Source organism: Rhodococcus sp. NPDC057297 (assembly GCF_042667435.1).
In the GTDB taxonomy this organism is placed as follows: Bacteria; Actinomycetota; Actinomycetes; order Mycobacteriales; family Mycobacteriaceae; genus Rhodococcoides.
In genome coordinates this window covers 56,684-114,354 of record NZ_JBHUZE010000011.1, presented here as the reverse complement: position 1 = coordinate 114,354, position 57,671 = coordinate 56,684, and the positions used below count along the sequence as shown (strand labels likewise).

Here is a 57,671-nt window from a genome sequence, read left to right as displayed (position 1 = left end):
CATTCCGACAACGACGCCCGAACCTCGGAAAAGACAAAAGAGGGTGCCGGGAGTTGTGGGCGGACCCCACGCCACACGTCCCGAGGTAACTCGTCGAGCAGTGCCGAGATGTGCTTGGGCAGGCCTCCGGTGTGGCGGACCAACTCTCCGACCGACGACACGGACAGCGCAATTCCGCGTTCGGCCGCCATCTCGGCAACAGAGCCGATCCTGAGCGGTGACAGAACGAACCGACGATCCGCCGCCACGTCCAGTACTCGATGTGTTTCTGGATCTCCCGCGGGGCGGGGACGTCTGGTGCACACGACCGCCAGTCGCGCGCTTCTGTTGTGCCGTACTGCCGTTGCCAGTGCCCGAAGCGAACTGGCATCGGCGTCCTGCGCATCATCGATCAACAGAACAGTCGCCAGTGGCCCCTCCGCCGAGACGGTGAGCAAAGCAGAGACGATGTGAGCGGCAGGTGCGAAGTAGTCGTCCTGCGTTCCTCGGACCGTCGACGACGGAGCCAACTGATCGAGAACACCGAACGGAATCGCAGACTCCCATGGCACTCCCACCACTCGAACGACTCGCGGCGGCGCGTCCCGAATCTCCAAACGCTGTGCGAGGCCCTCGAGAAAAGCGGACCTCCCAACTCCCCTCGCTCCATCGACTACCACGAAGACCGAACCGGATTCGTCCATACGCGAGATCGCGGCGAGCAGTTCCTCCAACTGTTCGCCGCGTCCCGTCAACACGACCCGTTCGGTCATGGTTTCACGGTAGTCATCCCGGCCGATGCGGTCTCGGGATCGCGCGAAGCCCGACATGTCCGCAGACCCGGTCAGCCCAGATCTCCGCCGGCAACCGGAAGAACGGTTCCGGTGATGTACGACGCCTCTTCGGAGGCCAGGAAACAGATCGCCGCAGCTTGCTCGTCCAAGGTTCCGTAACGGCCCAGCAGCGACGAGTCGACGGTCTGATCGACGATCGCCTGGTACCACTCCTTCTCCTGATCGGTGGACGGCGCAGGTCCGCGCGCTACTCGCCGAGGAGGCGCGTCGGTACCTCCCGGAGCAGTCGCCACGACACGCACACCGTGCGGAGCAGCCTCGAGTGCGAGCGCCGACGTGATGGCGTTCACACCGCCTTTCGCCGCCGCGTAAGGGACTCGGTGTACACCCCTGGTGGCGACCGATGACACGTTGACGATTGTGCCTCGGCCCCGTTCGATCATGTGCCCGATCACTGCGCGACACGACCACAGGGTCGGGAACAACGACCGAGAAATTTCCTTCTCTATCTGATCAGGGGGGTAATTCGCGAACGGCTTGGCCCAGATCGTCCCGCCCACCACGTGGATCGCCACGTCGATGCGCCCGAATTCCGTCAACGCCTTCTCGACAGCAGCAGACGCGCCGTCCCAGGTCTCCAGGTCGGCGAGCACGCTCGTCGCGTCGACGCCGTCCTTCACGAATTCCTCGGCCAGCGAGTCCACCAACTCCGATCGGTCTGCCAGCAGCAGCGTTCCGCCCTCCGCTGCTATCCGTCGGGCAACGCATTCACCGATGCCTTGGGCAGCACCGGTGACCAACACCGCCTTACCCGAGAATCGACCTGGGGTGACGAACTTCGGTCGCTTGGACACTGCAGTGTCGTGCATGGCCCGCTTCATGGTGATCTTGGATCGGTCTGCGTGCTCGGCGATCAACGTCCTCGCCCGGTCACGGTCCCGGGCTTCGAATGCGTCGACGATGTCGAGGTGGTCCTGCGCGCACAACGGGTCGCACCACGTCGCATTACGCAACGCCTCGGCCATTGCGGCTTTCACCCCGAGTGCCTGATACGCCTGCAGTAGATGTTCGTTTCCGGTTTGCGTGAAAAGGTAGTCGTGGAACGCAGCATTGGTCTCGGTATAGGCCGCAGCGTCGAGGAATCGGTCGCCTTCGACATATTTCGTCGTCGTCTCGGCCAAGAGTCGGTAGCCGGCGATCTGCTGTGTACTGAGCCGTCCGATCACCAATTCGAGCGCGCCCAACTCCAGGGCTCGACGTGCCTCGAAAACCGCATCGGACTCGTGCACTGACGGATGTTCCTCGCCGATTTCGTATCCGTCGGAGAGCTCCGGATCGATCGCGGGCGTTTCCACGGTGTCGCGATCGAACAGAGGCGTGATCTCCCGTTCGGTCCAGATTCGCTGTCCCGCCAATGAACGTGCGTCGCCGTTCTCGAGCATGGGCGAGCCTGCATCGAGCTCTACCGGTTGCGCATCAGAGCCGGCCTTGGCTACGTGCTGGCCCGCGATGGCGCGCATGGCCAGCAGCTCGTCTTCGCGCGGGACGAGGGTGTCGGTCGACCGTGCAGGGGCGAGATCGCGTCGATCGAACAGCGGTCGGCCGAAGAGGGTTCGCGACGCAGTTCCGATCGGCTCGGCGGCGGTCGTGACGTTCGCGTGTATCACCTCACGCGGCGGCGGGCCGGACTCGACGTCGAGCACTGCATCGGGCTCCGGTCCGACTTCGCCGACGGAATCGACGGAATCGACGGAATCGACGACGACACTGTTGGCCAATTCGTCTGCGGGAGCGCCAGTGTCGGGTTCAGGCTCCGCAATCTTGGATGCAGACTGTGTCGACGGCGCGAATTTCTCATAGTAGAAGCCAGTCGGCTCGACACCTTTGTCGGCGAAGTAGCTGCGGACTGCCTCGACCATCGGGGGTGGGCCACAGAGATACACCGCGACGTCGCCATCGTTCAGGTGCTCGTCTTCGATGAGAGAGGTGACGTATCCCTTGTTCGGAGCCGAGGATTTCGGATCTGTGACCACATAATCCCAGGTGAACGATTCCAGAGTCTTGGCAAGAGCAGCAAGCGTGTCCAGCTCGACGAGATCGTCGTCCGAGCTCACCCCGTAGATCAAGTGGATCGGCCGCGTGCTCGAATCGATCTCCAATTTGCGCAGAATCGACAGTATCGGGGCCAGTCCGGTGCCCCCGGCAAGCAGAAGGGCAGGGCGGTCGGCTTCGCGAAGGAAGAAGCTGCCATGAGGACCGGTGAAGGTGATGTCCTCACCGACGTCAGCGCGCTCGGACAGGTATCTGGACATGAGTCCACCCGGTGTCAATTTGACCAAGAACTCGAAGTCCTCCGAGCCCGGGGCTGTGCTGAACGAGTAGGACCTCGTGTCCGAACTGCCTGGCACCGAGATGTTGACGTACTGGCCCGGCAGGAACGCCAGGCCCCCGGGAGGCGCTTGAACAGCGAGTCGGACAGTCGTCGGAGACAGCTCCTCGACCGCAGTAATAGTGGTGTCGTGCGAAGCGGCCTTCGTCTTCGCCACTGCCGACGTGCTTGCGATCTGGAGGACAAGATCGGACTTGGGACTCATGCTGCACGGCAGGCAGAAACCCTCGTCCGCTTCCTGCGGGCTCAGCGCATCGTCGAGGTAGCTTCCCGCGTCGAACTCGCCGGACTCGCATACCGCCTTGCACGTGCCACACGCGCCGTCACGGCAATCCAGCGGAATGTTGATGCGTGATCTGTAGGCAGCGTCGGCAACGGTCTGGCCGGGCTCGCAGTCGACGAATCGGGTGACACCGTCCTCGAACGACAGTGCTACGCGGTGGCTCATGTGCAGTCACTCATTTCAGAGAGTCCTCTCCGACCTGTGCTTTCGAGGCAAGGATCGGTCAGAAGTGATAGATATCGACGACGTGGTGGATGTAGTCGTTCTTGAGCACCACGGTCTTTCGGCGAATGAGTGGTGCGTCACCGGAAAAGTCGATCGTGTAGAACGATGTCCCGTAGTACGGGTCGATTGTCTTGTAGCGGAAGTACATCGTGTGCCAGTTGAACCGAACATCGACAATGTCGCCGCGTCGTTCTATCACCTCGACGTTGCTGATGTTGTGGCTCGTGCGCGGTTCCGGAATCGATGTCGCGCTGGATCGTTCGGTCCTGATCCGGAACACCCGGTCTTCCAGACCACCCTTGTTCTCGTAGTAGATCAGAGAGATGTCCGTCTGCGGGTCCTCGGTGAGGAGGTCGTCGTCGCCCCAGCTGGGCATCCAGTATTCGACGTCGTCGGCATAGCACGTGAGCCACTTCTCGAACTCGCGGTCATCGAGGTAGCGGGCCTCGCGGTACAGAAACTGCTCGATTGCGACCTGATCGATCACGCGGGCTGAATCTGCCGGGGCCGAGTTCTCGTCGGTCGTTGCGGCGGTCATGCTCGGGCCTCCTTCGGCTGCGTAGCGCCGGCACTCTCCGCGGCGCGTTGCTTCTCGAGTGCGTCGAGCAGGGTCTGGCGCCAATAACCATGCTGGACCGTGAACAGTCCTTCGTCCTCGTTCTTGACCCCTGCCGAGATGACGCCGTGCATGTCGAGCGCCTCTGCTACGGGGTCGGGTCCGGTCAGCCAGTGCTCGGCACCGCGGCTCATGTCGTTCCAGGGCGCGTTCGTCGCCTGGAAGGTGAGTTGGCACGACCGAAACTCCTCCAGGTCGTCCGGGGTTGCCATACCCGACGCGTTGAAGAAGTCCTCGTACTGACGAATCCGGTGCGAACGCGCGGCTTTGCTCTCCCCTTTGGGAGCGATGCAATAGATCGTCACTTCGGTCTTGTTGGGTGCGATCGGTCGAAACTGTCTGATCTGCGTGCTGAATTGGTCCATCAGATAGACGTTCGGATACAGGCACAAGTTACGCGAGCCCTTCACCATGAACTCACCTTTTGCATCGCCGAACTTCTCTTTGAGCTTGTCCATCTGGTCCCACAGAGGACGATCCTGCGGGTTCGCAGCCCAGGTCCACAGGCAGAGATGTCCGTTGGGGTAGGACCAGTACCCTCCCCCGGACTTACCCCAGCCGCCTGCGTCGAGTGCTTTGGTGGTGTTCTTGGACTCTCCGTTGTTACGCCGTGAAGTAGTGGCGGCGTAATTCCAATGCACAGCCGAGACATGATAGCCATCGGCACCGTTCTCTGCCTGCACTTTCCAGTTTCCGTCGAATGTGTAGGACGACGAACCGCGGAGAACCTCCAGCCCATCCGGTGACTGGTCGACGAGCATGTCGATGACCTTGGTCGTGTCGCCGAGGTGTTCTTCGAGCGAGGACACATCATCGTTGAGACTTCCGAAGAGGAATCCGCGGTAGCTCTCGAACCGTGGGACCTTCGTCAGGTTGTGCGAGCCTTCGACGTCGAACGTGTCCGGGTAGCCTGCCCCGTCGGGATCTTTGACCTTGAGCAACGTCCCGTCGTTCCGAAAAGTCCAACCGTGGAAGGGACACGTGAGGGTGGGGCGATTGTCCGTCTTCCGGCGGCACAGCATCGCACCTCGATGAGCACACGCGTTGATGAGGCAGTGCAGTTCACCCTCTTTGTCGCGCGTGATCACGACAGGCTGACGCCCCATGTGCACAGTGAAGTAATCGCCATTGTTGGGCAGCTGGCTTTCGTGAGCCAGGTAGATCCAATTGCCCTCGAAGATGTGTCTCATCTCGAGCTCGAACACTTCTTCGTCGGTGAAAATACTGCGGTTTGCGCGGTACACCCCAGCCTCGGCGTCATCCACGACGGCATTGTCGAGGGTGGCCTGTACGTGATCCAAGATCTCGGTCATCTAGTCCTCCACAGAAGTTTGTTCCCTGGAACACGACAATTTCACCGAGTGGCATCAATCACACTAGGTATCACCCTAGGTCTGACCCAGGGGACCTTTGATAAGCATTGCTTATCAATCGACCATTTTTCGTTCTTTGTCAACGACCCAATACGAGAATACTGTGAACGGGATCACGCTGACGTACTGAAGCGAACACCGAGGGGGCACGGCTGCATGGAACTGAGACACCTCCAGCACTTCGTCGCGGTTGCCGAGGAGCGGCACTTCGGTCGTGCCGCGACACGACTGGGATTGGCGCAGCCAGCAGTGTCGCAGTCGGTCCGGCAACTGGAGAAAGAACTGGGTGTCGCTCTTTTCGAACGGACCACTCGCCAGGTCCGCAGGACGCCCGCGGGCGAATTCTTCTACCGCGAGACCGTCCGGAATCTCGACGGTCTCGCCCACACTCGACGCTCGGTACGGCGCATCGCGGCCGGTCGACAAGGCCTGATCAGGCTCGGGTTCACCGGTACGTCCTCGTTCGACAGACTGCCGGTGATTGCGCGTACCGCGAAGCAGCGCATGCCCGGCGTCGCCCTCGAGATCCACGGCGACCTATTGACTCCCGCGCTGGTCGACGGGCTACGATCCGGCCAACTCGACCTGGCCGTGCTGAGGCCGCCTGTCGCCGGGACCGACCTCGTCGTTCGCACTATTGCCGAGGAATCCCTCGTCGCGGCACTTCCAATCGACCACAGGCTCAGCGTTGAACCGGTTCTCGCGATCACCGATCTCGCTCAGGAGGACTTCGTCATGTACAGCGACCCCGATTCGGCGGTGAACGATGCCGTCGCACGATGTTGCCGCGCAGCCGGATTCACTCCTCGTCGCCAGCATGCTGCACCGGGGACATCGGTGTTGCTCGCGTTGGTCGCCGCAGGCCTCGGTATCGCCTTGGTCCCGGAGTCCGCACGTGCACTTCCGCTGGGCGGGGTAACTTTCCGGGAGATCGAGAACAGCGGAACTGTCGATCTAGCTCTGGCGTGGAACGAATCGCCGCCCTCGGCACTGGTGAACAACTTGCTCTCCGCACTCGACGTTGCCCACATTCCGACGTCCGACAGAGCCGGCACGAGCTACGTCGATTCCCCGGACGGGGAGGGTGTTCGATGACGGTCATCGACAGTAGTCGGGACGCGGACAACAGCGATCTGTGGAGAACCGAGCTGAGCTCTGCCTTCGCAGGCCTGCTACCGGAGGGCGTCGACGACCGTCCCACGAGAGGCACGATCGTCGCAGCCTCACTCGGTGCCGTACGCACATTTCGCGTTTCGGGTTCACCCCAGATCGTTCGACGTACCCGTGGCGCAGTGAGACGCGAACCGACAGACACACTGAAGGTATGCGTTCAGTTACGCGGTCGAGCGGTCGTGCACCAGGGTGAGAACGAGCTGCAGATCAACCCCGGGCAACTCGCCGTGTACGACACGGGCTCCGCGTACGATCTGCTGTTGGAGGGCGACTGGGAATGCGCCGTCATGGCGTTCCCACCGAGCTCGTTGCATTTGCCGCGCCGTTGGATCGACGATGTAATGCACCACGTGCACGATGCATCGTCCGGTGCCGGAACGGTATTGGCCTCGTTCATCCACGCGTCCCTGGCGACCGGTGAATCGGATCGAACGGGTTCCCGCCTGCGTTTCGCGGACGCCGGCATGCAGCTTCTGTGCAGCGCGCTCACCGAGACTCCCCCAGCGCCCTCGAAGGACAATGCCGCCGAGGCCCTCCGTCTGACGGTCCTCGATTACGTACGGAGGAATCTTCACGACATGGAGCTGTCGCACAACACGGTTGCCGCTGCGCACGGTTTGTCCACCCGCACGCTCGACCGACTTTTCGAACACGAGCAGACAACCGTCGCTGCCAGCATCCGCGACTGGCGCTTGGAAGGCGCCCGACGCGAACTACTCGACGTCCGCGCGCGACGGGTCACCATCGGCGCAATCGCCGCGCGCTGGTGCTTCGCAGACGCTGCGCACTTCTCGCGGTTGTACAAGCGCCACTTCGGATCGTCTCCCTCCTCGGACCGAGACGAATTCGAGTAGCGGTCGCAGGGATGGCGGAAACTGCTCGAGGCTATGACGGAAAAGGTCAATTCGGGGTCGTGCATCGCGCGCATAGTTGCTGCACTCGCACGCAGCACATAGCGATTCGCCGAAAGGACTTCAGGGGAGTATGAGTGAAACATTGGCCGGTACCGACTGGCACGGCAAGATCTACAGCGGCGGTTGGATCGACGGCCGTGGCGGCATCAGTCCCACCATCGAACCCGCCACCGGTGCCACACTCGGTCAGATCGGTCTGGCCGACGCGCAGGATGTCGCCGACGCGGTCGAGCGCGCGCAGGCCGCCCAGCCGGCGTGGGCAGCCCTTCCCGGTCACGAGCGCGCCGCGCGCATTCGCGATATTGCGAAGTTGCTCGAACAGAACGCTTCCGAATTCGAAGAGTGGTTGATCCGCGAGGGCGGATCCGTGCCAGGCAAAGCAGCCTTCGAGGTCGGCTTGGTTCTCGGTGAATTGTGGGAAGCTGCAGCACTTCCGACCCAGCCGTACGGTCACCTCCTGCCGACCAGCGAAACCGGCCGCGACAGCTTCTCTCGCCGCGTTCCAGTGGGCGTGGTGGGCGTCATAAGCCCGTGGAACTTCCCGCAGATCCTGTCGATCCGTGCGGTTGCTCCTGCGCTCGCGCTCGGGAACGCCGTCGTCCTCAAGCCCGACGTGCAGACCTCCGTTTCGGGCGGCGTCCTGTTTGCACGGCTGTTCGAGGAGGCAGGTCTCCCGGAAGGCCTGTTCCACGTCCTGCCGGGTGATGCCGAGCCTGGTGCCGCCGTCGCCGAACATCCGGGAATCGGAGCCGTCTCGTTCACCGGTTCGACGGCGGTCGGACGCAAGGTAGGCGAGACTGCAGGTCGCACGCTCAAACGAGTATCCCTGGAACTCGGCGGAAACAACGCCATTCTCATTCTCGACGACGCAGACCTCGATGTTGCTAGTTCGGCCGGCGCCTGGGGTGCATTCCTCCATCAAGGGCAGGTCTGTATGACCGCAGGCAGACACATCGTGCTCGAATCCGTTGCGGACCAGTACATCGGGAAACTCGCGGCGCGGGCCAGGAATCTGCCTGTGGGAGATCCGTTCACCGAGCAGGTTGCACTCGGCCCGCTGATCAACGAGTCGCAGTTGAAGAACGTCGATCGGATCGTGTCGAAGACCATCGCGGACGGAGCCGAGCTTCGCGCAGGCGGCACATATCAGGGCCTCTTCTATCAACCCACCGTGCTGGCTGGAGTGACCACCGACATGGCAGCATTCCGCGAGGAAATTTTCGGACCTGTTGCCCCCGTCGTCGTCGTGAAGGACGAGAACGAGGCAGTCGCCGTCGCGAACGATACCGAATACGGTCTGGTGGCAGCCATTCAGACCGGATCCGTGCAGCGAGGACGAAATCTCGCAGATCGATTGCAGACCGGCATCATTCACATCAACGATCAAACGCTGAACAACGATGCGTACGCACCGTTCGGCGGATTCGGCGCCTCTGGCAACGGAACGCGCTTCGGCTCGCAGAGCAGCTGGGACGAGTTCACTCGATGGCAGTGGATCACCACACGCGAAGAAGGCCATCCGTTCCCCTTCTGACACCGCGCTGATCCGCCCCGCACCGCATTCAGGCCCCTCCATCCGGCGGGGCCTGAGTGCGTCGGTGTGCACAGCCACTTCGATTGCGGCTGACGCATTTCAACTACGGTTGTGACGGAAATAATCAACTTTCGTCCTCATGTGGGCTGCATAGTGAACGAAGAACGCAAGTGTGGCACCGATCACATGCGCAGAACCTGCCGATCGCGGCGATCGACGGCCGACGGAGCTTCATCTGCGCCCGAACAGGTTCTCGTGGAGGCGTTCTCAACACACACGTGAGGAATTCGAATGAAAACACAAGCGGCGATTCTCTGGGAACGCGGCGCCGAATGGAGTGTCGAGGAGATCGACCTCGATCCGCCGAAGGCGGGTGAGGTTCTCGTCGAACTCGGCGGCAGCGGATTGTGCCACTCCGACGAACACGTCGTCACCGGCGACCTGCCCTGGCCGCTCCCGATGATCGGCGGCCACGAGGGTGCAGGAACAGTTCTCGAAGTCGGACCGGGAGTCACGAATGTGGCCGCGGGCGATCAGGTGATCTTCGGATTCATTCCAGCCTGCGGGCGATGTTCCGCGTGTTCTGCTGGAATGCAGAACCTGTGTGAGTACGGCCAGTACCTGGGTGACGGCACTCAGATCTCCGATCACACTGCACGACACCATGCGCGGGGGCAGGATCTCGGATTGATGTGCCTGCTGGGCACTTTCGCTCAGCACACTGTTGTCAGCGAGGCGAACTGCATCAAGATCGAACCAGGGATCGGACTCGACAAAGCGTGTTTGCTCGGATGCGGCGTCGTCACCGGGTGGGGTTCGATGGTGTTGGCTGGAAACGCCCGAGCGGGCGACACAGTCGTAGTAGTCGGCACCGGTGGAATCGGCATAAATGCTGTGCAGGGCGGAGCGCTCGTCGGCGCACAGCACGTCGTCGCCGTCGATCCTGCGGATTTCAAGCGGGAGAAGTCCCTCGAGCTCGGAGCTACGCACGCAGTGTCGACCAGCGAGGAGGCTCAGGAACTCGTCATGGAACTGACCTGGGGAAAGGGTGCCAATGTGGTCGTCAACACGATGGGTGTCGGCGAAGGAGACCAGATCGCGAAGTCGTTGGCGATGACGGCAAAGCGCGGAAGTGTCGTCGTGACCAACCTCCACCGCGCGACCGAGGAATCGGTGTCGATGAGTGCACTCGACTTGGTCCTCATGGAAAAGCGCGTGATCGGATCTCTGTTCGGGACCGCGAACCCCCGCTACCACATCCCTAAGCTGCTCTCCCTGTACGCAAGCGGGCACCTCAAGCTCGACGAACTCGCAACCCGGACATACAAGCTCGACGACGTCAACACCGGGTACACCGACATGAGAGAGGGCCGAAACCTACGCGGCGTCATCACGTTCTGACGTGACGCGATGATCCCCGCTCGATGCGGCTGCGATGCAGCCGCATCGAGCGGTCACCACATCTGCCTCAGTTGGTCGAGTCTCCCGATGCCCTGCGCTGCGGACGCTGACGGTCCATCTCACGGCCGGCAATTGGCGTCGCACCGGAAATCGGCGAACTGAACGTTCGCGACGGCCCGTGAAGTTTCTCGTACGTCGCGCGCTCCTTCGACAGTCGCTCCTGCGCACGATCGCTCTTGAGGTCCGCCGGTAGACCGGGTAGTTCGAGCCGTCGCGCTCTGTTCAGGTCCATGAAGGCCAGCGTGTAGAACAGCGCGAGCAACACACTCAGCAGAACCATCGACGCACGAAGCCAAAGCGCACCGGGAAACAGGAGCAGGAACGCAAAGAATATCGGTGTGAAAGGAAGCAGGCCTCTGATCAAGTGCCGTGGAACCGCGCCTGGACCGACAAGGTCGTGTCGAACCCACTCCCGCATCGAAATGGGTAACGGTCGACCGAAGACTGCGTACATGAACCATTGAGCGGGGTTCGGCCGCCCGCTCCCCGTGGTGATGTCGGTGTTGCGTGCATCCTGTCGCGGACGCCGTGGTCGATGTCCATTCACGGCTTCAACGCCCCTGCGGACACAGCCGACGCGTTGATTCGCGCAAGGGCTACACGGAGATGCTCCAACTCGGCAAGATCCACGCCCAGTCGCTCGACTACGGCTCCGGGTATTGCTTCCGCCCGAGACCGCAGTGCCGCGCCCTCGTCACTGAGGTGGACCTCGAGAACCCGCTCGTCGGTCGCGCTTCTGGAACGGATCAGCATCCCAGTTGCCTCCAGCCGCTTGAGCAGCGGGGACAACGTCGGCGAATCGAGTTGCAGAGCCTCCGCTATCCCTTTGACCGTTCGCGGAGACTGTTCCCACAGTGCAAGCATCACCAGATACTGCGGGTGCGTCAGACCCATCGGTTCGAGAAGCGGGCGATACACGGAGAGGACGGCACGGTTCGTGACCGCAAGAGCGAAACAAACCTGGCGATCGAGCGCGAGTGGATCCACGACCTCGGTTTCGGTTGGCATAGGCCCACCGTACGCGATATCAACACGTGCACGAACTATTAGTGCCCTAATTATTAGGGTGAATCACGACACGACCTGGCCCGGCGTTCGATCCACAGAAAGATTTAGAAGAGCACGCGAGATATCGCCTCTGCCACCAACGCGGGCTTCGGTGCGTCCTCGATCTCGAGTGTCTGTGAGACAGAGACTTGAAGAGCGCCGCCCTTCACCTCTTCGACCGAAGTGAACACCGAACGAAGACGGACGCGCGCGCCGACACGAACAGGATTGACGAACCGCACCTTGTTGGATCCGTAATTGACCACGAGCTTGGCACCGTCGACCGCGTAGATCTGCGCAGCAAGGGCCGGCAGCAGCGCCAGCGACAGATATCCGTGCGCAATCGGTCCGCCGAAAGGACTTTCCCGAGTCGCACGATCGACGTCCACGTGTATCCACTGATGATCACCGGTCGCCGCCGCGAAGTGATCGACCATCTCCTGGGTGATGAGCGTCCATTCGCTCGTGCCCAGTTCCTCCCCGACGGCGGCGTCGAGATCCGCGGGTGTTGTGAAGGTACGCATTGTGGGATTCGCCTTTCCGCTACAGATCGATGTTCTCGAACACGGCAGCGAGACCTTGTCCGCCGCCGATGCACATTGTTTCCAGGCCATACCGACCACCGCGCCGCCGCATCTCGCGCAAGAGGGTCGCGAGGATCCGCCCACCTGTGGCACCGACCGGGTGTCCGAGCGATATTCCGGAACCGTTCGGGTTGAGTCGATTGTCGTCCGGCTCGATCCCCCACGTACGTAACACGGCAAGCGTCTGCGCAGCGAACGCCTCGTTGAGCTCGATCACGTCCATGTCGGCCATCGTCAATCCTGCACGGCCGAGCGCTTTCTCGGAGGCCGGTACCGGCCCGATACCCATGGTTCGAGGCGGCACACCGGCCAGCCCCCAGCTGACGAGACGAGCGACCGGCCGTAATCCGAGCGCTGTTGCTCGCTCCGGCGTGGTCACGATCGCGAGGGCTGCACCGTCGTTCTGGCCGCTTGCGTTGCCTGCGGTGACGGTTGAGGCCGGATCGATCTTCGACCGAATCGGGCGAAGCGTGGCAAGAGATTCGACCGACGTGTCGGCGCGGGGGTGTTCGTCGGTATCGACCACCACCGGTTCACCGCGGCGCTGCGCAACCGGCACGGCCACGATCTCCTCCGCGAACACGCCGTTCCTTTGGGCTGCGACCGCACGTTGATGTGACTGGACCGCAAGTGCGTCCTGATCGTCGCGACTGATGTCGAATTCCTCGCGCAGGTTTTCGGCCGTCTCGATCATTCCCCCGGGAACCGGGAAGTTGTTCCCGCCCGCGGTCACTCGGGCCCTCGCGAGCCGATCGCTCAACGCCACCGACTCGGCTTTCACTCCCCACCTCATACCGGTGGCGTAGAACTCGGCCTGGCTCATACTCTCGACACCTCCGGCCAACACCAGATCGCTGCCACCCGTCTGCACTTGCATGCACGCCTGAAGGACAGCCTGAAGTCCTGACCCGCACCGACGGTCCACCTGCTGGCCGGGAACTTCGATTCCGAGCCCCGCATCCAGCGCGGCGACTCGACCGATCGCAGGCGATTCTCCGTTCGGGGACGCCTGTCCGAGAATGACGTCGTCGACGACGCCGCCGTCGATTCCGGTACGGGCACACAGTTCCGCGATGACGATGGAGGCTAGTTCCTGTGGTGATACGTCGCGAAACACGCCCCCGAAACGCCCTACCGGCGTGCGTAGCGGTTCACAGATGACAGCGTCTGGCATGGGTTTCCTTATCAGTGCTTGGACCGGGCGAGGCAGGATCGGATACCGAAGTTCCGTGCACTGCTACATGTAGCGTCCGCCGGTGACCTCGGAGACCGTCCCGGTCATGTACGACGACAGGTCGGACGCGTAGAAGAGGGCAACAGACGCAACCTCGCGTGGATCTCCTGCGCGCTGCATCGGAATTTCCGTCATCTTCTGATCCCACGCCTTCTGTGGCATCGCTTCGGTCATTGCAGTCTTGATCAAACCGGGTTGAACGACGTTGACCCGAACACCCAGGTGCGCCACCTCTTTCGCCGCAGCTTTCGAGAGGCCGACGATGCCGGCTTTCGCCGCCGAGTAGTTGCTCTGACCGATGAAACCCACCTTCGCCGAGATCGAGGACAGGTTGATGATCGACCCTCCACCGCTCTCACGCATGACACCCGCCGCGATCCGCGTACCGTTCCAGCATCCCTTGAGATGCACGTCGATGACCTGATCGAACTGATCTTCGGTCATCTTCCGCATGGTTGCGTCACGAGTGATGCCTGCGTTGTTGACCATGATGTCGATCGACCCGAAGGCAGACACAGCAGTATCGACCAACGCCTGTACGTCCTCGGCCGAGGTCACATTGCAGCGAACGCCGACCGCGTCTGTAGGCAGAGCGTCAGCAGCCTCCTTGGCCTTCGCTTCGTCGAGGTCACCGATGACGATCTTCGCGCCGTTCTCGGCAAACAGTGTCGCGATCGCCAGCCCGATACCCTGGGCTCCGCCCGTGATGACCGCTGTACGTCCTGAAATCATGAGAAGTCCTTTTTCCGTAGCTGGGTGAACAAGCGTCAGCGCGTGGGCGCTGCGTCCAATGCAGAGCTGTCGAACGCTGAGCTCTGTGCTGCGACCCCGTCACGCAGCAGAGCATCGGGATCCTGCCCGGCTTCGATCAGCAACGCGCGAGTGTGCTGTCCGAGCGCCGGAACATCACCCATCGGAGCTTCGAAATCTTCGAAGGTGCTCGGAGGCAGGAGAGCTCGCGCCGTGGCGTGTTCGGTGTTCACAGTGCGCCACCGATCTCGCTCGACGAGTTGAGGGTGGTCGACAACCTGCGCCATCTGTTTGACCTGCGCTGCCGGTATCCCGGCTGCGGCCAGCTTTGCGTCGAGGGCTTCGGTGGTGAACGTCGCCGTTCGTTCGGCGACGACGGAGTCGCACTCGCCTCGGTTTCGGACGCGCAGAACATTCGTGGCGAAGCGCGGATCGTCGGCCATTTCCGGGATATCGAGGACGCTGTTCACCAACGTCTGCCATCCACGGTCGTTCTGCACACCGATCAAGATTTGTCCGTCGCGCGTCGGATACCTGTCGTACGGTGCGATGGATATGTGGCTCACACCCATGCGAGGTGGCTGCACTCCGGTGTACATCTGGGTGTACATCGCGTGCCCCAGCCACTCGACAGTCGAGTCGAGCATCGACACGTCGATAGTGGCGCCCTCTCCTGTTCTACCGCGACGCAGAAGGGCGGCCAGAACCGATTGTGCGCAGTACATCCCGGTCGCGATATCAGCCGTGGGGATACCGGTCTTCGCAGGTTCGTCGGGGGTGCCGGTGATGGAGATCAAACCGGATTCGGCCTGAATCAACATGTCGTAGGACTTGCGGTCACGCATCGGCCCGCCGTTGCCGAAGCCGGACATGTTCACGACGACCAACTCAGGCCGAGCTGCCCGCAGCTCATCGGCACCGAAACCGAGTCGTGCTGCGGCACCCGGAGCAAGATTCTGAATGAACACGTCTGCGGTGCCGATCAGTTCGTGCACCACCGCACGTCCCTGCGGAGCCTTGAGATCGATTGCGAGAGATTCCTTGCCGCGGTTGAGCCAGACGAAATGAGCGGCCGTCCCGTGGACCGCATGGTCGTAGCCCCGTGCCAGATCCCCTCCGTCGGTGCGCTCGATCTTGATCACCCGCGCGCCGAGGTCGGCAAGGTTTCTCGTCGCAAGCGGTGCAGCGACGGCCTGTTCGATCGCTACGACAGTGAAACCTTCGAGTGGTGCGTTCATTTGGTGCGCTTCTGTTCCGCGCGGATCAGCCCTCCGCCAACAATCAGGCGCTGGATTTCACTGGTGCCTTCGTACAAGCGCAGCAGCCGGACATCGCGGTAGATGCGTTCGACGGGGACCTCGCGCATATATCCTGCACCGCCGTGGATCTGGACCGCGAGATCGGCTACCTTGCCGACCATTTCGGTGCAGAAGAGTTTGACGGCAGAGGGGGCGATGCGTCGGTCTGTTTCCTCGACCCAAGCCCTCGCTGCTTCCCGAACCATGGCGCGGCCGGCCATGACCCCTGCCTGCTGGTCGGCGATCATTGCTTGGACCAATTGGAAGTTTCCGATCGGCTCTCCACCTTGCGTCGACGCCGCGGCGTAGGACACCGATTCGTCGAGCGCCCGTTGAGCTTGACCAACAGCCAACGCCGCAATATGCACTCGCCCGCGCGCCAACGAGGTCATGGCCGCTTTGTACCCGATGTCGCCGTTGCCGCCGACAAGCGAGTCGGCCTCGACCCTCACGTCGGTGAACGTCACGTCTGCAGTTCCGGATCCCTGCTGGCCCATCTTGGCGTCCTTCACCCCGACGGTGATTCCCGGAGTGTCGGCAGGGACAAGGAACACAGCGATACCGTTACCGCTCTCAGGTTTCGGATCCACCTTGGCAAATACGACGAACATATCGGCAATCGGGGCGTTGGTGATGTACCGCTTGTTGCCGTTGATCACCCAGCCCGAGCCGTCGACCTTGGCTGTCGTCCTCAGTCCAGCGGGATTCGATCCGGCACCGTCCTCGGTCAGAGCGAAGGAAGCGACGATGTCACCTGCTGCCATACCCGGCAGCCACTTCGCCTTCTGCTCCTCGGTACCGAAACCGACGAGAACCTGCCCAGCAATCCCGTTGTTGGTACCGAACATCGACCTCAGTGCCAGCGACGTGTAGCCGAGCTCCATCGCGACTTCGACATCCTGAATCAGATTGAGACCCAGTCCGCCCCATTCCTGCGGAATCGCGAACCCGAACAGGCCCATCTCCGCGGATTGTGTCCGCACATCCGCCGGGATTGCGTCTTCGTTCATGATTTCGAGTTCACGTGGCACGACGCGCGAGCGAACGAAGTGCGAGATCTGCTTCAGTACGTCGGCGAAGACGTCGTCGGGTACATCGGGATTCAGCGTGTCCATGTACTCACTATCGTGGCGCACATTACAATCAGTCAAATACTTAATTGGTACTTCTGTTATACAGAATCAGAAATAAAGGAGAAGGCATGGATGTCGAACAGCTGCGAGCGTTCCTCGCGGTCGCCGAGGAACTCCATTTCGGTCGAGCGGCGGCACGCTTGCACGTCGCGCAACCACCGTTGAGTCGCACCATCAAACAGCTCGAAAAGCACCTCGACGCCACGCTGTTCGATCGAAACACCCGATCGGTTCGTTTGACCGCGAGCGGGCAGGCCCTCATAGGGCCCGCCCGAGCTGTCCTGGAAGCGATGCGGTCTGCGGAAGACGCGGTCAAGTCGGCCGACGGCGGTGAGACCGGGCGAGTCAAGATCGCATTCGCCGGAGTGTCGACGCATCGGATGGTTGCGCGGCTGGCACGAGTCGTCCGATCGCAGCATCCGGGCCTCGAGTTGGAGCTCTCCAGCCAGAACTTCGCGCAGCCGGCGATGAAACGGCTGCTCAACGGTGATACGGACATCGCGCTGGGCAGGTGGGACGTCATTCCGTCGGGCATCGAGTCCGAGATCGTCCTACGCGATCACCTGGTGGTGGCGTTCGCAGACACCCACCCACTTGCGGACGCCCGACACGTGCGCATCGACCGGTTGGCGACCGAGCAGTTCGTGTCACTCCCCCTGCACGAAGGCTCGGTTCTCCCCGATCGACTACGACGCCTCGCCGACGCTCACGGGTTCGTCGCGGATGTAGTGCAGATTGCGCCGGATACTCAGACCGCGCTGGCCTTGGTCGCGGCCGAGGTCGGGTGCCACCTCACCTTGGCCTCGGTGGCGGACAACGTGACCGACCCACACGTGGTCTTCGTTCCACTGGACGACACGACGGCGGACGTGGACATGAGAGCCGCGTGGCGGCGTGACAACACCAATCCCGCTCTGCGAGTAATTCTCCGCAACGTCGTCGGACTCGACGGCCCCGAGTGACCCCCCCCCCCCGAAAGGTCAGAGGGATCCTTCACCCTCGTCGAGCCCCAATTGACGCACTCGTCGGTACAACGTCGTCCGGCCGATTCCGAGCAGCTCCGCGGCGAGCGACTTGTTTCCGCCGGCCCGGTCGAGCGCTTCGATGATAGCCACGCGTTCAGCCGATTCCATCATGGTCAGCTTTCGACGTGCGGGCGCTCGCTGTAGATGCTCCGGTAAGTGTGTTCGCTCGATGACGGACGTAGGAACCTCGGACGCCAAGGTCGTCAGTACATCGGTGAGTTCCGCGATGTTCCCGGGCCACTCGGCCTGCATCAACGACTGCAGCGCCGTGGGCGACATCGAGTGCCGACGGGTGGTGTCCACCCGATCGAGCACACTGCGCACGAGTCCAGGAATTCGATCCGGCGTATCGACGAGAGGCCGGATATGCACGTCGACGCCCCACTCCTCGACCAGATTCTTGATTGCGGGCGTGGACGACTCCATCGACACGGTGAACGTCAGCACACTCTTCCGGCCCAGTGTCACGGCCTCTCGATGAGCGGCCACAAGCGACGCGATTGCATCGGTGTCGTCGTCGTCCGTGATCGACTCCAGCCGCCGGACCAGGACGTCACGACCACCGGCCAGAAGGTCCGAAATCGCCGACCACGGTGTATCCGTGCCCGAGGCAAGAAGTACGACCTCGAGGTCCCCGATCAGCCCACGATCGTTTCGCAGGGTGAGCGCTTCGGTGGCACGGCCCGACCCTGCAGGACCGGCGACGACTGCAACTGCAGCCCGTGTATCGGCCGCTTCGCCGGAACGGGGCGCAGCGTTCGATGAAGACACCGTCCCGCCCGCTGGACGTTCGTCCGTCGGAATCGGAGCGAAATGCAGCACGTAGTAATCGCGTGCCCCCTCCACCACCCGCCTGGCAGCCACGGCAACCGTTCCGGATTCGATCTCCCAGTGAGCAGTACTTCTGGTGGACCAGTCGTGTTCGCTCAGCCGATCCCACAGAAGCACATGGGAATCCACACTGACGTACGGGAGCCCCGGCGTGTTCGCGAGGAGTGACTCACGGTCCATGATGACCGTCGGACGTCGCGAATTTGCATAGCGCATGAAGGACATTGCCAGCGCCAGGTCTTGTGGCCTGGCCGCAGCTTTGAGTCGTTCTTCGATCTGCTGGCCGATCTCTTTCGTGAGAGTGAGCATCAGCGAACTCGCAACATCGAGGGGGCCACCGAGCGATACCGACCCGATCACCAGACCGGACGGCGTGTAGACCGGCACCGCGGCGCATGCCAGGACAGCCAGGGACTCGTTGAAGTGCTGGCTGCCCTCGATGTAGACCGCACGGCCCTCCACCATCGAAGTGCCGAGCCCGTTGGTCCCGATCGTGTTCTCGGAGTAATCGAAACCCTCCGCAGCATTCACACGATCCAGCTTGCGTCGAAGTCCCCGGTCGCTGGCCCGGCGGGCCACGATGCTGCCCGCTCGGTCACTCAGAAACAGTGTCGTCCCCGTGTTCGACAGCTGGTCCTGCCAGCGGTCGAGCACAGGGTCTGCCGCTCGACGCAGAATCGAATCCGCATCGATCTCGTCGTACTTCTGAGACGGCAGCATGCTGTCTGCACTGCTACCGATCGAGCGTCTCCAACTCCGCAGAATGAGCTCCGGCACCACACCCTCGTCCGGCACGCCGGCCAGCAAACCGGCACGCATCAGGTGCCGTTTCGCCTCGCGAACCACATCACTCATCGCCATCTCCAGCATCTTCTTTTCAGACTGTCAATCATCCCTGAGCATCAAAAGACGTCGCAATCCGTATCCGATTATGTTCACACATGCATAACTGCTGATCAAAGGGCCCGGACCATGGTGTTCCACATTGGCACACCCCACTGCTATGTGCGCCACTTCACCATTGTGGACAGAGAACGTGAACTACACCACAAAGGCCGTAGGCCGGAGGAGCTATCACATGACGACACACCAACCCGACCAGATCCGCGAGATCGACGCGCTCGTCGTCGGGTGCGGTTTCGGTGGCATCTACATGTTGTACAAGCTGCGCCGAGAACTCGGATTGAACGCAGTCGCCATCGACAAGGCCGGCGGAGTCGGCGGAACGTGGTTCTGGAACAAGTATCCAGGTGCCTTGTCGGATTCCGAAGGATTCGTCTACCAGTACTCGTTCGATCGCGATCTGTACGACCAGACCACTTGGAACACGAAGTTCGTTCGTCAGCCACAGATCCTCGAGTACCTGAACGGTGTCGTCGATCGATACTCGCTGCGCGAAGACATCCAGCTGGAAACCACGATGACGTCCGCGAGCTTCGATGAGGTCGCCGGCATCTGGACCGTGACCACCGACCGCGGAGTCACATTCAAGGCGCGTTACCTCGTCAATGGTCTCGGCTTGCTGTCGGCAACCAATGTCCCGAATTTCCCCGGTGTCGAGAACTTCGAGGGACGATTGGTTCACACCGGCGCGTGGCCCGAGGATCTCGACCTCACCGGCAAGCGCGTGGGTGTCATCGGAAACGGTTCGACCGGAGGCCAGGTCATCACGGCCGTCGCGCCGATCGCGGGTCACCTCACCTCCTTCCAGCGCACTCCTCAGTACAGCGTTCCCGCAGGCAACCGCGTGCTGTCGAACGAGGAGCTGGCCAGCCAGAAGGAAAACTTCGAAGCCAACTGGGACCAGGTCCGCAACTCGAGCGTCGCAATGGGATTCGTCGAGAGCGAAATCGAAACCTTCAGCGTCTCCGCCGAAGAACGCGAGAGCATCTTCCAGCGCGCCTGGGACGAAGGCGGCGGCTTCCGCTTCATGTTCGAGACCTTCAGTGACATCGCCACCAATGTCGATGCAAACGAAGAGGCTGCAAAGTTCATTCGTGCGAAAATCGCCGAGATCGTCAAGGATCCCGAGACGGCTCGCAAGCTGACGCCCACCGACCTCTACGCCCGCCGTCCGTTGTGCGACTCGGGCCTCTACGAGACGTTCAACCGCGACAACGTGTCGCTCGTCCATGTCGGCGAAAACCCCATTCGCGAGCTGACTGCCGAGGGGATCGTCACCGAGGACGGAGAACTGCACAAGATCGACGTTCTGATCTGCGCAACCGGGTTCGACGCCGTCGACGGCAACTACGTCAAGGTCGATATTCGAGGCCGCGACAACGAAAGCCTGAAGGAGCACTGGCAGGACGGTCCGACGAGCTACCTGGGTATGGCCACGACCGGCTTCCCGAACATGTTCATGATCCTCGGCCCGAACGGTCCTTTCACGAACCTGCCGCCGTCGATCGAGACCCAGGTCGAGTGGATCTCGGACACGATCAAGAACATCGAGGAGAACTCGACCGGTTGGATCGAGGCCAAGCCGAACATCGAAACCGAATGGACGGAGATCTGCTCCGACATCGCCGAGCAGACGCTGTTCCCCAAGGCTGCCTCGTGGATTTTCGGCGCCAACATCCCCGGTAAGAAGCGCACGGTCATGTTCTACCTCGGTGGAATCAAGGAATACCGTTCCGTTCTCGACAACGAGAAGGCTTCGGGTTACCCGAGCTTCCTCACCCAATCCGACGTGTTGAAGCCCGCCTGAGTCGAACGTCGAACTGAACACCGCACACATCACGCCGGCCGGCTGAGCTTTCTCGTCTCGCCCGGCCGGCGTCCTGCTACGAAAGACGTGCTGATGAGCAAATACGCAACTACCGACCCCACTACCGGTACCGTCGTGGCGAAGTTCGAGACGTTGACGGACGAGCAGGCAATGGAGTCGCTGTCCGCCGCCGACAACGCTTACCGAGACTGGCGCACCACCGAGGTGGCCGATCGCGCAGCAGTTCTCCAGCGTGTCGCCGATCTGCATCGCGAACGCGAAACAGAACTCGCCGAACTGATGACGCTCGAGATGGGCAAGCCCATCGCGCAGGCCCGCGGCGAGGTCAAGCTCTCCGCATCGATCTTCGAGTACTACGCCACCAAGGGCCAGGAGCTGCTCGCAGACGAGGAACTCGACATCGCCGGCTCCGGGCGAGCGCTGGTACGCACCGCGCCCATCGGAGCCCTCGTCGGCATCATGCCCTGGAACTTCCCTTACTACCAGGTCGCACGATTCGTCGCCCCGAACCTGCTGCTGGGCAACACGATCCTGCTCAAGCACGCCAGCAACTGTCCGCAGCAGGCTCTCGCGATCGAGGCCATGCTGCGCGATGCCGGCAGCCCCGACGGGGTGTACAGGAACATCTTCGCCTCCAGCGACCAAATTGCCGACCTCATCGCCGATCCCAGGATTCAGGGCGTCTCGCTCACTGGTTCGGAGCGAGCAGGCAGCATCATCGGCCAGCTGGCGGGCAAACACATGAAGAAGGCCGTACTCGAACTCGGTGGATCGGACCCGTTCATCGTGCTCGCCGGTGCCGACCTGGGCGATGCTGTCGCCGCGGCCGTACCAGGTCGGTTCGGCAACGCCGGTCAGGCATGCACCTCGTCCAAGCGCATGATCGTCGACGCGTCGGTGTGGGACGAATTCCTCGACGGTTTCGTGTCGGCAGCCGAGTCCTGGACCATGGGCGACCCGACGGACGCTGCAACGCGGCTGGGACCGATGTCCTCCGTCAGCGGACGTGACGAGATTGCCGAACAGGTCGCCGACGCGGTGGCCAAGGGCGCCACGGTGCACCTGGGTGGAACCGTGCCCGACGGTGACGGGGCCTACTACCCTGCGACCGTGCTTTCCGGCGTCACTCCGGACATGAGGGCTTACCGCGAGGAGCTCTTCGGACCGGTTGCAGTGTTGCACAAAGTCGAGTCGACCGACGCTGCAATCGATCTCGCGAACGATTCCCCCTTCGGTCTCGGAAGCGCCGTCTTCACCACCGACGACGCCGAGGCCTCGTACGTGACCGATCGTCTCGATGTCGGCATGGTGGGCATCAACACCACCATCAAGAGTGCACCCGACATGCCGTTCGGCGGAGTGAAAACATCCGGCATCGGACGCGAACTCGGGCGATTCGGTCTCGACGAGTTCGCGAACAAAAAGCTCGTCCGCACTCTCTGACACAACCCTCGACCGATTCCCATACAAGGAGAACGAACATGCGCGCAGCTGTCTACTACGGTAACCACAAGGTAGAGATCGAGGATGTCCCCGAGCCCAATCCAGGGCCAGGGCAGGTGAAGGTGCGCGTCGCTCGAAACGGCATCTGCGGTACCGATCTGCACGAATTCTACGACGGCCCGATCTTCATTCCGCCGTCCGATCCGCACCCGCTGACCAACAAAGCGATGCCGTTGATCCTCGGACACGAGTTCTCCGGGACCGTCACCGCTGTCGGAGCCGGCGTCGATGATGTCGCGGAGGGCGATTCCGTTGCCATCGAGCCGATCTACCGGTGCGGTGAATGCCGACCATGCCTGAACGGCCAGTACAACCTCTGCAAGAAGATCGGTTTTCACGGACTGATGGCGGACGGCGGCATGGCCGAGTACACCGTCGTTCCGCGAAACCAGATCCACAAGCTCCCCGACAGCATTCCGGTCGAAATGGGCGCTCTCGTCGAACCGCTCTCGGTTGCGTACCACGCAGCAGTACTCGGCGAGGTCGGCGACCAGAGTCGCGCACTCATCTACGGCGCAGGCCCGATCGGAATCGGTATCTGGTTCGCACTCCGCGGAATGGGCCTCACCGAGATCGACGTGGTCGAGCCATCCGAGACGAGGCGCAAGTCCATCGAGGCGCTCGGTGCACGCACCCTCGACCCGATGTCGGTCGACGTTCCGGCCCTGATCGCCGACCGAACGAACGGTGACGGCGTCGACGCTGCATTCGATGCCGCAGGCGTCGCGCCTGCAATCGATTCCGCGTTGAACTGCGTCGGTGAGCGTCGCCCGCTGATCAGTGTTGCCATCTACGACAAGCCGCTGTCGACACCCCTGATCAACCTCGTTCTGCAGGAGCGACGCATCCAGGGAACCATCTGCTACACCAGCGACGACTACCGCGCAGTCATCGATCTCATGGCCAAGGGCCACTACGACACCACCGGATGGGTCGACACCATCGCCCTCGGTGACGTGGTCAACGGTGGGTTCGAAGAGCTTCGAGCCGGCCGCAAGATGAAGTTGTTGGTCGATCCGACGGCCTGACCTGCACTTCTGCACTGCTCCCCAACGAAATTCAGGAGACGACTATGACAGTCGCACACATCACCGGATCGGCACGCGGAATCGGCCGATCGATCGCCCTACGCCTCGCACAGGACGGCCACGACATCGCCTTGTCCGACCTACCGTCGATGTCCGAGGAACTGGAAAAAACACGTGGCGAGGTTGCTTCCCACGGCGTTCGGACCATTGCTCTCACCGGCGACGTCAGTGATCATGCATCGGTTCGCGCGCTCATGACCGACACCGCCGAGCAACTCGGCTCGCTCGACGTGATCGTCGCCAACGCCGGAATCGCACAGACCAAGGCACTGCTCGATGTCACACCCGAGGAGTACGACAAGGTCCACGCAGTCAACGGCCGTGGAATGTTCCTCTGCTACACCGAAGCTGCCCGCGTGATGATCGCGCAGGGCACCGGCGGGAAGATCATCGGCGCATCGTCGATTGCAGGACACAAGGGATTCCCGCTCCTCGGTGTGTACAGCTCGTCCAAATTCGGAGTACGAGCACTGACTCAAGCAGCAGCGCAGGAATGGGCTGAGCACGGTATCACCGTCAATGCGTACTGCCCCGGCATCGTCGACACCAACATGTGGGTCGAGGTCGACCGCGATCTCGGCGCGATCAACGGCGTCGGCAAGGGCGAATCGATGAAGGCGATGGCCGCAGGAATCACCCTCGGTCGCGTATCCACCGGCGAGGATGTCGCAGCATACGTGTCCTACTTGGCCGGACCCGACTCGAACTACATGACCGGCCAGGCCGCCCTGATCGACGGCGGCATGCTTTTCGTTTGATGTTCGCTTTACTCAACGTGGAGGAATGATGAACTCGCTCGACCCGTCTGCATCGAAGTACCAAGTTCCGACGTTCGGTTTGTGGTACGACTTCCGCAACCCACAGCGGTGGCGTCGCCCCCTCGGCTCTCTCTACCGAGAATCGGTGGATCAGGTCGTCTGGGCCGAATCGCTCGGTTTCGGATCTGCGTGGTTGAGCGAGCATCATTTCGCCGAGGACGACTACGCAGCGTCTCCCCTGGTCGTTGCTGCCGCCATCGGTGCCCGCACGAAAACCATGCGTATCGGCACCAACATCATCGTTGCCGGACTGCATGAACCCATTCGCCTCGCCGAGGATGCCGCCGCACTGTCGTTCCTCACCGACAATCGCTTCGAACTGGGTCTCGGACTCGGCTACCACGAGAAAGAGTTCGCCGCGTTCGGTCGGAAGGTCAAGCAGCGGCCCAGTCTGCTCGAAGACGCCATCGCAGTCATCCGACACGCGTGGTCAGGAACCGGTGAAGCGTACGAGGGAAAGCGGTTCTCGGTCCCTGCGCTTCCGATAACCCCCGTGCCCGAAGTGGCCCCGCGCCTCCTGATCGGCGCCCAATCGCCCATTGGCATCGACCGGGCTGCGCGCCTCGCCGATGGCGTGATCACATTGCAGAACGCACATTTCACGAACTACCAAGAATCGATCGCCAAGCACGGCAAGAACCTGGACGACGCGCGTATCTACGCCAGTCAGTGGGCCGTCGTGGCCGAGGATCCCGAGCGCGAGTGGGCAAGAATCGGGGAGCACGCGCTCTATCAGATGAACAAGTACATCGAATGGGGTTCGTTCGAAGGACCCGATCAGCCCTCATCGTTCGACAATCCGCAGCACCTGTTGGACGCCGGCGCATACAAACTCATGGATGCATCCATGGCTGTCGATGAATTGGTCGGTATGGCAATGGAATTCCCCCAAATCCGCGACTTCCACTACTGGGCTCAGCTTCCCGGCGAGTCGGTCGAATCGGGTTCAGCGCGCATTCAATACATCGCCGACAAGGTCATACCGGACGTCACTCGCAAACTGACCCGCGCTCCGGCGGAGTCAGTGTCGAGTTGACGCGGATCCAGACCTCGACACCAGCGGGAATTGGATTCTGAACAGATCGCGGGCCAGTGCGAATACAATCGCACTGGCCCGCTATTCTCGTCCAGCCATCACAGCCCTACCGCAAGCGTGAGTCAGTACCCCTTGCCTGCATCCACGATGTTGCGAAGCTTCTCTCCGGAGAAATAGCGCGTGGCGTTGTCGACCAAGATCTCGATACCTCGCCGCACTGTCCCGTCCGAGGTAGCTCCGTTGTGTGGAGTGACGATTACATTCGGCATGAGCCACAGCGGAGAGTCGACCGGCAGAGGTTCCACGCGGTGCGCATCCAGACCCGCCCCAGCGAGCCGGCCGTCCGACAACCTGCTGACGAGGGCGTCTTCATCGATGATTCCACCTCTGGAGACACAGATGACGAACGCGTGTGCCGGTAACGAATCCAGAACAGTAGCGTCGACCAATCCCGCTGTCGCCGGAGTAGCCGGCGCTGCGACCACGAGGAAGTCCGCATCGGCGACCACAGAAGCGAGACGATCCGACGTTTCGAGGCGCGTCACGTACGGAATCGAATCGTGCGGACTCCGTGTCACTCCTACGACCGTCATGTCGAATGCAGCCGCTCGCCGCGCGAGTTCCTTACCTGCTGCGCCCATTCCGATCACCACGACAGTTCGACCGGCCAGTTCTCCGTGCAGGAAACGGTCCCAGCTTCGCTCTTGTTGTGCTCGAATCCATCTCGTGCAATCTCGGTTCAACATCATCATGAGCATCATCGAATGCTCGGCGAGCGCGACACCACCGTTTCCCGCAGCCGACGTCACGGTGACACCGCGCGAGTTCAGCGATCCGATGTCGAATCCGTCGACACCCGCGGTAGCGGTGTGCACCCAGTCGAGTCGAGGAAACAGATGAAATTCCAACGGTTCGACCACGTTCACGATCGCTTCGACCTGATCGGGCGGCGAGCTGATATTTGCCGCCACGTCGACGAACTCCACCGGCGCGTCACCTGCGACGGCACGAACTCTCGCCTCCACCTCGCCGGTGCACGAGACGAACACCGCAGTCATGACTCGGCACCCGCCAAGGCTCCTCGCACGAGCGGACTCGTCCACGCGACTTCGACGACCTCCAGCAGATCGACTCCGGGCACGTCGAAGGTGACCCGGCCGTCAACTGCGTCGACAGACGTGAACCCGGGCTCTGTCAATGTCCTGACCGACGCGGTGGAAGTATCGGCAGGAAGCGCAATCGAGATTGTCTGAGTTCCGATCGGTGTCGAAGAACGCAACTGTCCTCGCATGGCTTTCGGGTTGTCCAGGTTCACGATGGACACCGCAACGCCTTCGTCGGACGATCGAACAGCAATGTCCACCAAACCCTGTCCGACCACAGTCACCGGTTCGTCACCGTCGAGCAGCCATCGAACCAGACCACCGATGAGTTCCCCGTGGTCCACTTGCAGTGCCTCCCAGAACAGAGCAGGAAGGTCGAACGCCACGAACGCAGTCCGGCCGCCGTTGTCGTGCTCACCGAGCACTACTGCTGGATCTCGTGGCGCTTCTCGCGGATACACCTCCTCCATCGGGAGATCTGGAAAATCGGGAATGAAGCGGAACGGCACCGACGTCCACGACTCTGCCTCCACCGGAACGATCGATGTCCCGCCCAGAATCCTTTCCGTCCCTGCGAATGCCGTCGCCGAAGGGTGAGTCGGATCGACGATGGCAGCGTAATTGTTCTGCACCCCACGTCGAATGTCACCGGTGACTCGCACACCGAGCAATCCAGCGAGACCGTTCGCGGTTCCATCACTGTCGAGTACTGCTTCGGAGTCCGCCAGCAGGCGCCCGCCGGCGTCCAGGAAGTCGCCTAGTACCGCTATGTGATCCACCGACAGGTCAACGCTGCCGGGCACCACGACTACCGTGAACTGGTGAATGCGACGGTCCGTCAGCGCATCTCCGTCGATGTATTCGAACGGGATGCGGGCCTCCAACAATGCCTGGCACAGGCCGTCTTCGGACGAATCCTCGCTCATGTAGCCACCGGTGGGTGAGTCGGCACCGGCAGGCGTGATCGCGTCGAAGATCGCGACCCGCGCGGTCGGCGTCTTCGTGCCGTACAACGCCTCGGCCTTCTCGTGTAGTCCGAACGCATGGGCAATGGGTTCGACCCACCGTGCGTCCGGCACTCGTGCGTTGAACTTCGTGAACCACGGGGTCGCCCCGTGAACGAATCCGTCGACGATCCAGGCCTGCAATTCCGCACCGGAGGCGACCGAGTCCTTCCAACGGTGTTGATGATTCTCCGGTCCCACAGAGCTGATCAGGCTCACGGGTCGATCCGGAAAGACTCCGCGAGCGCGCTTACCCACTCGGCCGGCGGCCCAGATTGCCTCTCTCGGAGACCTACCCTGCTTGTCGATGAAAAATGCCGGGTACATTCCTTTCACCAACTCCGAGTTCAGATCCCGAACCATCCGAGCACCACGGTTAGGAATGAAACTACTACGAGGATTCACGCTTCGGGTCGCCTCGTCCCACGCGACGATTTGCCGACTGAGTTGGTCCGAGCGCCACGCGAAGTATTCTGCCCATGCCCGTGTACTTCGATCCGCGCCGACGGGCAGCTGATTTCCCGTCGCGTCGAAGTAGAGCTTGCGAGCCCCCTCACTGTACGAGATCGACGAACTTCCCTCCCACCGGTTTGCAAAGACTGCATCGACGTCGTACTCCCGCACGATCTCGCGGGTGATATCGACAATGAATTCGCTGTAGTAGGTGCTGAAAGGACACGTCAGCCAGATGTCAGGGTATGCCCAGTGCTCCATGGCATTTCCCTCTTCGTCCCGGGCGATCCATTCAGGATGCGCTTCGGCCGCGTCCGCATGCACAGCGTGCGGGTCTATTCGGGCCATGACATTCATGTCCAGACGTCGTGCATCCTCGTTCACCATGCCGAACAGGTCCATGTCGCCGAGAAACTTGCTCGTGTAATGAAACGGAATCTTCGACGGGTAGTACGCAACGTAACCGCCTGCACTTATGCACGCGCCGGTCGATCGCGTCCGAGTCATGACGTCCACCCAGAATTCCCGATCGAAGTGCAGAGGATCGTCTTCGACGAAAGTAAGTTGGGTCCACCGACGAGCACGGCGGTACCACATCCGGTCTTCCTCGCTCGTTGTCTCACGACCCGCAGCAGTGATGCTCAAGATTCCTCCTGGTTGTATTTCTGAAGCCTGATGGCCGGATTCCGAGCCGGCGAGACTCTCACGTCGCGGAACCGACAGCTGTCGACTGTGCTTTCGACTGGCGTCCTCGGTCGAGCCACGCCGTCCGCCGACGGCGCTGAGCCTGAGGGTCGGCAACAGGCGAAGCAAGGAGCAGTCGGGACGTGTAGTCATGTTGGGGCCGTTCGGTAACCGCCCGCGTGTCGCCCTGCTCGACGATGTTTCCCCGATACATCACCGCGACGCGGTGGCTGATGTGGCGGACGACTGCAAGATCGTGCGAGATGAACAGATAACCGACGCCGGTTCGTCGTTGAATGTCGATCAGCAACTCGAGAATCACGGCCTGCGTCGTGAGATCGAGCGCCGACACCGGTTCGTCGCAGACGATGAGCTTCGGTCTCAGAGCCAGCGCACGCGCAATCGCGACTCGTTGACGTTGCCCGCCGCTGAACTCACGCGGCAACCTGTTCCCCGAGTCCTTCGGCAGGCAGACGCTGTCGAGCAAGTCGCTCACGCGGGTCGCCGCTTCGCGGCGTTGAAGACCCTGGGCAATCAACGGTTCAGCCAACGTGTCCGCGATCGTCAGAGACGGACTGAGCGAGGTGTAGGGGTCTTGAAAGATCACCTGCACCGACTTGGCGTGCTCTCGACGTGCACGCGCGTTCATCGAGGCTCGAACCAGTTTGCCTTCTACCGAGACAGTTCCACCCGAAGATGGAACAAGGCCCAGTACCGCCCGACCGATGGTCGTCTTCCCCGAACCCGACTCGCCCACCAACCCCAGCGTCTCACCTGCACGAACCGACAGGTCGACGCCGTGCACGATCTCCGTGGCTCTACGGCCACGCCCGTAGCTGATCTGGAGCCCATCGATTTCCAGCAAACTCACAGCGTGGCTCCTGTCTGATTGTCCATCTGACGTACTACGTCGGCGTCGAGAATTGCGTCCAGCAGCGCACGCGTCTTGGGGTGTTGCGGCGCGTCGAACACGGTCTGCGTCACGCCCTCCTCGACGATCACTCCCGCGTCCATGACCGCAACCCGGTCGCACAGATCGGCCACCACGCCGAAATTGTGAGTCACCAACACGATCGCCATGCCCCGCTCCTCCTGCAGCTGTCGCAAGAGCTCGAGGATCTCTGCCTGAACCGTGACGTCCAGAGCTGTAGTCGGCTCGTCGGCGATCAGTAGTTCCGGCTCCGGAGCGATCGCTCCCGCGATCAGGACTCGTTGCGCCATGCCACCCGATATCTCATGGGGATACGCATCGAATGTTTTTCGAGGATCGACTATTCCGACACGATCGAGTAATTCGAGCGCATACGTTTTCGCATCCGCTCGTGAGCGATCCGAACTCGCCCTGATGCCTTCGACCAATTGCTGACCGACGGTGAAGGAGGGGTCGAGGTTACTACGCGGCTCCTGGGCGATATACGCCACCGACCGCCCCAGGACCGACACGCGATCCTGCGACCGGGGCTCCGAGCGCAGTCGCAGATCAAGGGTTCCGCCGGCAATCCGGGCTCCTGCCGGCAGCAGGTCCAGAATCGCGAACGCCGTCTGAGACTTCCCGGATCCCGACTCGCCGATCAAGCCGAGCACTTCTCCCTTGGAGACGCTCAACGAGGCGTCGTGCACAACCCGCTTCCATCCAGTGACAGTGCGGTACTCGACCACGAGACCCTCGAGGGTCATGACCGGCTCGTCTCCGGTCGACTTCGAGATGTTCACCGACAGCTTGGAATGTCCCTCGGCTGACGGGACTCGCGTCTTGCTGCCTTCGAGTGTGTCTCGAATGCTGTTGCCCAACATGACCAAGGCCGACACCACGACGGCAAGTGCAATTCCCGGCCATACAAGTTGAAGTGGTGCGCGATAGATGTTCGTGAATGCTTCGAGGAGCATCCCACCCCAGCTCGGTGCACCCGCATCACCCAAGCCCAGAAACTCGAGGCCGGCCTGAAGAGAAATCGCCACTCCTGCCGCGAACGCTGCCTGCACCACGATCGGGCCCCGCACCGAGTACAGAACGTGCCTGGAGACAATTCGCAGGTCACTGAGGCCTGATACGCGTGCAGCATCGACGTAGTACTCCTTACGCACCGACATCGTCAGTGCGCGTACCAGCCTGAAGAAGTTGGGAGCCAACAAGATCCCGAGTGCGACCATGGCAACACGCTGATTGGATCCGACCGTCGCGTACAGCGTGATGAGGACGATGATTCCAGGGACCGCGATGAGTACGTTCGCGATCCAGGATCCGATCCAGTCAGCTGCGCGTCCGTAGTATCCGGCCAGTAGACCTGTGACCACACCGAGGACTACGGCAACGGTCGTCGCAATCACAGCGGCCATCACAGTGGCTCGAGCCGAGTACAACAACCGACTCAGAATGTCCCGCCCACTGCGATCACCGCCGAGCAGATATTCGGCACTCGGAAGCGAGTTGGTCAGTCGTAGCTGCGTTCCGTCCGGATCGAAGGGCGCCATCAGTGGCGCGAAAATCGCGACGAGAACAACTACGAGAAGAACGACTGCCGATCCAACGGCGACCGGCCGTCGTGCAAGGTCACGCATGACCCCGGGCTTCGGCGCGCTGGGCTCCGCGCTTGTCGGAGGCAAGACTGCCGGGTTGTCAGACATCGATGCGAACCTTCGGATTCAGGACACCCTGCAGGATGTCGACCAACAGATTGACGAACACCACTACGAGAACCGTGAAAGCAACGGTGCCCATGACTACCGGAATGTCACCTCGGAGGGCGGCGCTACTGGCCAGAACTCCGATACCGGGTAGTGCGAAGACTCTTTCGATGATGATGACGCCACCGAGCATTCCGATCAGCTGCAGAGACAGAACAGTCAGGGCCGGGCCCGCAGCATTGCGCAGAGCATGCCGATAGAAGATCGAGCGCGGCGAAATACCTCGGCTGCGAAGTGTGCGAATGTAATCCAGACGCAGCACGTCGAGCATGGATCCGCGGATCTGCTGAGAAACGGCACCGATTCCGCCGATTGCGAGCGCAAGCGCCGGCAGCGTGGCTGTACCCAACCATCCCCACACCGACTCACTCAGCGGGACATAACCGGTGGGAGGAAAAACCTTCGGCATCGGGATGGCGATAAGAAGTACCAACACGAGCGCAATCCAATAGCTGGGCAACGCAAAGCCGACTACCGACACCATTTGTACTGCGCTGTCGACCTTCCCACCACGGCGCGCCGCCAACACTCCGGCAGCCACGCTGACGATGACAATGAGCAACATCGCGAACACCACGAGGGACACGGTCACGGGGACGCGGGTAGCGAGCGCTCCCCACACCTGTTCCCCCGTGAAGTAGCTGCTTCCGAGGTCACCCCCAAGTGCCGAGGTGAGCCAGTCGAAATACTGAATCGGGAGGGCCCGGTCGAGCCCGAGTTCTGATTGTTTGGCGGCAATCTGGTCGGCGGTCGCATTCTCGCCGAGGATGTTCGCTGCGATGTTCGAGCCACTTGCGAACACCATCGCGAAGGTGATTGCGGTGACGATGAGGACGAGAGCTACTCCCGTCGCAATTCGTCGCGCTACGAAGGAGAGCATGTGCAAACCCCTGACTGAGTGATGGTCGTCATCGGGCGGAGCGCCCGTAGTTTTGAATCGGCAGAATATTGAGCCCCGTCTGAGGCACGACGTCGACAGAGCCGATATGCCCGATGAGCATCGATGAGTTGTACAGCGGCGCGTACCAGGCGTTGTCGAACAGGTAACGGCCGACTTCCTCTTCAGCAGTCTCGCGCTCGTCCGGTTTTGCGAAACGTACTGCGTCCAGAAGTGCATCGAGCTCAGGAGTCTCGGTGCCGAATGGATTCATCGGTGCATCCGGGAAGACATGACGGGTGAAATCCATCCAAGGTGCGTCCTGGGTGAACCGATACGGGGACGCCGCATAGCTGCGCTCGTAGAGAAGGCTGTTCACCTGATCGGCCGGGACAGCATCGAATCGAGCGGAGATACCTATCTGGGACAACGAATCTCTGATCACCGGCTCGAGGTACGAAATGACACCCACCGACGGCATCGTGAGCCTGAATCCGTCTGCATACCCGGCCTCGGCCATCAGTGCACGGGCCCGGTCGGGGTCATACGTGTACTCAGAACCGTCGACGTAGGCAGACGCAGTCTCTTGAAACACCTGGCTGTTCGGTTCGACCGTATCGAGCATCAGGTATTGCGCGATCTCGCTTCGATCGAACGACATGTTGATCGCTTGTCGCACCCGCGGATCGGCCAGCGCAGGAGACACGTCTCCTCCTCTGTCGAGCAACAAAAGCCCCTCCCACGAGGAGGACTGGAGGGTGACGTCGAAGCCGAGCGTCTCCATTTCAGCGGTGGACTGGGCGTCGATGACAGTGGCATCGACCTGCCCTGATCGCAGTGCGTTGATCCTCGCCGTCGGGTCGAGCAAGATCTTGAGCACGATTTCGTCGTAGGGCCACGCTTCGGGGTTCCAGTACGACGGGTTTCTCACGTAGGTGTATTCGACTCCGACAACGGTCCGCGCTGCATCCAGGGTGTATGCACCCGATTCTGCAGGTTCCAGAGCCAGATTGGGGTTTCCGAACTCCGCCGGATTGGCGACCGCGCCCGCTGCAGACGACAACGCGTACACGAGGCCGGGATCCGGCTCTGTCATCGTCAACACGACCTCGAGATCGGTCGGAGCCTCGATGGAGTCGACGTCCGCGAGGTAGACCGCGTCGGGGCCACCACCGTTGCGAAATCTGTCCATGCTCTGGACGACGCTCGCGCCGGTGATCGGCGTGCCGTCGGCAAACAAAAGTCCCTCTCGTAGAGTGAGAGTCAGAATCGTCGACGTGTCGTCGTAGGAGAAGTCCGCCATGTTCGGAACGATCTCGCCGTCGGGAGCTCTCAGCAAGAGCGTGTCGTATACAGGCGCCCAGAACTGCACCGCTGTGCCAGGACTACTTTTCAGACCTGTCGGATCGAACGAGCCGGACTCGGCGGTAACTCCGACAGTCAGACGCGAGTCGTCGGAATCCCCGCCGGTTCGGTCCGGTGCGCCGCACGCCGCCAAGGCCACGGCACAGGCGACGGCGAGTGCGATTTTCCGTATTGACATTGAGCACCTCGATGGGAATGTGACTTGATCCACTCACTGATCAGTCTGTGACTCACACCATAGAGGTGTTTTGTCAGACAAGTCAACAAGTAATGCATCTGATTCAGCGGGACAGTCCGAGGATGATGCACGCAGCGTCGTCAACGAGAGGAACCACAGCGCAACGGAATTCGGCGCGAGTGAGTGGACGCACACATGATCAGGGCCCCGACCGCAGTGCGATCGGGGCCCTGATCATGGCGCAGTCGACGTTATCGACGCCCGGAATCGCCAATCCAACCGAACGAGTCGATCGTGCGCGAGGTTGTCGGTTTGTACTCGGCACCCACCCGCCCGGTGTATCCACGCTCGGCGAGCGCGTCCAGACATGCCGCAATAGGCAGGTTTCCACTGCCCGGCTCGCCCCTCCCCGGGTCGTCAGCGACCTGGACGTGTCCGATCCGCGACGCCGCGCCTGCAGCTGCCTCGACGATATCCTCGCCGTTGTGGCCTAGATGAAACGTGTCGAACAGCAGCAGAACCCGCGGATCGCCGACCAAATCCGCAAAGTCGATGGCATCGCTGAGCGAACGAATCGGGTAACTGCCGTTGAGATCGTGTGCCAATGCCTCGAGCAGAACCGTTCCGTCGATCGATTCGAGAACACCCGCCGCGTCGCGGTACAACTCGGCCGCACCCTTTCGACTCTCGGACTCGTTCGATCCTTCGACCGGTTGCCCGTACAGCAGGTTGAAAGATCGACACCCGGTCGCCTCGCCGATCTTCGCAACGAGTTCGATGTTGGCTCGAAGCTCCTCGTGCCGATCCCGATGAACGGCCATTCCGCGCTCCCCCGCCGCCATGTCGCCGGCCCAGAAATTGAGAGCTGCCAAGCGGACGCCCGCCGAGTCGACCGCCGACAGCACCTTGTCGACTTCCCCCCGATCGGGCACCGCGTCGACGAAGGGCCACCAACTCTCCACCGCGTCGAAACCCGCATCCCGCGCAGCAGCGAAACGCTCGAGATAGGCGTGTTCGGTGAACATGATCGAGATGTTCGCACTCAGAGGATGTCCGCGATACTTCATTTGCCCTCACTTCGGATTGTAAGACAGGGTTACTCACCATACATATGTTCGTCCTTGACATGTTGTGTCAACATGGAGCCGTGAGTCCGACTGCCATCCCCCTAGCTACCGCGTCGCTGGTCGACGCCTTGTACTCCTCCATGCGCACTCGGATCGTCAACGGCGACATCGCGCAAGGTGAGAAAGTCACCGAAAATCGCATCGCAACCGAGTACGACGTCGCGCGTCCCACCGCCAAGGCTTGCCTCGAGAGGCTCATAGTCGTCGGCCTACTGAAGCGTTCGGCCCACAAGACCGCGGTCGTACCCATCCTCGACAGCGAGGACATCGAAGATCTGTTCTTCGTCCGCTCCCTCCTCGAGAGCGCAGCCGTGACCGAATTGGCCGTGAAAAGGATACCGCTACAAGAGATCCTGAGAACCCAGGGGGCGATCGAGTCGGCAGCCGAAGCCGGCAACTTCCAAGACCAGGTGGCGGCGGACGTCGACTTCCATGCCCTTGTCGTTCGCCAGGCAGGTAGCCATCGACTTCTGCGCGCCCACGATCTCATTCTCGGCGAGCTACAGATGACCATGGGACTGCAGTCCGCACACAAGGCGACGTCTGCCGGCACTATCGCCGCAGAACACGCAGGCATCATCGAAGCAATCGAGATCGGAGACTCGAATCTCGCCCGCCAGCGAATGCAGATGCACCTCGATGGCGCCCGCCTACGCATCCTGTCGAGTATGCGTGACGCGGCACAGGACTCGGAGCGCAAGCCCGACTGAACGCGACAGCGTCGCGATCGCAGGTAGAAACCGGAAGCGGCGAGCGGCGCTACGCCCGCATCCGTGCGCTTGCTCGGCCCTGAATTGCAACCGGAAATATTGTCAGACAGGAATGCTTGACATACATAGGCTGTCACTGTTGAGTGTGTTCTACAACACTCAAGCGACGATGGAGTCTTTCGATGACAGTGATCGGTTTCGTAGGGCCAGGCGTCATGGGCAAGCCGATGGCCGCGAATCTGGTGTCCGCCGGCCACGAAGTACGAATCTTCGCGCGGTCGACCCAGGGCCGTGATCGAGCATCCGGCACAGGAGCCGTCGTGGTCGATTCCGTCCGGCTGGCGTGCACCGACGCGGATGTGGTGATCACCATGCTTCCCGATGGTCCGGCTGTGCTGGGAATTCTGCCCGAAGTGCTGGACGCCATGCGCGAGGGTGCTGTTCTCGTGGACCACAGCACCATTTCACCGAGCGAAGCCGAGAGCGTGCATCGGGACGCTTCTCGCGCAGGCATTCGTTGCCTCGACGCACCGGTGAGCGGGGGCGAGGCAGGCGCGGTCCAGGGCAACCTGTCCATCATGGTCGGCGGAGAAGAGAAAACTTTGGACGACGTTCGGCCCGTACTCGATGCGATGGGCACAACCGTGATACACGTCGGCGACGCCGGGTCGGGGCAAGTCGTGAAGGCCGCAAACCAACTGATGGTGGCAGGCCACATCCAGATGCTGGCCGAGGCATTGGTCTTCCTACGTGCACATGGCACCGACCTGCGCCGAGCACTCGACGTGCTCGGCGGCGGACTCGCCGGGAGCACCGTGATCGAACGCAAGAAAGATGCAATGCTCGAGGGAGCTTTCACACCGGGATTTCGAATTACATTGCATGACAAGGACCTCGGGATCGTCGGAGATGCCGTGCGAGATCGGGGTCTTTCACTTCCGGCGACCAGTCTGATGGCGTCGCTCGTCGCAGCCGTCAAGTCACGGGGCGGAGCAGATCTCGACCATTCCGCTCTGTACGGGCTGGCACTCGAACTCAACGGCATGAGCGAACGCTGACGCTTCGTACTTCGAAACAACAATCGACAAGGATCAATCGACGTGAAAGTTCGAGACACCCTACTCCGACCGCCCGGGTCCGCAGTGTCGCAATCCAAGACTGCCGGACCACACCGCGATCAACTGTGGTGGAAATCCCCGTTCCGCATGTTTCAAACCAATATTCGCGAAATCGATGCCGGCTTGGATGTCGAAAGAACGCTCGACAGGATCGTGGATTACGGTGCAGACGCCTGGCTGCTCAGCGTCGGTGGCATCATTTCGAACTATCCGTCTACACTCACGCATCAGAGCGTGAATCCAGCACTGGCAGAACGTGAGACCGGCGATCTGGTCGGCGATGCGGTGTCCGCGGCGAGCCGCCGTGGCGTTCGAGTGCTCGCGCGGATGGACTTCTCCAAAGTTGCACGCCGAGTCGCTGAACAACACCCCGACTGGTGTTACATCGATCCCGCTGGGTCGCGCCAGACATACAATGGCCTGACCAGTGCGTGCCCGAGCGGGCAGTATTACCAGGAGAAAGTGTTCGAAGTACTGAGCGAAGTCCTGGATCGCTACGAGATCGACGGATTCTTCTTCAACTGGATCAGCTACAACGAGATCGACTACGAGAAGCGGTACCGGGGTGTATGCCACTGCATGTCGTGCCGAATCGCTTTCGAACCGGCCTTGGGTGGAGCCCTTCCGGACGGACCGGAATCACCGAACTACGTTCTATGGCAGAAATTGTCGTACGATGCGCTCGAAGCACTACTCGGACGGGTTCGTGACTTCATCTCCGCACGGCGGCCCGACGCGCCCCTCGTCCTCGGCGAAACCGCCGACATCGTGTTCCACGAGGCGAACAACGAGGTGGGGCGAACGCTCTGGCCACACAACACATCCGAGTACGTGAGCGTGTCTCGAAGCTACCGCCCGGATGTCCCCGTCCTGGTGAATTCGGTTGCCTTTCTGGACATGCCCTATCGTTTGGTCAGCGAAGAACCCCGCCAGTTCGAACAGTACCTTCTGCAGGCGGCAGCACGGGGCGCCATACCGTCGACGTACATCATGGGCGTGCCGGACGAGTTCGACTACGCTGCTCTGGGTGCAGGGGCTCGCATCACGCGGTTCCACCGGGAGCATCAAGATGTGTATCGAGGACTTCGGCCCTCCGCGCGAACTGCAGTCGTCCGTCCGGACGCCCTCAAGGAGTCGTCGACAGCCAGCTCCCGCGCGAACGCAACCGAGGAGTTTCGGGGCACGTGGCTTGCACTTCTCGAACGCCACGTGCCGTTCGACGCACTTCCGGAGAATCGTCTCGGGGAGCTCGCCTCGTCAGGCGCACTCGATCGATATTCGCTGCTCGTCCTGCCTGGCCTCGGGCGCATGGACCTCGACACAACGCGGAAGCTCGACGATTGGGTGAATCGAGGCGGGACGCTGCTCATGACCGGAGACACCGGTCTGGACGACGACCACAGCCAGTTCGATTCGAGCGGCGTGGCGGTACGCACGGCCACGATGAGCACCCCGGAAACGACCTGGTCGTCCGCGCTGGTCGGCGACAACTCCACCGACACCTGGTCCAGCCTACCTATTCTGGGGGAGTTTCATGTCGTCGAAGCGAAGGACGGGACGCAGTCCGCTCTGTCGGTACTGTCGCGTGCACCGTACGGACCCCCCGAAAAATGCTACGGCCACATCCCACTGGACTTCCCTGCCCGCTTGGAATTTGCCTATGGGAGGGGCCGAACGATCACGTTGCCGTGGACACCGGGTCGGGCCTATCGAGATGTGGGACTCGGCGCTATCGGCGATGTGATCGCGTCCGCCGCACTCGATCTACTCGGTGAGAACGTCGACATAGAAACAGACCTGCCATCTCAGGTGGAGGTGGTACTCGGCCGCTCCGACCAAGGACTCGTGATTCACCTTCGCAACCTCACCGGCCAGCGTGGGCAGTCTTTCGGAGATCCGGTGACAATCGGAGCAGGTCATCGCCTCACTCTCGATGTGGGCGCAACAGGTGAAGTGCGTGCCCTCGTCGCAGGTCTTTCACTCGTGGCCGAACGTTCCACGACGAACCGCGGTCAGCTCACGATCACACTGCCCGAAATCGGCCTGTTCGAGGTTCTGGTCGTTGCCGGGGAGGACGGAGCACCCGATTGATCGTTCGATACCGATCCCCCATCAGGTCGGCAACTTCAGGACGACTCTGTGCCGCGATCCGGAATCGACGTCATCGTGCGCCTCGGCTATTCGGTCCAATGGCAACGGATCACCGATCGAGATCGCCAGCGCACCACCCTGCGCAGCCTCCGTGAGATCGACGGCGGCACTCGTCTTGGCTTCCAGCGAGAAGTCGTCGCTGCCGAGGAGCCGGATCGTGACGTTGTCGAACAGCATGGGCCAGAACGGAAAATCAGGCCGACCGTCTCGGGTTCCGTACGCTGCGATCGTCGTGTTGTTCCGGGCGATCGCAGCGTCGAATTCTACGTTGTCGGAGAACGCAACTTCCACGATTCGGTCCACACCGTCCCGTGCGAAGTCGCGTACCTGGGACACCACATCGGGATCGTCCAGAGCAACCGCGAGATCCAGTCCCGAAGCCCGCGCCCGATCCAGATCAGCGGAGGTTCGCACCGTTCCGATCACCGTCGCGCCCTTCCACTTCGCGAGCTGAGCCGCCATGGACCCGACGCCACCGAGCGCCCCCTGAACGACGACCGTCCGACCTTCGATACATCCGTCGCCGAACACGGCCCGGTGCGCTGTGATCCCGGGAATTCCGAGGCACGCTCCCACTTCGGCAGCGACGGAGTCCGGTAGAACGACCGCCTGCCACTCCGGAACGACGGTGAACTGGGCAGCTGTACCGAACGCGCGATAGGACTGGGCACCGAACACCCAGACACGCTGACCCACACGAGACTGTGCGACTCCAGGACCGACAGCGTCGACGACGCCTGCACCGTCGCTGTGTGGCACGACTCTGGGATACGGCATGGCGGATCCGAGCCATCCACGACGCTTCTTCGTATCCCCCGGGTTCACCGAGGAGAAGTCCAAGCGAACGCGGACCTCCCCCTGCCCTGGCTCGGGTGTCGGCAGTGTTCCGAACTCGAGTACGTCAGCTGCCGGACCTTGCGAGTCGTACCACGCGGCGATCATGCCGTTGTGGTCTGCGCGACAACCTCTGCGGTGGTCGCGAACTCGGCAATGTTCGTGAGTGCGAAGTTCTCCGCCGCATGCTGCCATTCTTCGCTGAGGCTCGAGGTGGCATCGGTCACGAGAATAGGACGGTAGCCATGGTCGGCCGCGTCGCGCACGGTGTGCTCGACAGCCATGTTGGTCCACACACCCGCCACGAGAACATCCTTGATTCCCAGATTGCGAAGCAGCGTGTCGAGCATGGTGCCGTTGAAAGCGCTCATACGGTTGCGGATCAGGACCGGCTCGTCTTCACGGGCTTCGGTTCCGTCCAGCGCCTGCGCACCCCACGAACCCAACTTCAGCGAGTCCGGACCGATCAGCTTGAAGATCGGAGCATTGCTCCCGCCGAACGGGCGTCCGGGCAGGGACACGATGTGGTTGTGAATTACCGGCATTGACTGCGCTCGCGCGAAGGTGAGCAATTCTCGTACGTGCGCCTCGAGGTTCTGATGCTTGGCGTGGTCGGCTGCGCCGAACGATGCGTATGCACCATCCGCGTGGACGTTGTCGTTCTGAAGATCCACGAGGACGAGCGCTGTGTTCTCGAGGTCGAAAGTGGTAGTCATCGGAGCCCTTAGAGAGGAGGAGATAGATGGGTCGGCTGGTTTCGCCCCGTCGAGGCACGACCGGCCAACCGGACCAGGGTACCTCGTTTCGAGATACACCTCGAATCGAGGTACTTCTGTCACAATGGTCCGATGTTGGAACTGACCATCCTCGGTTTCTTGTCCGAGGGCCCCCTCCATGGCTACGAGCTCAAACGCCGCGTGATCCAGTTGACCGGATACGCGCGGCCGGTGAGCGACGGAACCCTGTATCCGGCGATCAAACGCATGGAGCGCGACGGTCTGTTGGAACGCAAAGCCGAGCCAGGCGCCGGCCCGGCACGTTATGTCCTGACCATCACTGCCACAGGGCACAACGAGCTCCTCGAACGTCTTCGAAATCCTGCCCCAGGCGAGATCTCCGACTTCTCACGGTTCATCGTGGTGCTGACGTTCCTGTCCTTGCTTCCCGAAACCGAGGATCAGCACGATGTGCTCCGGCGCCGGCTCGAGTTCTTGGAACAGCCTGCAAGTTTCTTCTACGAGGGCGAACGCACGCTCCAGGCGGAAGATGTCGCCGACGTCTACCGGCAGGGCATCCTGCTGATCGCGCGCGAGACGAGCAGGGCCGAGCGCGCGTGGCTCGGCTCCACCATTGCCGACTCGTCGGGGACCGACTGACGAAAGACCCTCACAGCCACCGAGGTGGTTCGACGTCCTCTCCGACGATCGATACCGCGATCGCTCCGCGCCCTGCCGCCCACCTGGTGACAGCCGGCAGCGAACCGCGAACAGTCGTGGTGACCGCAGAGCCGGGCGCTACCTCGACCCGTTCGTCCCCGTCGACCGACAACGCCAGCCCACCGCCCTCCCCCTTCTTGCGCCACATCCCGACGATGTCGGAGAGCAACCCTTCGTCGACAATCTCGGGGAAGTCCGCGAACCGCCCACCGTTGCCGAGGTCCACAGCATGGATCCACACCTCGCGCGTGCGCATCCATATCGTCTCCGAGGAGGGCACAGTTCGTCCCTGCGCAGTCCGGACCTCGGCATCCCACGCCGAGACCGGGAGGTTTCTCCACTTCTCGTCGAGACGAGCGACGGTGTGGTCGAACAGATTTCGTATCGCGGCCGGAGACAGAGTTGCCCCTTCGTCGATTTCCCGCCCACGCTGCTCGGTCGATTCGTACATCGGCGTCTCGATACCGGACGCCGCCCAATCCATCAGGCGACACAGCGCAGCGGCGTTGTATCCGACATGTGCCACAAGGTGCCGCCTCGTCCAACCGGACAACAGCGTCGGCTCGTCGAGCTCGGCGTCGGTCAGTTCCGACAGCCGTTGCGCGAAGTAGGACGTTCCCCGGCGAACGACGAGAAGCCGATCCTCGATGCTGGATTCGTGAAAACTCACGTCGAACGCTCTACTTGACGATGGTCTTGTTGCGAACGGAGCCCAAGCCCTCGATCGACACCTCGACGGTCTGACCGTCCTGGATGTAAACCCCGGGCTTGCGGGCGTGTCCCACGCCGCCCGGTGTGCCGGTGATGACGACATCGCCCGGCTGCAAAGTAACAATGTGAGAGATGTACTCGACCAGTTTCGCCGGGTCGAACACCAGATCGTCGGTCGTGGTGGTCTGCATCGTCTGCCCATCGAGTGTTGTTTCGAGCTTTCCGCCGAACACGTACGAATCCGTTGTAGTCAGAAACGGCCCGAATCCGCTGGTCTTCTCGAACGTCTTTCCCTGATCCCACTGCAAGGTGCGGTACTGATAGTCACGCATCGTGTAGTCGTTCATGACCGAATAGCCGGCGATGTATTCCTCGGCGTTCGCCTCGGAAACCTGATAAGCCTGCTTCCCGACGACGAAGGCCAGTTCACCCTCCCAGTCGAGCTGCTCCGCGGCGTAGGCAGGTACCACGACGTCGTCGTAGGGGCCCGTCAGCGCCTCCCGGAACTTGGTGAACAGAGTCGGGTATTCGGGGAGCTCGCGACCCATCTCCTTGATGTGATTGGCGTAGTTCAGTCCGACACAGACGATCTTGCCCGGACGAGGAACCACAGGGGCGTAGTCGGCGTCGGACAAGTCGACCTGCTCACCGGATGCCTTCTCCGCAATCTCACGCCAGGCAGAATCTTCGAGGAGGGCGGTCAGATCGATATACCCGTCGATGACGGTTGCCGACGTGTCGTTGTCGACCCGTACCGCGGTCGTGGTGCCGTTTCGGCGCAGCGTAGCGAGTTTCATTTCGGTTCAAGCTCCTTCGGAAACGATTGTGCGAGCAAAATGCAGCTTTTCGACGATCGGCGCATCCGAGAAGGCGAACAGGTCGAATTGGGTGTCCGCTTCGATCGACCACTCGGTCCATGAGGGAACGACGATCATGTCACCGGTATCGACCGGCTTGCTGTCGCCGTTCAGCACGAAGCGACCACTGCCCTCGAAAACTTGGTAGACGGTGGAGCCGACATCGCGGCGCGGTCGGGTATGAGCGCCTTCCCTCAAACGATGGAATTCGGCGCGAATCGTCGGCATGACGTCCCCACCTGTCGTCGGATTGGTGTAGCGAACGGCCGCGTGACCGGGTTCCGTTGTGGCTGCGAAACCCTCGTCTTCGAGATCGAGTTGCGCCTTCAGCGCCGCATCGGTGTACTCCCAACGATATGCCGCGATCGGTGAGCTCGACTTGGCATCCAGCCCGACGAGCGGACGAAGACCCGGATGGGCCCACAAACGCTCCGAACGCGAGATATCGGGGGTCGAGTCGTCGGTGACGTTCTCGGACCCGAACTCGAAGAATCCGGTGTCCGTGTAATGAACGAACGGGATGTCGAGCCCGTCGATCCAGGCCATGGGCTGGTCGGTCTCGTTGTGGTGGCCGTGGAAGTTCCAACCGGGGGTGAGCAGGAAGTCACCTCGCCGCATGGCTACCGGGTCGCCGTTCACGACGGTCCAGACTCCCTCCCCCTCCACGACGAAGCGGAACGCGTTCTGTGCGTGACGATGCTCGGGCGCAACTTCTTTGGGCCCCAGATACTGAATGGCCGCCCACAACGTCGGGGTTATGTACGGAACGCCCGACAGTCCTGGATTCGCCAGAGCTATGGCTCGACGTTCCCCACCGCGTCCGACCGGCACGAGGTCGCCTGCGCGCTGCGCAAGCGGGTACAGGTTCGACCACTTCCACACGTAGGGAATCGCTTTGGACTTCGGCGTCATGGGCATGAGATCACCGAGTTGAGTCCACAGGGGCATGAGATTCTCGGTCTCGAAATCCCGGTAGAGCTGATCGAGTGCCGGATCTTCGGGCTGTACGTCGGTGTCGTTCATCGGTTTCCCTCCTGGTCTGCAGCGAGGCGAGCACGTATATCGTCCCGCATCGCTTTCTTGTCCAGCTTTCCTACTTTGGTGGTGGGAATGGCGTCGACGACGATCAACTTCTCGGGCAGCTTGAACCGCGCGACGCCCGCTGCGTTCATCACACGGATCACATCGTCGAGCTCGACCCCCTTCCCGGGGGTGACGGATACGTAGAGACACAGTCTCTCGCCGAGTTTCGGGTCCGGCATCGCGACGGCGGCCGCCATCTCGATGCCGTCGACCTGGTAGGCGAAGTTCTCGATCTCCTCCGCGGAGATCTTCTCGCCACCGCGGTTGATCATGTCCTTGTCGCGGCCGGCGACGATCAGGTTGCCGTCCGGTCTCCTCACCACGATGTCACCGCTGCCGTACCACCCGTCCGGGGTGAATGCCCGGGCATTGTGCTCGGGTGCGCGGAAGTACCCACGCGGCGTGTACGGGCCTCGGGTCAGGAGCGCGCCGGGTACGCCGTCCTCCACCGGTTCTCCCTGCTCGTCGACGACAGAGATCTCGTCGGCCTCGCTCACCGGCCGCCCTTGAGTGTTGGTGATGACCTCCAGGTCGTCGTCCAATCGTGTCATGTTGATCAGACCTTCGGCCATGCCGAACACCTGCTGCAGACGCGCACCGAGCACCGGTTCGACCCGCGCCGCCAGTTCGTCCGGCATTCTCGAACCACCGACCTGAAGCACTTTCAGACTCGAGCCCGTCAGGGTGTGATGCTCACGTTGATGCTCGATCCAGGACTGAGCCACGGCAGGGACAACGGTCGCTACCGTGACGGCCTCGCTGTCGATCGCTGCGAGCGCCCGGTCGGGACGGGCCGACGGCAGCATCACCGTCCGACCACCCGCGAACAGCGTTCCAAGGATTCCGGGGCACGCGAGGGGAAAGTTGTGGCTACTCGGTAGCGCACCCAGATACACACTGTCCGAGGTAATTTCGGTTACTGCGTTGCATCGGATGATGTTGTACGCATAGTCGTCGTGGGTGCGAACGATGAGCTTGGGGAGACCGGTTGTGCCTCCGGACAGGAGAAAACATGCCACATCCTCACCCGTAGGCTCGTACTCTTTCTCGTCGAATGTGGGGACTGTCTCTGCGGCCTCGGCAAGACTGTGTTCTGGGGTCGCTATGGGGCCGGCAGAGAGCTCTCCGTGAACCAGGACGGTCTTGACGGTCGGTACTTCCGCCGCCACCTCCTGCGCGGTCGTTCGCAGATCGGTGTCCTTGTCGGTATCAGCCACCACGATGGCAACTGCCTCCGACAAGGCAGCGAGATGCGTCAGTTCGTGACGTCGGTGTGCGGGCAGAGCCATCACCGGCACGACACCGATCCGAAAACACCCCAGTGTGAGGGCGACGAACTCCCATGAATTGGGGAGCTGAAGCACAATTCGGTCGGCGGGTTCGATGCCCAGATCGAGCAGGTTCTGTGCGAACCCCGCTGCTTTGTCCCACAGTCCACGGTAGGTCAACCTGGTCGAACCGTCGACGAGTGCCTCGGCATCGGGGGCAGAGTGCACTCGCTCGGCTACGTAGGATCCGAGCGAGCGTCCCTGCCAGTAACCCGCTGCCCGGTAGTGCTCGGTCACGTCCTCGGGCCACGGCACCACGCCGTCGATGGTCAGTGCCGCCCTGGTACTCATCACCGAACTCCTTCAGTAGCAGTGCGAGACGATCCGACAACCACGGCGTCGAGCGCAATCAAACCGTCCACGGTGAGACGTAGCGGGTTTATCTCCAGATCGTCTATTTCTTCGTGCTCGACCAGATAGCTTGCAAGAGCTACTGCAGCGCGTCCGAACTCGTCTCGGTCCAGGCTCGGACCACCACGCCATCCGTGCAGAAGCGCGGAGGTTCGGAGATCGTCGAGCATGGTTGTCGCAGCAGCCAAGGTGACATCGCCGCTGCGGATCGCGACGTCGCCGATCGCTTCGGCCGCGGTACCACCCAGACCGGCGACCACGATGGGTCCGAAGACCGCGTCTCGCCGGACGCCCAGAAACAGGTCGACGCCGGGACCAGCCATACTTTCCACGAGATAAGCCGGCGCACCGATCGCATCGAGTGCATCGAGTGCTGTATCGAGTTCCGCTTCAGTTCGGATGAACAGGTGTACTCCCCCGATTTCGGTCTTGTGGAGCACAGCTGCGTCGAGGATCTTGACCGCAACAGGCTGTTCGAGTTCGTCGAACGCCCGATGTGCATCGGAGCGTGTACGGACCACACGCCGGTCCGGTGTCCGAATCCCCAACGCGTCCAACAAATCTTTGCCTGCTGCTTCGTCGACCGGTAGCTCGAGGGCAGGGGCGTTCGCAGTGCGTGAGGACGTCCCTCCGAGTCGGCCGTGCCGGATTTTTGCATCGTCGACCAGTGCACGAACACCGTTGGCGAGCGATGTCGGGCTGCCGAGAACTGGCAGACCGAGCTCCGCTGCCGACGTGGTAGCCGAGGAGACAGCGTCACCTGGTCCGCCGATCCCGAGGACCACAGGCAAGGTCGCGTGTACGCCGGACTCGTCCACTGCCGAAGCCAGGTCGATCGCGTCGGGCTCCGCCAGCGCGTACACCGCGAGAGCGTCGACCTGCGGATCGCTCGCCGTCGCACGAAGTACCGCAGCGAACGTGTCCGCCGGCCGTCCGGTGTCCACCGGGTTCGCCTGATAGGTAAGGGGAGGCAATAGATCGGACAGCACTGCTTGCGTCGAATCCGCGAGGGTCGGAACGTTCGCACAGCCCCCGAGCAATGCGTCGAGAACCATGAGACCTGGGCCTGCCTGTGCCGTCACCAGGCCGATGCCGGGAGATGCCGACGCCGGAAGGCGGGTTCGACTCAGGACCGCCAGGGCGTCGACCAGATGATGTTCGTCGTCGACGACCACGGCCCCTGCCTCGGTCAGCAATGCGCGAGTGGTGCGCCAGGAGGTGGCGAGCGCTCCTGTGTGGGATTCGGAGAACGCCGAGACGTCGCTTCGTCCGACGACGATGGCGACGATCGGCTTGACGGCACTCACGTCGCGGATAGCGGAGAGCAACGCACGTCCATCCTCGACCGACTCGACGTGCAGGGCTATTGCCGTGATCGACTCGTCGTGCTGCAGGTATCGCAACACATCGACGTTGGTGACATCGACGCTGTTTCCCAGTCCGACCCCGAGTCCGACGCCGACGCCGCTCTCCGAGAGCAGGAAGGAGAGCGCGTGATTCATGCCTCCGCTCGCGGCAACGACGGCGACGGTGCCGCTGGAGATGTGCTCGACAGTCGGAACGAAACTAACCGTGGTCTCTTGCGGGCGGAAGAAGCCAGATGTGTTCGGCCCCAGAAGGCGAATGCCTGTCTCGGCGGTGATCGATGCGAGGCGGTTCTGAAGTTCGACGCCCTGCTCGCCTGCCTCGGCGAACCCTCCGGAGCAAATCAGAGCTGCCCGAACTCCGCACGCGGCCGCGTCCCTCAGCGCAACCGGTGTTGCTGCGGCGGGGATACACAACACGGCCAAGTCGATCGGAGCGCCGTGTGCGTCGGTGGCTGCCTCGATCGAGGTGTGAAAGCCGTCATCGGCGCCACGCGGGTTGATACCGAAAGTCGCGATGGACCCGTCGCCTCCCCTGCCGATGGCGTCGAGCATCACCGAGCCAAGTTTCCCCGGTGTCGTCGACGCACCGAACACTGCGATGGAGGACGGGCGAAACATGGGATCGAGATTCCCTGCGCCGCGGCCGGCGTTCTCGGCCGTCGGCGTGCTCTGCAGTACGGTCACTTCGAGACCTCCGTTGTCGTGGTGGCGGTGTCGTCCACAGACCCCTTCTCGAAGGCGACCGCGTCGGCTCGTCCGGACAGAACGAGAGTGGCAGCGCAGTCCCGTTCGTCGACCGCGCGACGCGCTCGCACGGACGTCTCACGGTCGACGACGATCGCCGAGAGATGATGATGCAGGCGAACGTACTCGGCGGCGAGTACACGCGAGAGTTCGGTTCCATGACGGATGATCACGGCACCTGCACCAGCGGCGCACAGCGAATCGAGGCGCGACACCGAGTCGGCATCCAGGCTCGTGCGGTCGGAGTCGGAAGCCGAGTACACAGGCAGCGCGTCGGAGACACTGATTCCGTCCGTCAGACGTACCGAATCCAGGGTGTTCGCGGGGGCGAGTTTCAGCAATCGTGAGCGGAACTCCACGGCGCCGATTTTCAGCGGAGTCTCGAGCGGTGCCGCCCCGTTCTGCTCGTGCCAGGACCGTTCCGCGTCCTCGACGAAACGGGGGTCACGAACGCGAGTCTTCTCCGCGGAGATGGACCGAGTGAAGAAGTGGAAGCCGAACTGCCAAGGCTCCAACTCCTGGTAGTACTCGCCGAAATGATCCCACCAAGCGAGACTCGGAACAGAGGAATTCTGAACCTTCGCAACCTGCGGCTTGCGAATCTGTTCGAACTTCTGGAGGGCGCTGTCCAGATCGGACGAAGCTTCCGCCACGGTTTGCGCGAGAACCGCTGCGTCCTCCATCGCCATCTTCGTTCCCGATCCGACCGAGAAGTGGGCGGTATGCATTGCGTCACCGAGAAAGACGACCGGGGTCCCCCGATCGGTGTGGGTGTGCCAGCTGTCGGTCCGGCGAGTTCGGAAGTTGGACCAGCGCGAATTGTTGGCAACCAGGTTCGCACCGTCGATCTGGTCCGCGAAAAGTTCTTCGAGGTAGCGCTGCGTCACCAGATCCGACTGCCCGGGTGGCAACGTCATGTCGAAGCCGTCGAGACCGGCTCTACGCCAGGTCTCTTCGTCGGTTTCGACGATGAATGTGCTCAGTTCCGAACCGATAGGGTATGCGTGCACAGCGAAATTGCCATGCTCGGACTGCTTGTGGAGGAACGTCAGACCGTCGAACTGGTACGTCGTTCCGAACCAGATGAACTTCACTGCGGCTTCCTCGACCGAGTGCCCTAGCTCGCCGGAAAACGACTCCCGCGATGCCGAGTTGGTTCCGTCTGCCGCAACGATCAGGTCGTAGTCTCCGGTGGCGTCGAGTGCCAGGACCGACGTATCGACCGAATAGTGCAGCCTGGCACCCAATTCGGCGGCGCGACCCCGGAGCGCGCCGAGAAGAACTCGTCGGTGCACCGCCGACATGCCATTTCCGCCTGCAGCGGTGATGTTGTCGTGAGCGTGCACCGCGATGCTCTCCCAGTGCCGGCCGCGCTCGGCCAACGTATCCCTGAGAATCGGATCGACCCGGTCGATGTTGTCGAGGGTCGCGTCGGAGAACACGACGCCGAAACCGAAGACGTCACTTTCCAGGTTTCGTTCGAAAACGTCGACGGTCGCGGCGGGGATGCTGTGCGCCAGGGCAATTGAGGTGAACAGGCCACCCGGCCCACCACCGATGCATGCAATGCGCAAAGGTGTGGCGGCGGAATCCTGCTGTTGTTCTGGGATTGACATCGATGTCGGCCCCTAGCGTGGAAGGCGGGCCCGGATCTCGGGCGAACGTGAGACAATTGTGTGTCATCTTGATGCTCGAAGTCAATAAATCTGTTACATGTTTTTGGATTGTTCGGCATCCACTGCAACTTCTCCCGCTGTCCGAAGAACGAACTCCTCCGCACTCGGCCGCAGTTCGTCGTGACACTCGGTGAAGACCTCGTGAGCGACACGCCCACGCCACCCGGGAGGAAGCAGAGCGTCCGGGAGGTCCGGATCCCGGAAGGGGTACCGACGGTAGCTCTGAACCAGCTTCATCCGCTCGACCAGAGCATCCTCACCGGCAAGACCACGACGAAAGCCGGCCAGTCGCGGCTGGAATTCCTCGATGAAAGACTGATACTCGACACCGAGTTCGGCGAGGTCCCAACACCGCTCCGCAATGGAGCGATCGCTGGTCAAGCCGCTGCTGTGGCTTCGAAGGAACTGGATTCTCAGTTCGTCCTCACCGCTGAGCATCTCTCGGAGTCGCTTCTCCCTGTCATGGGGCGAGAACCAGGTGGCACTGCCGTAGGCACCGAAGCCATACCAGTTCAGCGCAGTTTCGATCCGCTTGCGCTGCTCGCGATCGAGTCCATCCTCGTCGACGAGAGCCTGCGTCCAGCTTCGATCCCACTCGTCGAAGTGTCTCTCGAAGATTCGGGCTCGGCCGTCGTCCAGGAGTCGCCAGCTCTTCTCGTTGAGCAGATAGGAGACCTCGCGCCCACTTTTCGTGGAGTCGAACCACCCTTCTTTACGCAGACGCGCCATCACCACCCGCACCGTTGCGGACTCGACGCCGAAGACCGCCATCAGTTCGGTGAGAGTCCCGAGCTTCGCCGCACCACCCGTATACCGGAAGTACTCTCCATACAGGTCGAACACCAGCGCACGTGGCCTCATCGGAGCCTCCTTCACGAACGTCAGCCAGCGACCGACTCTAAATGTGTCATTTCTATTGACTTTCACCTACATCATGACACATAGTGACTGTAGTCACTATGTGAAATAGCCCTCTGATTCGACCGCGAACCCGCCACACAGCGTCGACTCCAGTCTCTCGAACACCATCATCGGAGGAACAAGGTGAATCCCCTGGCCGCGTCGAGTAGCACCGCATCGCGCGCTCGCCGCTCCAGTTCGACCGTCGTAGCGCTCTGCTTCGTGATCATCGTCTTCGACGGCTACGACCTCGTCGTGTACGGAACAACAGTTCCGTCTCTTCTCGCCTACCAGCAGTGGGAGCTCACTCCGGGCCAAGTCGGGACCATCGGTAGTTACGCATTGGTCGGCATGCTTCTGGGCGCGCTCCTCTCAGGATGGCTAGCACCGCGAGTCGGCGCACGAGCCATAGTTCTGACGTCGCTTGTCTCGTTTTCCGTTCTCATGGGCTTGACCGCACTCGCACCGAACCCGGAAATCTTCGGCCTGCTCCGATTCCTGGGGGGTTTGGGGCTGGGCGGGGTCGTTCCCACCGTGATCGCCCTGACGGTCGAATACTCACCACCTGCGCGTCGACAGTTCAACAATGCACTCATGTACAGCGGCTACTCCGTAGGAGGCGTGCTGGCCGCGTTGGCCGCCATCGCGCTGCTACCCGACGCAAGCTTCCGCGTCATGTATGCAATCGGCCTACTTCCCCTCGTCACGATCGTTCCGCTCGCGTGGCGGTATTTGCCCGAGTCGGTGGCCTTCTTGGTCGGGAAGGGCCGAGCGGACGAGGCGAAAGCCCTGGCCGACAGATTCGGCATCGCTACACCGCCCGAGAAGACACCGGACGCACGAGGAAGCATGGCGTCACTGGTCACGGGACCACGCGCACTGCCGTTGCTCCTTCTCGTGATTGCCTCGTTCTGTGGCCTGTTGCTCGTCTACGGAGTCAACACATGGCTACCCAACATCATGAGACAGGCCGGATACTCGCTCGGAAGTTCGCTCAGCTTCCTCCTGGTGCTGAACATCGGCGCTATCGCCGGCGCCTTGACCGCCTCACGGGTTGCCGATCGATTCGGAAGCAAGCCGGTCACCGTGGTCTCGTTTCTCCTCGCAGTACTGGCGATCCTGGCCCTGGGACTCGGCCTTCCTCTCTACGGTGCGATGATCGTCGTTGCGGTGGCCGGTCTCGGAACCGTCGGTACGCAAATCCTCGTGAACGGTTACGTCGCAACCTTCTTCGGCGCCCGCGACAGGACGTCGGCCCTGGGACTGTCGCTTGGACTCGGTCGCGTGGGCGCGATATTCGGTCCCATCCTCGGCGGCTGGATCGCATCCTCCACACTCGGCGTCGAATGGAACTTCTACACGTTCGCCGTGTTCGCCGGAATCGGTTGCATAGCAGTATCTCTCGTCAACAACAAACGATCCGCCACCGACGCGCAGGACGAACCGCGCGTCGACCACCCGACATCCGCACATCAGTCGACCACTCCCCGAGTCGTCACCGAACCGAAAGAAGCTCATTCGTGACCACAACAGTGACCGCTGCCGTAGCCCGCTCCACGGGTGAACCGCTCACCATCGAATCCCTTCAGCTCGACGAGTTGCGCCCCAACGAGGTCCGAGTACGGATCGTCGCATCAGGTGTGTGCCACACCGACGCGATTGTTCGCGACGGAATCTATCCCACCCCACTGCCTGCGGTTCTGGGACACGAAGGCGCGGGTGTCGTCGAAGGGATCGGCTCGGACATCACCACAGTCGAGGTCGGGGATCACGTCGTACTTTCCGCTGCCTACTGCGGTAAGTGCGTGCAATGCCGGTCGGGCAGAGTTGCGTACTGCGAGAATCTGTTCGCGGAGGATTTCGGGGGTGCGCGCCACGACGGGTCCACCTCCCTGTCGGACGGTAACGGCGCGATCTCGTCGCACTTCTTCGGGCAGTCCGCCTTCTCCACCTACGCCAACGTGGTCGAGACCAGCGTGATCAAGGTCGACAAAAAGGCGCCGCTGGAGACAATCGCTCCACTCGGCTGCGGGCTACAGACCGGCGCCGGAGCGATCCTCAACGATCTTCGTCCGGCACCGGGAACGTCCATAGCGGTATTCGGCACCGGTGCCGTCGGCTCTGCCGCAATCATGGCTGCACAGATCGCAGGATGCACCACCATCGTCGCAGTCGATCTCCACGATTCTCGTCTCGAGCTGGCCGAAACTATCGGGGCCACACACACGATCAACGGTCGGACTGCTGACGTGGTTGCCGAACTCGACCAAATCACCGGCGGAAAGGGACTGGACTTCGCTCTCGACACCACTGCCGTTCCCGCTGTTCTCCAGCAGGCCGCAGCCTCACTGGGAATCGGCGGGACCGTTGCGCTCGTCGGCGCAGCAGCACCTGGTACGGACGTCACCTTCGAGATCGGTGCTTCGCTCGTGAAGGGCTGGACGTTCAAAACGATCATCCAGGGAAGTTCGGTGCCTCAGCAGTTCATTCCTCGCCTCGTCCTTCTGTGGGAGCAAGGCCGATTCCCTTTCGACAAGCTCATCAAGAACTACGAACTCGACGACATCAACACCGCTTTCGCGGACTCCGAGAACGGCTCGACCATCAAACCGGTCGTTGTCTTCTGAAGTTCCTTTCACCGCTACTCACTCGTTCACGAGCGTCACAACAAGGAGAAAGCCAATGACCACAACGAACGACCTCTTGTCCGTAGGCCACCTCATCGGCCATGAGCTCACCACCGCCGACACCTACGACAACGTCGTAGATCCAGGCCGGTTGAGCGACGTCGTCGCTCGCGTTGCCGTCGGCACCCCCGCAGATGTCAACCGAGCGGTCGAGGTCGCGCACGAGGCTTTCACTGCGTGGAAGAACGTGGCCCCCGCGGAGCGGGCACGACTGCTTCTCGAGATCGCGGACGTGCTGGCAGCTTCGGGTGAGGACCTCGCTCCCCTGCTCGTCCGCGAGCACGGCGGCGTCCTCTGGGAAGCTCAGACCGACTTCGGCCTCGGCACCGGCGTACTTCAGCACACCGCGAGCCTGGTCGAGTCGTTCTTCGAGCCGGTTCAGTACGACGACGATCAGAGTTTCATCAGCGTCGAGCGCGTTCCTCGCGGAGTCGTGGGCGCGGTCGTTCCGTGGAACATGCCGGTCGTGTTGACCATGATGAAGCTGGCACCAGCTCTCGCAACGGGCAACACGATCGTCATCAAGCCTTCGCCGTTCGCGCCCGCCGCGCTCACGCTGGCCCTGCACCGCATGGCGCAGAAGCTACCCGCAGGCGTCATCAATGTCGTGCATGGCAATTCCGATGTCGGCCAGGCACTGACGTCGCATCCGCTCGTACGCAAGATCGGGTTCACCGGAGGCACGGCCACCGCACGACAGGTCATGGCGGCAGCGTCCGGCACCATCAAGAACCTGACGCTCGAGCTGGGTGGCAACGATCCTGCGATCGTGCTCGACGACGTCGACATCGACGCTGCGCTCGATCGGATGCTGAAAGGTGTCTTCACGCGCTCGGGCCAGATCTGCTTCGCAGTCAAGCGCGTCTACGTTCCGCGCGCTCTCTACGGAACGTTCGCCGACGCATTCACCGAGAGGGTCGATCAGTACGCGGTGGGACACGGTCTCGACGAGAACGCGAGCTTCGGGCCTCTGAACAACAAGACCCAGTTCGACTCGGTCAACGCGCTCATCGAGGGGACCAAGAATTCCTCGGCGAAGATCGTTCAGCTCGGCCGCAAACTGGACTCCGCTGCCGACGGCTACTACGTACTTCCGCACGTGGTGCGCGATGTGGAACACTCCGCACCGATCAGCAGCTGCGAGCAGTTCGGCCCGGTGATCCCACTGATTGCATACGACGACGAGGACCAGGTCGTCGACTGGGCAAACGATTCCGAGTACGGGCTCGGCTCCTCGGTGTGGACCACCGACGGCGACCGTGGACTCGCGATGGCGCGCCGCATCGAGGCCGGCAGCACGTTCATCAACACACATGCCTTCGAATCACTCGATCTCAGAATGCCTTTCGGTGGTGTCAAGCAAAGCGGCATCGGTCGCGAATTCGGCGAAGCAGGCATGCGCGAATACGTCGACGAGCACTCCATCCGATTGCTCAAGTGACATCAACCGACCACCTCGAACCCTGGAGCATGGATTCGCATGACGCAGACAGATTCGGCTGCACCTGACATCACCACCGACACCGTCGTCGCCGACGACGGTACGGAATTGGGAGTGCATCGGCTGGGGTCCGGCTCCCCGGTCGTGGTCGTGCACGGCAGCATCTCCACAGCACAGTCATGGATGCCGGTGGCCACGTTGCTCGCCGCCGATCACTCGGTCTTCGTTCTTGATCGTCGTGGGCGTGGATCGAGCGGGGACGCGGACGAGTACACCCTCGGGACGGAAGCCGCCGACATCATCGCGGTTGTGAAGCGGGCGCAGCAGGAGACCGGTGCAGTTCCTGCATTGGTCGGCCATTCGTACGGCGCGATCTGCGCCCTACACGCCGTTCGAGCAGGCGCTGATGTCGCGTCGCTCGCGTTGTACGAACCACCGCTGCCGGTCGACGGCCCAGTGGCAGGCGAGCACCTTGCGCCGTACGCAGCAGCGATTGCCGCATCGGACAACGATGCTGCAATTCGGATCGCCATGGAACACTTCATTCGCGTTTCCAGCGATGAAACCGAGGCGCTTGCCGCCACTCCGTTGTGGGGTCAGTTCCTGGAATTGGCACCGACGTGGACTCGGGAACTCGCGGAGATCGACGTCAGTGTGGGCGTACTGCCGGAATACGGTGCTCTGACCGTCAGAACGTTGCTGCTCGTCGGCAGTGAAAGCCCTGCGCATCTCGTCGGTGCCACGGCGTATCTCGAATCGGCACTTCCGGAGTCGACGAAACACGTCCTGTCGGGGCAAGCGCACTTCGCCAATCTCGGCGATCCAGGTGCGGTCGCGACAGCGATCCACTCCTTTGTGAACCAGTAGCTGGCGAGACACGGAGATACCCCTGCACCTCTCGAGGTGCAGGGGTATCTCCGTGAAACGTCGAGAGTGACTCGAGGTCGCCGACGCTACTTCGACAAGGCGTCCGCGATGGTGACGACGCGTTGGGTCATGTGTTCGAGCGCCGCGCTGGTTGCATCGTCGAGTTCGTTCTGGTTGTTCGGTCCGGTGATGTGGCTGACACCGTAGGGATTTCCGTCAGCGAACTTCAGGCCGTCGGTGTAGCCCGGAGGCACGAGAACGCCACCGAAGTGCATCAGTGACGTGTACAGGCCGATCAACGTCGTCTCCTGACCGCCGTGCGCGGTCTGACTCGAGGTGAAAGCCGCGTATGCCTTGTTCGCGAGTTGCCCCTTGGCCCAGAAACCGCCGAGCGAATCCATGAACGTCTGAAACGGTGCAGCCGTACTGCCGAAACGCGTGGGTGATCCGAATATCACTGCATCTGCCCAGACGATGTCGTCACCGCTCGCCGCGGGAAGATCCTTGGTTGCCTCGTAGTTGGCCGACCACGCCGGATTCTCGGCGAATGTACTGGGGTCCCTCGTCTCGGCTATGTGCCGGACCCGAACTTCCGCGCCGGCCGCAGTAGCAGCCTCTGCGACCTTGTTCGCCATGACCGTTCCGTGGCCGGTAGACGAGTAGTAAATTACTGCAAGTTTCGTCATGTCTCTGCCTTCCTGATTGCGGTGAACTGCACTCGTGCGATCACGTACCCGTCTGGACCGAGTTGCAATCGGAGCGATCAGAGTTCGATCACCGATCGCAGGACCGTGCCCTTGTGCATCTTGTCGAACGCAGCCTCGATGTCCTCGATCCCGATCCGCTCGGTCACGAACTTCTCCAACGGCAACCGACCCTGCTCGTACAAATCCACCAACAACGGAAAATCACGCTCCGGCAAGCAATCGCCATACCACGACGACTTGAGCGACCCACCACGCGAAAAGAAATCGATCAACGGCATCTCGAGCGTCATCTCCGGCGTCGGAACCCCCACCAACACCACCGTCCCGGCAAGATCACGGGCATAGAACGCCTGCTTCCACGTCTCCGGACGCCCCACCGCATCGATCACCACATCCGCACCGAACCCACCGGTCAGCTCCTGCACCGCCTCCACCGCATCGACCACCGACGCATCGACGGTGTGCGTGGCACCGAGATCCTTGGCCCACTCGAGCTTGCCCTTGTCCCGATCGACCGCAATGATCGTCGTCGCCCCCGCAAGACGAGCGCCCGCGATCGCCGCATCACCGACACCACCACACCCGATCACCGCCACCGAATCACCACGCGAGACATTGCCGGTGTTCATCGCCGCACCCAGACCAGCCATCACACCGCACCCCAGCAGACCCACCACCGCAGGATCGGACTCCGGATTCACCTTCGTGCACTGACCCTCGTGCACCAACGTCTTGTCCGCGAACGCACCGATACCCAACGCCGGCGAAAGCTCCGTGCCATCGGCCAGGGTCATCTTCTTCGACGCATTGTGCGTATCGAAGCAGTACCACGGCTTGCCCTTCTTGCACGCCCGACACTCACCACACACCGCACGCCAGTTCAACACCACGACATCGCCGACCTCGACATGCGTCACCGCATCCCCGACCGACTCCACCGTCCCGGCAGCCTCGTGGCCGAGCAGAAACGGGAACTCGTCGTTGATGCCACCCTCGCGATAATGCAGATCGGTATGACAGACCCCACACGCGGCGATCCTCACCACGACATCGTTGGGACCAGGATCAGGAATAGTGACCTGCTCGATCGAGACCGGCTCACCCTTCGCCTTCGCGACCACGGCACGCACTGTTTGCGGCATCGAATCTCCTTCTTGGTTCTTGTGCGTCCGAATATAGCTGTGCATCTACGCTTTTCAGCTGGACAAGGCATCCCGGAGAGCCTTGGCGGCAGCAGCAGGATCCTCGGCGCTGTAGATCGAGCCACCCGCAACAGCGATCTCGGCGCCGGAATCACGAACTGCGACGATGGTGTCGACCTTGACGCCACCGGCGATGGAGAACGGAACGCCCGCGATCTTGCCGTCGTCGAGCAATGCCTGAATCGAGTAGCCCGGTTGCGCTTGCT

49 protein-coding genes (2 of these 49 running past the window's edge) are annotated in these 57,671 nt (G+C 61.9%); 18 read left to right on the top strand and 31 right to left on the bottom strand.

Features of this window, described 5'->3' with window-relative positions:
* The 4 genes from ACFULT_RS24975 to benA all read right to left on the bottom strand — a co-directional run.
* Window positions 1–752, bottom strand: the 5' end (the start) of a protein-coding gene (locus tag ACFULT_RS24975) for a LuxR C-terminal-related transcriptional regulator (RefSeq protein WP_378482828.1). Its footprint begins 1,987 nt before the window's first position; only the first 752 of its 2,739 coding nucleotides appear in the window; it begins with the start codon at window positions 750–752; its stop codon lies beyond the left edge, outside the window.
* A 71-nt stretch (window positions 753–823) separates the two neighbouring features.
* Window positions 824–3,610, bottom strand: coding sequence for a benzoate 1,2-dioxygenase electron transfer component BenC (gene benC, locus ACFULT_RS24970; RefSeq protein ID WP_378482827.1), 2,787 nt, complete (start codon window positions 3,608–3,610; stop codon window positions 824–826).
* Between the two features lie 58 nt (window positions 3,611–3,668).
* Entirely contained in the window at window positions 3,669–4,208 is a 540-nt protein-coding gene (gene benB / locus ACFULT_RS24965; RefSeq protein ID WP_037112990.1) for a benzoate 1,2-dioxygenase small subunit, read from the bottom strand.
* On the bottom strand, window positions 4,205–5,599 hold the full coding sequence (gene benA / locus ACFULT_RS24960; protein WP_378482826.1) for a benzoate 1,2-dioxygenase large subunit: 1,395 nt from the start codon (window positions 5,597–5,599) through the stop codon (window positions 4,205–4,207). The genes benB and benA overlap by 4 nt, the downstream gene beginning before the upstream one ends.
* Before the next feature lie 216 nt (window positions 5,600–5,815).
* Here benA and ACFULT_RS24955 point away from each other — a divergent pair, with 216 nt between their 5' ends.
* The 4 genes from ACFULT_RS24955 (at window position 5,816) to ACFULT_RS24940 (ending at window position 10,681) form a co-directional block, all read left to right on the top strand.
* On the top strand, window positions 5,816–6,754 hold the full coding sequence (locus ACFULT_RS24955; protein ID WP_094719651.1) for a LysR family transcriptional regulator: 939 nt from the start codon (window positions 5,816–5,818) through the stop codon (window positions 6,752–6,754).
* A complete protein-coding gene (locus ACFULT_RS24950; RefSeq protein ID WP_378482825.1) occupies window positions 6,751–7,686 on the top strand; it encodes a helix-turn-helix domain-containing protein in 936 nt (311 codons plus the stop codon). Before ACFULT_RS24955 ends, ACFULT_RS24950 begins: the two co-directional genes overlap by 4 nt.
* Before the next feature lie 130 nt (window positions 7,687–7,816).
* Window positions 7,817–9,280 (top strand): benzaldehyde dehydrogenase, encoded by a 1,464-nt coding sequence (locus ACFULT_RS24945; protein WP_094719653.1) that lies wholly within the window; start codon window positions 7,817–7,819, stop codon window positions 9,278–9,280.
* Between the two features lie 291 nt (window positions 9,281–9,571).
* Complete coding sequence (locus ACFULT_RS24940; RefSeq protein WP_037112983.1) at window positions 9,572–10,681, top strand: NDMA-dependent alcohol dehydrogenase; 1,110 nt, start codon at window positions 9,572–9,574, stop codon at window positions 10,679–10,681.
* A 67-nt stretch (window positions 10,682–10,748) separates the two neighbouring features.
* Here ACFULT_RS24940 and ACFULT_RS24935 read toward each other — a convergent pair whose 3' ends face one another.
* From ACFULT_RS24935 to ACFULT_RS24905, 7 genes are all read right to left on the bottom strand, one after another.
* Complete coding sequence (locus tag ACFULT_RS24935) at window positions 10,749–11,288, bottom strand: DUF5313 family protein (RefSeq protein WP_378482824.1); 540 nt, start codon at window positions 11,286–11,288, stop codon at window positions 10,749–10,751.
* On the bottom strand, window positions 11,285–11,749 hold the full coding sequence (locus tag ACFULT_RS24930; RefSeq protein ID WP_094719654.1) for a MarR family winged helix-turn-helix transcriptional regulator: 465 nt from the start codon (window positions 11,747–11,749) through the stop codon (window positions 11,285–11,287). The genes ACFULT_RS24935 and ACFULT_RS24930 overlap by 4 nt, the downstream gene beginning before the upstream one ends.
* Window positions 11,750–11,853: 104 nt before the next feature.
* Window positions 11,854–12,312 carry a MaoC family dehydratase gene (locus ACFULT_RS24925; protein WP_037112980.1) on the bottom strand — a complete coding sequence of 153 codons (459 nt, stop codon included), beginning with the start codon at window positions 12,310–12,312 and terminating at the stop codon, window positions 11,854–11,856.
* A gap of 19 nt (window positions 12,313–12,331) precedes the next feature.
* Window positions 12,332–13,546, bottom strand: coding sequence for an acetyl-CoA C-acetyltransferase (locus ACFULT_RS24920; RefSeq protein ID WP_378482823.1), 1,215 nt, complete (start codon window positions 13,544–13,546; stop codon window positions 12,332–12,334).
* Between the two features lie 63 nt (window positions 13,547–13,609).
* Entirely contained in the window at window positions 13,610–14,338 is a 729-nt protein-coding gene (gene fabG / locus ACFULT_RS24915; protein ID WP_037112976.1) for a 3-oxoacyl-ACP reductase FabG, read from the bottom strand.
* 35 nt (window positions 14,339–14,373) lie between these two features.
* Window positions 14,374–15,594: a CaiB/BaiF CoA transferase family protein gene (locus ACFULT_RS24910; protein ID WP_378482822.1), complete on the bottom strand. Its 1,221-nt coding sequence runs from the start codon at window positions 15,592–15,594 to the stop codon at window positions 14,374–14,376.
* A complete protein-coding gene (locus tag ACFULT_RS24905; RefSeq protein ID WP_378482821.1) occupies window positions 15,591–16,769 on the bottom strand; it encodes an acyl-CoA dehydrogenase family protein in 1,179 nt (392 codons plus the stop codon). The genes ACFULT_RS24910 and ACFULT_RS24905 overlap by 4 nt, the downstream gene beginning before the upstream one ends.
* 86 nt (window positions 16,770–16,855) lie before the next feature.
* Between ACFULT_RS24905 and ACFULT_RS24900 the strand changes: the two genes are divergently transcribed.
* Entirely contained in the window at window positions 16,856–17,749 is an 894-nt protein-coding gene (locus ACFULT_RS24900; protein WP_094719657.1) for a LysR family transcriptional regulator, read from the top strand.
* A gap of 18 nt (window positions 17,750–17,767) precedes the next feature.
* Here ACFULT_RS24900 and ACFULT_RS24895 read toward each other — a convergent pair whose 3' ends face one another.
* Window positions 17,768–19,498, bottom strand: coding sequence for a helix-turn-helix domain-containing protein (locus ACFULT_RS24895; protein ID WP_176459925.1), 1,731 nt, complete (start codon window positions 19,496–19,498; stop codon window positions 17,768–17,770).
* A gap of 223 nt (window positions 19,499–19,721) precedes the next feature.
* Here ACFULT_RS24895 and ACFULT_RS24890 point away from each other — a divergent pair, with 223 nt between their 5' ends.
* The 5 genes from ACFULT_RS24890 to ACFULT_RS24870 all read left to right on the top strand — a co-directional run bounded on the left by ACFULT_RS24890 (window position 19,722) and on the right by ACFULT_RS24870 (window position 25,819).
* Window positions 19,722–21,353: an NAD(P)/FAD-dependent oxidoreductase gene (locus tag ACFULT_RS24890; RefSeq protein WP_094719659.1), complete on the top strand. Its 1,632-nt coding sequence runs from the start codon at window positions 19,722–19,724 to the stop codon at window positions 21,351–21,353.
* A gap of 93 nt (window positions 21,354–21,446) precedes the next feature.
* Window positions 21,447–22,817: an NAD-dependent succinate-semialdehyde dehydrogenase gene (locus ACFULT_RS24885; protein ID WP_378482820.1), complete on the top strand. Its 1,371-nt coding sequence runs from the start codon at window positions 21,447–21,449 to the stop codon at window positions 22,815–22,817.
* Between the two features lie 38 nt (window positions 22,818–22,855).
* Window positions 22,856–23,905: a 2,3-butanediol dehydrogenase gene (locus tag ACFULT_RS24880; protein ID WP_037112969.1), complete on the top strand. Its 1,050-nt coding sequence runs from the start codon at window positions 22,856–22,858 to the stop codon at window positions 23,903–23,905.
* Window positions 23,906–23,949: 44 nt separating this feature from the next.
* Window positions 23,950–24,723 (top strand): SDR family oxidoreductase, encoded by a 774-nt coding sequence (locus tag ACFULT_RS24875; protein ID WP_037112967.1) that lies wholly within the window; start codon window positions 23,950–23,952, stop codon window positions 24,721–24,723.
* Window positions 24,724–24,751: 28 nt separating this feature from the next.
* A complete protein-coding gene (locus ACFULT_RS24870; protein WP_378482819.1) occupies window positions 24,752–25,819 on the top strand; it encodes an LLM class flavin-dependent oxidoreductase in 1,068 nt (355 codons plus the stop codon).
* A gap of 122 nt (window positions 25,820–25,941) precedes the next feature.
* Here the strand turns inward: ACFULT_RS24870 and ACFULT_RS24865 are convergent, their stop codons facing one another.
* The 7 genes from ACFULT_RS24865 to ACFULT_RS24835 form a co-directional block, all read right to left on the bottom strand.
* Entirely contained in the window at window positions 25,942–26,877 is a 936-nt protein-coding gene (locus ACFULT_RS24865; RefSeq protein WP_378482818.1) for a D-2-hydroxyacid dehydrogenase, read from the bottom strand.
* Window positions 26,874–29,024: a family 10 glycosylhydrolase gene (locus tag ACFULT_RS24860; protein ID WP_378482817.1), complete on the bottom strand. Its 2,151-nt coding sequence runs from the start codon at window positions 29,022–29,024 to the stop codon at window positions 26,874–26,876. Before ACFULT_RS24860 ends, ACFULT_RS24865 begins: the two co-directional genes overlap by 4 nt.
* A gap of 58 nt (window positions 29,025–29,082) precedes the next feature.
* Window positions 29,083–29,934 carry an ATP-binding cassette domain-containing protein gene (locus tag ACFULT_RS24855; RefSeq protein WP_378482816.1) on the bottom strand — a complete coding sequence of 284 codons (852 nt, stop codon included), beginning with the start codon at window positions 29,932–29,934 and terminating at the stop codon, window positions 29,083–29,085.
* The gene (locus tag ACFULT_RS24850; protein WP_378482815.1) at window positions 29,931–31,688 is read right to left on the bottom strand and encodes a dipeptide/oligopeptide/nickel ABC transporter permease/ATP-binding protein; all 1,758 of its coding nucleotides are present in this window, start codon (window positions 31,686–31,688) and stop codon (window positions 29,931–29,933) included. The genes ACFULT_RS24855 and ACFULT_RS24850 overlap by 4 nt, the downstream gene beginning before the upstream one ends.
* Window positions 31,681–32,628 carry an ABC transporter permease gene (locus tag ACFULT_RS24845; protein WP_037112963.1) on the bottom strand — a complete coding sequence of 316 codons (948 nt, stop codon included), beginning with the start codon at window positions 32,626–32,628 and terminating at the stop codon, window positions 31,681–31,683. Before ACFULT_RS24845 ends, ACFULT_RS24850 begins: the two co-directional genes overlap by 8 nt.
* A 28-nt stretch (window positions 32,629–32,656) precedes the next feature.
* Window positions 32,657–34,168: an ABC transporter substrate-binding protein gene (locus tag ACFULT_RS24840; RefSeq protein ID WP_378482814.1), complete on the bottom strand. Its 1,512-nt coding sequence runs from the start codon at window positions 34,166–34,168 to the stop codon at window positions 32,657–32,659.
* Between the two features lie 251 nt (window positions 34,169–34,419).
* A complete protein-coding gene (locus ACFULT_RS24835; protein WP_378482813.1) occupies window positions 34,420–35,235 on the bottom strand; it encodes a hydroxypyruvate isomerase family protein in 816 nt (271 codons plus the stop codon).
* Between the two features lie 80 nt (window positions 35,236–35,315).
* On the opposite strand from ACFULT_RS24835, the gene ACFULT_RS24830 reads away from it, so the two are divergent.
* The 3 genes from ACFULT_RS24830 (at window position 35,316) to ACFULT_RS24820 (ending at window position 39,214) form a co-directional block, all read left to right on the top strand.
* Window positions 35,316–36,005 carry a GntR family transcriptional regulator gene (locus ACFULT_RS24830; protein WP_378482812.1) on the top strand — a complete coding sequence of 230 codons (690 nt, stop codon included), beginning with the start codon at window positions 35,316–35,318 and terminating at the stop codon, window positions 36,003–36,005.
* Between the two features lie 182 nt (window positions 36,006–36,187).
* Window positions 36,188–37,063, top strand: coding sequence for an NAD(P)-dependent oxidoreductase (locus ACFULT_RS24825; protein WP_378482811.1), 876 nt, complete (start codon window positions 36,188–36,190; stop codon window positions 37,061–37,063).
* A gap of 147 nt (window positions 37,064–37,210) precedes the next feature.
* The gene (locus tag ACFULT_RS24820; RefSeq protein ID WP_378482810.1) at window positions 37,211–39,214 is read left to right on the top strand and encodes an alpha-amylase family protein; all 2,004 of its coding nucleotides are present in this window, start codon (window positions 37,211–37,213) and stop codon (window positions 39,212–39,214) included.
* Between the two features lie 21 nt (window positions 39,215–39,235).
* Here ACFULT_RS24820 and ACFULT_RS24815 read toward each other — a convergent pair whose 3' ends face one another.
* Window positions 39,236–40,216, bottom strand: coding sequence for an NADPH:quinone reductase (locus ACFULT_RS24815; RefSeq protein WP_378482809.1), 981 nt, complete (start codon window positions 40,214–40,216; stop codon window positions 39,236–39,238).
* On the bottom strand, window positions 40,213–40,824 hold the full coding sequence (locus ACFULT_RS24810) for a cysteine hydrolase family protein (RefSeq protein WP_094719667.1): 612 nt from the start codon (window positions 40,822–40,824) through the stop codon (window positions 40,213–40,215). Before ACFULT_RS24810 ends, ACFULT_RS24815 begins: the two co-directional genes overlap by 4 nt.
* Before the next feature lie 132 nt (window positions 40,825–40,956).
* Between ACFULT_RS24810 and ACFULT_RS24805 the strand changes: the two genes are divergently transcribed.
* Window positions 40,957–41,484: a PadR family transcriptional regulator gene (locus ACFULT_RS24805; protein WP_094719668.1), complete on the top strand. Its 528-nt coding sequence runs from the start codon at window positions 40,957–40,959 to the stop codon at window positions 41,482–41,484.
* A gap of 10 nt (window positions 41,485–41,494) precedes the next feature.
* Here the strand turns inward: ACFULT_RS24805 and ACFULT_RS24800 are convergent, their stop codons facing one another.
* From ACFULT_RS24800 to ACFULT_RS24770, 7 genes are all read right to left on the bottom strand, one after another.
* Window positions 41,495–42,214, bottom strand: coding sequence for a maleylpyruvate isomerase family mycothiol-dependent enzyme (locus tag ACFULT_RS24800; protein WP_094719669.1), 720 nt, complete (start codon window positions 42,212–42,214; stop codon window positions 41,495–41,497).
* Between the two features lie 10 nt (window positions 42,215–42,224).
* Window positions 42,225–43,052, bottom strand: coding sequence for a fumarylacetoacetate hydrolase family protein (locus tag ACFULT_RS24795; protein WP_378482808.1), 828 nt, complete (start codon window positions 43,050–43,052; stop codon window positions 42,225–42,227).
* A gap of 6 nt (window positions 43,053–43,058) precedes the next feature.
* On the bottom strand, window positions 43,059–44,135 hold the full coding sequence (locus tag ACFULT_RS24790; protein WP_037112950.1) for a cupin domain-containing protein: 1,077 nt from the start codon (window positions 44,133–44,135) through the stop codon (window positions 43,059–43,061).
* Window positions 44,132–45,814 (bottom strand): (2,3-dihydroxybenzoyl)adenylate synthase, encoded by a 1,683-nt coding sequence (locus tag ACFULT_RS24785; protein WP_378482807.1) that lies wholly within the window; start codon window positions 45,812–45,814, stop codon window positions 44,132–44,134. The genes ACFULT_RS24790 and ACFULT_RS24785 overlap by 4 nt, the downstream gene beginning before the upstream one ends.
* On the bottom strand, window positions 45,814–47,925 hold the full coding sequence (locus ACFULT_RS24780; RefSeq protein ID WP_378482806.1) for an acetate--CoA ligase family protein: 2,112 nt from the start codon (window positions 47,923–47,925) through the stop codon (window positions 45,814–45,816). Before ACFULT_RS24780 ends, ACFULT_RS24785 begins: the two co-directional genes overlap by 1 nt.
* A complete protein-coding gene (locus ACFULT_RS24775; protein ID WP_094719672.1) occupies window positions 47,922–49,601 on the bottom strand; it encodes an FAD-dependent monooxygenase in 1,680 nt (559 codons plus the stop codon). The genes ACFULT_RS24780 and ACFULT_RS24775 overlap by 4 nt, the downstream gene beginning before the upstream one ends.
* A 93-nt stretch (window positions 49,602–49,694) precedes the next feature.
* Complete coding sequence (locus tag ACFULT_RS24770; RefSeq protein ID WP_378482805.1) at window positions 49,695–50,522, bottom strand: PaaX family transcriptional regulator C-terminal domain-containing protein; 828 nt, start codon at window positions 50,520–50,522, stop codon at window positions 49,695–49,697.
* Between the two features lie 183 nt (window positions 50,523–50,705).
* Here ACFULT_RS24770 and ACFULT_RS24765 point away from each other — a divergent pair, with 183 nt between their 5' ends.
* From ACFULT_RS24765 to ACFULT_RS24750, 4 genes are read left to right on the top strand one after another with little or no spacing between them, the layout of a single operon-like run.
* Window positions 50,706–52,085: an MFS transporter gene (locus ACFULT_RS24765; protein WP_080733073.1), complete on the top strand. Its 1,380-nt coding sequence runs from the start codon at window positions 50,706–50,708 to the stop codon at window positions 52,083–52,085.
* A complete protein-coding gene (locus ACFULT_RS24760; RefSeq protein ID WP_378482804.1) occupies window positions 52,082–53,188 on the top strand; it encodes an NAD(P)-dependent alcohol dehydrogenase in 1,107 nt (368 codons plus the stop codon). Before ACFULT_RS24765 ends, ACFULT_RS24760 begins: the two co-directional genes overlap by 4 nt.
* Before the next feature lie 55 nt (window positions 53,189–53,243).
* On the top strand, window positions 53,244–54,689 hold the full coding sequence (locus ACFULT_RS24755) for an aldehyde dehydrogenase family protein (RefSeq protein ID WP_052059524.1): 1,446 nt from the start codon (window positions 53,244–53,246) through the stop codon (window positions 54,687–54,689).
* Between the two features lie 39 nt (window positions 54,690–54,728).
* Entirely contained in the window at window positions 54,729–55,556 is an 828-nt protein-coding gene (locus ACFULT_RS24750; protein ID WP_094719674.1) for an alpha/beta fold hydrolase, read from the top strand.
* An 86-nt stretch (window positions 55,557–55,642) separates the two neighbouring features.
* Here ACFULT_RS24750 and wrbA read toward each other — a convergent pair whose 3' ends face one another.
* From wrbA to hxlA, 3 genes are all read right to left on the bottom strand, one after another.
* The gene (gene wrbA, locus ACFULT_RS24745) at window positions 55,643–56,242 is read right to left on the bottom strand and encodes an NAD(P)H:quinone oxidoreductase (protein ID WP_037112946.1); all 600 of its coding nucleotides are present in this window, start codon (window positions 56,240–56,242) and stop codon (window positions 55,643–55,645) included.
* Window positions 56,243–56,319: 77 nt separating this feature from the next.
* A complete protein-coding gene (locus tag ACFULT_RS24740; protein WP_378482803.1) occupies window positions 56,320–57,405 on the bottom strand; it encodes an S-(hydroxymethyl)mycothiol dehydrogenase in 1,086 nt (361 codons plus the stop codon).
* Window positions 57,406–57,459: 54 nt separating this feature from the next.
* Window positions 57,460–57,671 carry the 3' end of a 3-hexulose-6-phosphate synthase gene (gene hxlA / locus ACFULT_RS24735; protein WP_037112944.1) on the bottom strand. The gene runs 418 nt beyond the window's last position, so only the last 212 of its 630 coding nucleotides appear in the window; its start codon lies beyond the right edge, outside the window; it ends in the stop codon at window positions 57,460–57,462.

What these genes read in the sequence shown, in the direction of transcription:
- ACFULT_RS24825 (WP_378482811.1), top strand. Translation starts at nt 36,188, where the DNA reads ATGACAGTGATCGGTTTCGTAGGGCCAGGCGTCATGGGCAAGCCGATG.
- ACFULT_RS24795 (WP_378482808.1), bottom strand. Translation starts at nt 43,052, where the DNA reads ATGAAACTCGCTACGCTGCGCCGAAACGGCACCACGACCGCGGTACGG.
- ACFULT_RS24740 (WP_378482803.1), bottom strand. Translation starts at nt 57,405, where the DNA reads ATGCCGCAAACAGTGCGTGCCGTGGTCGCGAAGGCGAAGGGTGAGCCG.
- fabG (WP_037112976.1), bottom strand. Translation starts at nt 14,338, where the DNA reads ATGATTTCAGGACGTACAGCGGTCATCACGGGCGGAGCCCAGGGTATC.
- ACFULT_RS24955 (WP_094719651.1), top strand. Translation starts at nt 5,816, where the DNA reads ATGGAACTGAGACACCTCCAGCACTTCGTCGCGGTTGCCGAGGAGCGG.
- ACFULT_RS24945 (WP_094719653.1), top strand. Translation starts at nt 7,817, where the DNA reads ATGAGTGAAACATTGGCCGGTACCGACTGGCACGGCAAGATCTACAGC.
- ACFULT_RS24815 (WP_378482809.1), bottom strand. Translation starts at nt 40,216, where the DNA reads ATGATCGCCGCGTGGTACGACTCGCAAGGTCCGGCAGCTGACGTACTC.
- ACFULT_RS24865 (WP_378482818.1), bottom strand. Translation starts at nt 26,877, where the DNA reads ATGACTGCGGTGTTCGTCTCGTGCACCGGCGAGGTGGAGGCGAGAGTT.
- ACFULT_RS24835 (WP_378482813.1), bottom strand. Translation starts at nt 35,235, where the DNA reads ATGAAGTATCGCGGACATCCTCTGAGTGCGAACATCTCGATCATGTTC.
- ACFULT_RS24895 (WP_176459925.1), bottom strand. Translation starts at nt 19,498, where the DNA reads ATGAGTGATGTGGTTCGCGAGGCGAAACGGCACCTGATGCGTGCCGGT.
- ACFULT_RS24890 (WP_094719659.1), top strand. Translation starts at nt 19,722, where the DNA reads ATGACGACACACCAACCCGACCAGATCCGCGAGATCGACGCGCTCGTC.
- benC (WP_378482827.1), bottom strand. Translation starts at nt 3,610, where the DNA reads ATGAGCCACCGCGTAGCACTGTCGTTCGAGGACGGTGTCACCCGATTC.
- ACFULT_RS24790 (WP_037112950.1), bottom strand. Translation starts at nt 44,135, where the DNA reads ATGAACGACACCGACGTACAGCCCGAAGATCCGGCACTCGATCAGCTC.
- ACFULT_RS24775 (WP_094719672.1), bottom strand. Translation starts at nt 49,601, where the DNA reads ATGTCAATCCCAGAACAACAGCAGGATTCCGCCGCCACACCTTTGCGC.
- ACFULT_RS24870 (WP_378482819.1), top strand. Translation starts at nt 24,752, where the DNA reads ATGAACTCGCTCGACCCGTCTGCATCGAAGTACCAAGTTCCGACGTTC.
- ACFULT_RS24925 (WP_037112980.1), bottom strand. Translation starts at nt 12,312, where the DNA reads ATGCGTACCTTCACAACACCCGCGGATCTCGACGCCGCCGTCGGGGAG.
- ACFULT_RS24840 (WP_378482814.1), bottom strand. Translation starts at nt 34,168, where the DNA reads ATGTCAATACGGAAAATCGCACTCGCCGTCGCCTGTGCCGTGGCCTTG.
- wrbA (WP_037112946.1), bottom strand. Translation starts at nt 56,242, where the DNA reads ATGACGAAACTTGCAGTAATTTACTACTCGTCTACCGGCCACGGAACG.
- ACFULT_RS24880 (WP_037112969.1), top strand. Translation starts at nt 22,856, where the DNA reads ATGCGCGCAGCTGTCTACTACGGTAACCACAAGGTAGAGATCGAGGAT.
- ACFULT_RS24750 (WP_094719674.1), top strand. Translation starts at nt 54,729, where the DNA reads ATGACGCAGACAGATTCGGCTGCACCTGACATCACCACCGACACCGTC.
- ACFULT_RS24785 (WP_378482807.1), bottom strand. Translation starts at nt 45,814, where the DNA reads ATGAGTACCAGGGCGGCACTGACCATCGACGGCGTGGTGCCGTGGCCC.
- ACFULT_RS24950 (WP_378482825.1), top strand. Translation starts at nt 6,751, where the DNA reads ATGACGGTCATCGACAGTAGTCGGGACGCGGACAACAGCGATCTGTGG.
- ACFULT_RS24940 (WP_037112983.1), top strand. Translation starts at nt 9,572, where the DNA reads ATGAAAACACAAGCGGCGATTCTCTGGGAACGCGGCGCCGAATGGAGT.
- ACFULT_RS24885 (WP_378482820.1), top strand. Translation starts at nt 21,447, where the DNA reads ATGAGCAAATACGCAACTACCGACCCCACTACCGGTACCGTCGTGGCG.
- ACFULT_RS24920 (WP_378482823.1), bottom strand. Translation starts at nt 13,546, where the DNA reads ATGCCAGACGCTGTCATCTGTGAACCGCTACGCACGCCGGTAGGGCGT.
- ACFULT_RS24820 (WP_378482810.1), top strand. Translation starts at nt 37,211, where the DNA reads ATGTTTCAAACCAATATTCGCGAAATCGATGCCGGCTTGGATGTCGAA.
- ACFULT_RS24875 (WP_037112967.1), top strand. Translation starts at nt 23,950, where the DNA reads ATGACAGTCGCACACATCACCGGATCGGCACGCGGAATCGGCCGATCG.
- ACFULT_RS24755 (WP_052059524.1), top strand. Translation starts at nt 53,244, where the DNA reads ATGACCACAACGAACGACCTCTTGTCCGTAGGCCACCTCATCGGCCAT.
- ACFULT_RS24930 (WP_094719654.1), bottom strand. Translation starts at nt 11,749, where the DNA reads ATGCCAACCGAAACCGAGGTCGTGGATCCACTCGCGCTCGATCGCCAG.
- ACFULT_RS24850 (WP_378482815.1), bottom strand. Translation starts at nt 31,688, where the DNA reads ATGTCTGACAACCCGGCAGTCTTGCCTCCGACAAGCGCGGAGCCCAGC.
- benB (WP_037112990.1), bottom strand. Translation starts at nt 4,208, where the DNA reads ATGACCGCCGCAACGACCGACGAGAACTCGGCCCCGGCAGATTCAGCC.
- ACFULT_RS24845 (WP_037112963.1), bottom strand. Translation starts at nt 32,628, where the DNA reads ATGCTCTCCTTCGTAGCGCGACGAATTGCGACGGGAGTAGCTCTCGTC.
- ACFULT_RS24770 (WP_378482805.1), bottom strand. Translation starts at nt 50,522, where the DNA reads ATGAGGCCACGTGCGCTGGTGTTCGACCTGTATGGAGAGTACTTCCGG.
- ACFULT_RS24805 (WP_094719668.1), top strand. Translation starts at nt 40,957, where the DNA reads ATGTTGGAACTGACCATCCTCGGTTTCTTGTCCGAGGGCCCCCTCCAT.
- ACFULT_RS24910 (WP_378482822.1), bottom strand. Translation starts at nt 15,594, where the DNA reads ATGAACGCACCACTCGAAGGTTTCACTGTCGTAGCGATCGAACAGGCC.
- benA (WP_378482826.1), bottom strand. Translation starts at nt 5,599, where the DNA reads ATGACCGAGATCTTGGATCACGTACAGGCCACCCTCGACAATGCCGTC.
- ACFULT_RS24905 (WP_378482821.1), bottom strand. Translation starts at nt 16,769, where the DNA reads ATGGACACGCTGAATCCCGATGTACCCGACGACGTCTTCGCCGACGTA.
- ACFULT_RS24810 (WP_094719667.1), bottom strand. Translation starts at nt 40,824, where the DNA reads ATGACTACCACTTTCGACCTCGAGAACACAGCGCTCGTCCTCGTGGAT.
- ACFULT_RS24900 (WP_094719657.1), top strand. Translation starts at nt 16,856, where the DNA reads ATGGATGTCGAACAGCTGCGAGCGTTCCTCGCGGTCGCCGAGGAACTC.